At 71.6% G+C, this 55,636-nt stretch carries 56 protein-coding genes and 1 pseudogene (2 of these 57 running past the window's edge); 38 read left to right on the forward strand and 19 right to left on the reverse strand.

Annotation, left to right across the window (positions count from 1 at the left end; translation table 11 throughout):
- Both ACFZCD_RS25295 and ACFZCD_RS25300 read left to right on the forward strand, forming a co-directional pair.
- Positions 1-1,855: the 3' portion of a ComEC/Rec2 family competence protein gene (locus tag ACFZCD_RS25295; RefSeq protein WP_391834546.1), read on the forward strand. Its footprint begins 821 nt before the window's first position; the window shows 1,855 of its 2,676 coding nt (coding positions 822-2,676); the start codon falls outside the window, past its left edge; the stop codon is at positions 1,853-1,855.
- 14 nt (positions 1,856-1,869) lie between these two features.
- Entirely contained in the window at positions 1,870-2,679 is an 810-nt protein-coding gene (locus ACFZCD_RS25300; protein WP_391834548.1) for an arylamine N-acetyltransferase, read from the forward strand.
- Between the two features lie 19 nt (positions 2,680-2,698).
- Here the strand turns inward: ACFZCD_RS25300 and ACFZCD_RS25305 are convergent, their stop codons facing one another.
- Complete coding sequence (locus ACFZCD_RS25305; RefSeq protein WP_391834550.1) at positions 2,699-2,980, reverse strand: hypothetical protein; 282 nt, start codon at positions 2,978-2,980, stop codon at positions 2,699-2,701.
- A gap of 63 nt (positions 2,981-3,043) precedes the next feature.
- Between ACFZCD_RS25305 and holA the strand changes: the two genes are divergently transcribed.
- Positions 3,044-4,030 (forward strand): DNA polymerase III subunit delta, encoded by a 987-nt coding sequence (holA, locus tag ACFZCD_RS25310; RefSeq protein WP_391834552.1) that lies wholly within the window; start codon positions 3,044-3,046, stop codon positions 4,028-4,030.
- A 341-nt stretch (positions 4,031-4,371) separates the two neighbouring features.
- On the opposite strand, the gene rpsT is transcribed toward holA, so the two are convergent.
- Positions 4,372-4,638 (reverse strand): 30S ribosomal protein S20, encoded by a 267-nt coding sequence (gene rpsT / locus ACFZCD_RS25315; RefSeq protein ID WP_391834554.1) that lies wholly within the window; start codon positions 4,636-4,638, stop codon positions 4,372-4,374.
- A 206-nt stretch (positions 4,639-4,844) separates the two neighbouring features.
- On the opposite strand from rpsT, the gene lepA reads away from it, so the two are divergent.
- The 3 genes from lepA (at position 4,845) to hemW (ending at position 10,139) form a co-directional block, all read left to right on the forward strand.
- On the forward strand, positions 4,845-6,713 hold the full coding sequence (lepA, locus tag ACFZCD_RS25320) for a translation elongation factor 4 (protein ID WP_391834556.1): 1,869 nt from the start codon (positions 4,845-4,847) through the stop codon (positions 6,711-6,713).
- Between the two features lie 219 nt (positions 6,714-6,932).
- Positions 6,933-8,822 carry an AMP-dependent synthetase/ligase gene (locus ACFZCD_RS25325; RefSeq protein WP_391834557.1) on the forward strand — a complete coding sequence of 630 codons (1,890 nt, stop codon included), beginning with the start codon at positions 6,933-6,935 and terminating at the stop codon, positions 8,820-8,822.
- 84 nt (positions 8,823-8,906) lie between these two features.
- Positions 8,907-10,139, forward strand: a complete 1,233-nt coding sequence (hemW, locus tag ACFZCD_RS25330; protein WP_391834559.1) for a radical SAM family heme chaperone HemW — start codon at positions 8,907-8,909, stop codon at positions 10,137-10,139.
- A gap of 159 nt (positions 10,140-10,298) precedes the next feature.
- Here the strand turns inward: hemW and ACFZCD_RS25335 are convergent, their stop codons facing one another.
- Positions 10,299-11,126: a DUF3097 domain-containing protein gene (locus tag ACFZCD_RS25335; RefSeq protein ID WP_391834560.1), complete on the reverse strand. Its 828-nt coding sequence runs from the start codon at positions 11,124-11,126 to the stop codon at positions 10,299-10,301.
- A 29-nt stretch (positions 11,127-11,155) separates the two neighbouring features.
- Positions 11,156-11,899, reverse strand: coding sequence for an MBL fold metallo-hydrolase (locus ACFZCD_RS25340; protein WP_391834561.1), 744 nt, complete (start codon positions 11,897-11,899; stop codon positions 11,156-11,158).
- 195 nt (positions 11,900-12,094) lie between these two features.
- Between ACFZCD_RS25340 and hrcA the strand changes: the two genes are divergently transcribed.
- The 5 genes from hrcA to ACFZCD_RS25365 all read left to right on the forward strand — a co-directional run bounded on the left by hrcA (position 12,095) and on the right by ACFZCD_RS25365 (position 17,133).
- Entirely contained in the window at positions 12,095-13,111 is a 1,017-nt protein-coding gene (gene hrcA / locus ACFZCD_RS25345; RefSeq protein ID WP_391834562.1) for a heat-inducible transcriptional repressor HrcA, read from the forward strand.
- Positions 13,112-14,251, forward strand: a complete 1,140-nt coding sequence (gene dnaJ, locus ACFZCD_RS25350; RefSeq protein ID WP_391834564.1) for a molecular chaperone DnaJ — start codon at positions 13,112-13,114, stop codon at positions 14,249-14,251.
- Positions 14,252-14,421: 170 nt separating this feature from the next.
- Positions 14,422-15,528 carry a nitronate monooxygenase gene (locus tag ACFZCD_RS25355; protein ID WP_391834566.1) on the forward strand — a complete coding sequence of 369 codons (1,107 nt, stop codon included), beginning with the start codon at positions 14,422-14,424 and terminating at the stop codon, positions 15,526-15,528.
- On the forward strand, positions 15,525-16,277 hold the full coding sequence (locus ACFZCD_RS25360; protein ID WP_391834568.1) for a 16S rRNA (uracil(1498)-N(3))-methyltransferase: 753 nt from the start codon (positions 15,525-15,527) through the stop codon (positions 16,275-16,277). Before ACFZCD_RS25355 ends, ACFZCD_RS25360 begins: the two co-directional genes overlap by 4 nt.
- A 109-nt stretch (positions 16,278-16,386) precedes the next feature.
- Positions 16,387-17,133 (forward strand): response regulator transcription factor, encoded by a 747-nt coding sequence (locus tag ACFZCD_RS25365; protein WP_391834570.1) that lies wholly within the window; start codon positions 16,387-16,389, stop codon positions 17,131-17,133.
- Between the two features lie 589 nt (positions 17,134-17,722).
- Here ACFZCD_RS25365 and ACFZCD_RS25370 read toward each other — a convergent pair.
- A complete protein-coding gene (locus tag ACFZCD_RS25370; protein WP_391834572.1) occupies positions 17,723-17,917 on the reverse strand; it encodes a DUF397 domain-containing protein in 195 nt (64 codons plus the stop codon).
- A 12-nt stretch (positions 17,918-17,929) separates the two neighbouring features.
- On the reverse strand, positions 17,930-18,784 hold the full coding sequence (locus tag ACFZCD_RS25375; protein ID WP_391834574.1) for a helix-turn-helix domain-containing protein: 855 nt from the start codon (positions 18,782-18,784) through the stop codon (positions 17,930-17,932).
- A gap of 159 nt (positions 18,785-18,943) precedes the next feature.
- On the opposite strand from ACFZCD_RS25375, the gene ACFZCD_RS25380 reads away from it, so the two are divergent.
- The 4 genes and pseudogenes from ACFZCD_RS25380 (at position 18,944) to ACFZCD_RS25395 (ending at position 20,566) form a co-directional block, all read left to right on the forward strand.
- Entirely contained in the window at positions 18,944-19,387 is a 444-nt protein-coding gene (locus ACFZCD_RS25380; RefSeq protein ID WP_391834576.1) for an ATP-binding protein, read from the forward strand.
- Positions 19,384-19,596 (forward strand): DUF6255 family natural product biosynthesis protein, encoded by a 213-nt coding sequence (locus ACFZCD_RS25385; protein ID WP_391834578.1) that lies wholly within the window; start codon positions 19,384-19,386, stop codon positions 19,594-19,596. The genes ACFZCD_RS25380 and ACFZCD_RS25385 overlap by 4 nt, the downstream gene beginning before the upstream one ends.
- A gap of 467 nt (positions 19,597-20,063) precedes the next feature.
- Positions 20,064-20,453: pseudogene (locus tag ACFZCD_RS25390) on the forward strand (DUF6183 family protein); the annotation flags it as partial.
- 53 nt (positions 20,454-20,506) lie between these two features.
- Positions 20,507-20,566, forward strand: a complete 60-nt coding sequence (locus tag ACFZCD_RS25395) for a hypothetical protein (RefSeq protein WP_391834859.1) — start codon at positions 20,507-20,509, stop codon at positions 20,564-20,566.
- On the opposite strand, the gene ACFZCD_RS25400 is transcribed toward ACFZCD_RS25395, so the two are convergent.
- Together ACFZCD_RS25400 and ACFZCD_RS25405 are read right to left on the reverse strand one after the other, a co-directional pair.
- The gene (locus ACFZCD_RS25400) at positions 20,560-20,778 is read right to left on the reverse strand and encodes a hypothetical protein (protein ID WP_391834580.1); all 219 of its coding nucleotides are present in this window, start codon (positions 20,776-20,778) and stop codon (positions 20,560-20,562) included. The two genes, ACFZCD_RS25395 and ACFZCD_RS25400, sit on opposite strands and share 7 nt — an antisense overlap.
- A gap of 42 nt (positions 20,779-20,820) precedes the next feature.
- Positions 20,821-21,540 (reverse strand): toxin-antitoxin system YwqK family antitoxin, encoded by a 720-nt coding sequence (locus ACFZCD_RS25405; RefSeq protein ID WP_391834582.1) that lies wholly within the window; start codon positions 21,538-21,540, stop codon positions 20,821-20,823.
- A gap of 439 nt (positions 21,541-21,979) precedes the next feature.
- On the opposite strand from ACFZCD_RS25405, the gene ACFZCD_RS25410 reads away from it, so the two are divergent.
- The 5 genes from ACFZCD_RS25410 to ACFZCD_RS25430 all read left to right on the forward strand — a co-directional run bounded on the left by ACFZCD_RS25410 (position 21,980) and on the right by ACFZCD_RS25430 (position 28,411).
- Positions 21,980-22,450 (forward strand): transposase, encoded by a 471-nt coding sequence (locus ACFZCD_RS25410; protein ID WP_391834584.1) that lies wholly within the window; start codon positions 21,980-21,982, stop codon positions 22,448-22,450.
- Between the two features lie 385 nt (positions 22,451-22,835).
- The gene (locus ACFZCD_RS25415) at positions 22,836-23,246 is read left to right on the forward strand and encodes a hypothetical protein (protein ID WP_391834586.1); all 411 of its coding nucleotides are present in this window, start codon (positions 22,836-22,838) and stop codon (positions 23,244-23,246) included.
- Positions 23,247-23,345: 99 nt separating this feature from the next.
- Complete coding sequence (locus ACFZCD_RS25420) at positions 23,346-23,768, forward strand: hypothetical protein (RefSeq protein WP_391834588.1); 423 nt, start codon at positions 23,346-23,348, stop codon at positions 23,766-23,768.
- Positions 23,769-23,806: 38 nt separating this feature from the next.
- Positions 23,807-28,171, forward strand: coding sequence for a DUF6531 domain-containing protein (locus tag ACFZCD_RS25425; protein WP_391834861.1), 4,365 nt, complete (start codon positions 23,807-23,809; stop codon positions 28,169-28,171).
- A gap of 36 nt (positions 28,172-28,207) precedes the next feature.
- The gene (locus ACFZCD_RS25430) at positions 28,208-28,411 is read left to right on the forward strand and encodes a bacteriocin immunity protein (RefSeq protein WP_391834590.1); all 204 of its coding nucleotides are present in this window, start codon (positions 28,208-28,210) and stop codon (positions 28,409-28,411) included.
- Positions 28,412-28,465: 54 nt separating this feature from the next.
- On the opposite strand, the gene ACFZCD_RS25435 is transcribed toward ACFZCD_RS25430, so the two are convergent.
- Positions 28,466-28,756 carry a hypothetical protein gene (locus ACFZCD_RS25435; RefSeq protein ID WP_391834592.1) on the reverse strand — a complete coding sequence of 97 codons (291 nt, stop codon included), beginning with the start codon at positions 28,754-28,756 and terminating at the stop codon, positions 28,466-28,468.
- Positions 28,757-28,937: 181 nt separating this feature from the next.
- On the opposite strand from ACFZCD_RS25435, the gene ACFZCD_RS25440 reads away from it, so the two are divergent.
- From ACFZCD_RS25440 to ACFZCD_RS25465, 6 genes are all read left to right on the forward strand, one after another.
- Positions 28,938-29,558, forward strand: coding sequence for an RICIN domain-containing protein (locus ACFZCD_RS25440; protein WP_391834594.1), 621 nt, complete (start codon positions 28,938-28,940; stop codon positions 29,556-29,558).
- A 179-nt stretch (positions 29,559-29,737) separates the two neighbouring features.
- Complete coding sequence (locus tag ACFZCD_RS25445; RefSeq protein ID WP_391834596.1) at positions 29,738-30,295, forward strand: hypothetical protein; 558 nt, start codon at positions 29,738-29,740, stop codon at positions 30,293-30,295.
- 35 nt (positions 30,296-30,330) lie between these two features.
- Positions 30,331-31,656 (forward strand): ATP-binding protein, encoded by a 1,326-nt coding sequence (locus ACFZCD_RS25450; protein WP_391834598.1) that lies wholly within the window; start codon positions 30,331-30,333, stop codon positions 31,654-31,656.
- 2 nt (positions 31,657-31,658) lie between these two features.
- A complete protein-coding gene (locus ACFZCD_RS25455) occupies positions 31,659-32,813 on the forward strand; it encodes a translation initiation factor IF-2 (RefSeq protein WP_391834600.1) in 1,155 nt (384 codons plus the stop codon).
- Between the two features lie 50 nt (positions 32,814-32,863).
- Positions 32,864-33,220, forward strand: a complete 357-nt coding sequence (locus tag ACFZCD_RS25460) for a histidine triad nucleotide-binding protein (protein WP_391834602.1) — start codon at positions 32,864-32,866, stop codon at positions 33,218-33,220.
- 20 nt (positions 33,221-33,240) lie between these two features.
- Positions 33,241-34,200: a ribonuclease Z gene (locus tag ACFZCD_RS25465; protein WP_391834604.1), complete on the forward strand. Its 960-nt coding sequence runs from the start codon at positions 33,241-33,243 to the stop codon at positions 34,198-34,200.
- A gap of 21 nt (positions 34,201-34,221) precedes the next feature.
- Here ACFZCD_RS25465 and ACFZCD_RS25470 read toward each other — a convergent pair whose 3' ends face one another.
- Together ACFZCD_RS25470 and ACFZCD_RS25475 are read right to left on the reverse strand one after the other, a co-directional pair.
- The gene (locus tag ACFZCD_RS25470) at positions 34,222-35,019 is read right to left on the reverse strand and encodes an HAD family acid phosphatase (RefSeq protein WP_391834606.1); all 798 of its coding nucleotides are present in this window, start codon (positions 35,017-35,019) and stop codon (positions 34,222-34,224) included.
- A gap of 73 nt (positions 35,020-35,092) precedes the next feature.
- Positions 35,093-36,457 (reverse strand): 6-phospho-beta-glucosidase, encoded by a 1,365-nt coding sequence (locus tag ACFZCD_RS25475; protein ID WP_391834608.1) that lies wholly within the window; start codon positions 36,455-36,457, stop codon positions 35,093-35,095.
- A 71-nt stretch (positions 36,458-36,528) separates the two neighbouring features.
- Here ACFZCD_RS25475 and ACFZCD_RS25480 point away from each other — a divergent pair, with 71 nt between their 5' ends.
- The 5 genes from ACFZCD_RS25480 to ACFZCD_RS25500 all read left to right on the forward strand — a co-directional run bounded on the left by ACFZCD_RS25480 (position 36,529) and on the right by ACFZCD_RS25500 (position 41,952).
- Positions 36,529-37,749 (forward strand): carbohydrate kinase family protein, encoded by a 1,221-nt coding sequence (locus ACFZCD_RS25480; RefSeq protein WP_391834610.1) that lies wholly within the window; start codon positions 36,529-36,531, stop codon positions 37,747-37,749.
- 147 nt (positions 37,750-37,896) lie between these two features.
- The gene (locus ACFZCD_RS25485) at positions 37,897-38,904 is read left to right on the forward strand and encodes a PhoH family protein (protein WP_391834612.1); all 1,008 of its coding nucleotides are present in this window, start codon (positions 37,897-37,899) and stop codon (positions 38,902-38,904) included.
- A gap of 7 nt (positions 38,905-38,911) precedes the next feature.
- Entirely contained in the window at positions 38,912-39,409 is a 498-nt protein-coding gene (gene ybeY / locus ACFZCD_RS25490; RefSeq protein WP_391834614.1) for an rRNA maturation RNase YbeY, read from the forward strand.
- The gene (locus ACFZCD_RS25495) at positions 39,406-40,701 is read left to right on the forward strand and encodes a hemolysin family protein (protein WP_391834616.1); all 1,296 of its coding nucleotides are present in this window, start codon (positions 39,406-39,408) and stop codon (positions 40,699-40,701) included. Before ybeY ends, ACFZCD_RS25495 begins: the two co-directional genes overlap by 4 nt.
- Before the next feature lie 159 nt (positions 40,702-40,860).
- Positions 40,861-41,952 carry an alpha/beta hydrolase gene (locus tag ACFZCD_RS25500; RefSeq protein ID WP_391834618.1) on the forward strand — a complete coding sequence of 364 codons (1,092 nt, stop codon included), beginning with the start codon at positions 40,861-40,863 and terminating at the stop codon, positions 41,950-41,952.
- A gap of 225 nt (positions 41,953-42,177) precedes the next feature.
- On the opposite strand, the gene ACFZCD_RS25505 is transcribed toward ACFZCD_RS25500, so the two are convergent.
- Complete coding sequence (locus tag ACFZCD_RS25505; RefSeq protein ID WP_391834620.1) at positions 42,178-43,644, reverse strand: MFS transporter; 1,467 nt, start codon at positions 43,642-43,644, stop codon at positions 42,178-42,180.
- Between the two features lie 93 nt (positions 43,645-43,737).
- Between ACFZCD_RS25505 and ACFZCD_RS25510 the strand changes: the two genes are divergently transcribed.
- The 3 genes from ACFZCD_RS25510 to era all read left to right on the forward strand — a co-directional run bounded on the left by ACFZCD_RS25510 (position 43,738) and on the right by era (position 46,011).
- Complete coding sequence (locus tag ACFZCD_RS25510) at positions 43,738-44,592, forward strand: helix-turn-helix transcriptional regulator (RefSeq protein WP_391834863.1); 855 nt, start codon at positions 43,738-43,740, stop codon at positions 44,590-44,592.
- 52 nt (positions 44,593-44,644) lie between these two features.
- The gene (locus tag ACFZCD_RS25515; protein ID WP_391834622.1) at positions 44,645-44,995 is read left to right on the forward strand and encodes a cytidine deaminase; all 351 of its coding nucleotides are present in this window, start codon (positions 44,645-44,647) and stop codon (positions 44,993-44,995) included.
- Between the two features lie 74 nt (positions 44,996-45,069).
- Positions 45,070-46,011, forward strand: a complete 942-nt coding sequence (gene era, locus ACFZCD_RS25520) for a GTPase Era (RefSeq protein ID WP_391834624.1) — start codon at positions 45,070-45,072, stop codon at positions 46,009-46,011.
- Between the two features lie 24 nt (positions 46,012-46,035).
- Here era and ACFZCD_RS25525 read toward each other — a convergent pair whose 3' ends face one another.
- Together ACFZCD_RS25525 and ACFZCD_RS25530 are read right to left on the reverse strand one after the other, a co-directional pair.
- Positions 46,036-46,308, reverse strand: a complete 273-nt coding sequence (locus ACFZCD_RS25525; RefSeq protein WP_391834626.1) for a protealysin inhibitor emfourin — start codon at positions 46,306-46,308, stop codon at positions 46,036-46,038.
- Positions 46,309-46,337: 29 nt separating this feature from the next.
- A complete protein-coding gene (locus ACFZCD_RS25530) occupies positions 46,338-47,396 on the reverse strand; it encodes a M4 family metallopeptidase (protein WP_391834628.1) in 1,059 nt (352 codons plus the stop codon).
- 302 nt (positions 47,397-47,698) lie between these two features.
- On the opposite strand from ACFZCD_RS25530, the gene leuA reads away from it, so the two are divergent.
- Together leuA and ACFZCD_RS25540 are read left to right on the forward strand one after the other, a co-directional pair.
- Positions 47,699-49,468 carry a 2-isopropylmalate synthase gene (gene leuA / locus ACFZCD_RS25535; RefSeq protein ID WP_391834630.1) on the forward strand — a complete coding sequence of 590 codons (1,770 nt, stop codon included), beginning with the start codon at positions 47,699-47,701 and terminating at the stop codon, positions 49,466-49,468.
- Between the two features lie 204 nt (positions 49,469-49,672).
- Positions 49,673-50,410, forward strand: a complete 738-nt coding sequence (locus ACFZCD_RS25540) for a TerB family tellurite resistance protein (RefSeq protein ID WP_391834865.1) — start codon at positions 49,673-49,675, stop codon at positions 50,408-50,410.
- 41 nt (positions 50,411-50,451) lie between these two features.
- On the opposite strand, the gene ACFZCD_RS25545 is transcribed toward ACFZCD_RS25540, so the two are convergent.
- Positions 50,452-51,576 (reverse strand): hypothetical protein, encoded by a 1,125-nt coding sequence (locus tag ACFZCD_RS25545; RefSeq protein ID WP_391834632.1) that lies wholly within the window; start codon positions 51,574-51,576, stop codon positions 50,452-50,454.
- Between the two features lie 97 nt (positions 51,577-51,673).
- Between ACFZCD_RS25545 and recO the strand changes: the two genes are divergently transcribed.
- Positions 51,674-52,420, forward strand: a complete 747-nt coding sequence (recO, locus tag ACFZCD_RS25550) for a DNA repair protein RecO (RefSeq protein ID WP_391834634.1) — start codon at positions 51,674-51,676, stop codon at positions 52,418-52,420.
- Positions 52,421-52,450: 30 nt separating this feature from the next.
- A complete protein-coding gene (locus ACFZCD_RS25555; protein WP_391834636.1) occupies positions 52,451-53,272 on the forward strand; it encodes an isoprenyl transferase in 822 nt (273 codons plus the stop codon).
- A gap of 102 nt (positions 53,273-53,374) precedes the next feature.
- Here ACFZCD_RS25555 and ACFZCD_RS25560 read toward each other — a convergent pair whose 3' ends face one another.
- The 4 genes from ACFZCD_RS25560 to ACFZCD_RS25575 form a co-directional block, all read right to left on the reverse strand.
- Positions 53,375-53,785, reverse strand: coding sequence for a Fur family transcriptional regulator (locus tag ACFZCD_RS25560; RefSeq protein WP_391834638.1), 411 nt, complete (start codon positions 53,783-53,785; stop codon positions 53,375-53,377).
- Between the two features lie 95 nt (positions 53,786-53,880).
- A complete protein-coding gene (locus ACFZCD_RS25565) occupies positions 53,881-54,771 on the reverse strand; it encodes a metal ABC transporter permease (RefSeq protein ID WP_391834640.1) in 891 nt (296 codons plus the stop codon).
- The gene (locus ACFZCD_RS25570; protein WP_391834867.1) at positions 54,771-55,538 is read right to left on the reverse strand and encodes a metal ABC transporter ATP-binding protein; all 768 of its coding nucleotides are present in this window, start codon (positions 55,536-55,538) and stop codon (positions 54,771-54,773) included. Before ACFZCD_RS25570 ends, ACFZCD_RS25565 begins: the two co-directional genes overlap by 1 nt.
- Positions 55,539-55,558: 20 nt before the next feature.
- On the reverse strand, positions 55,559-55,636 hold the end of the coding sequence (locus ACFZCD_RS25575; RefSeq protein WP_391834642.1) for a metal ABC transporter substrate-binding protein. Its footprint extends 909 nt past the window's final position; 78 of the gene's 987 nt are visible here — the last part of the coding sequence; its start codon lies beyond the right edge, outside the window; its stop codon occupies positions 55,559-55,561.

A 55,636-nucleotide genomic window follows, 5' to 3' on the forward strand; every position in this document is an offset into this window, starting at 1 on the left:
GCCGGGTCTCGTCGTGGGGGACACCTCACGGGTCCCTGCCGACCTCGACGAGGCGTTCCGGGCGACCGGGATGACGCACTTGCTGGCCGTCTCCGGAAGCAACCTCGCGATCCTGCTCGCCGTGCTCGTAGGACCGCTGCACCTGGCCGCCCGCGCCGAGCGCCGCGGTCTCGCGGCCCGGCTCGGGGTGCCGCTGCGGGTGACGGCGGTGCTGGGCGCCGGTCTCGTCCTGGGGTTCGTCGTGGTGTGCCGGCCCGACCCGAGCGTGCTGCGCGCGGCCGCATGCGGTCTCGTGCTGCTGCTCGCGCTCGCCACGGGCCGGCGGCGCAGCCTCCTGCCCGCCCTCGCGGCGGCCGCCCTGATCCTCGTCCTCTACGACCCCTGGCTCGCCCGCAGCCCCGGCTTCCTCCTCTCGGTGCTGGCCACCGGCGCCCTCCTGACCCTCGCGCCACGCTGGAGCGCGGCCCTGCAACGGCGCGGGCTGCCACGGCGCCCGGCCGAAGCCCTGGCGGCGGCCGCCGCCGCGGAGGCGGTCTGCGCACCGGTGATCGCCGTGCTGGCCGAGCGGGTCAGCCTGGTGGCGGTGCCCTGCAACCTCCTCGCCGAGGCGGCCGTCGCACCCGCCACGGTGCTCGGCTTCGCCGCGCTCGCCGTGTCGCCCCTGGCCATGCCCGTCGCCGAGTGGCTCGCCCGGCTCGCGTCCTGGCCCGCCGCCTGGGCGGCCGCAGTGGCCCGTACGGGGGCGGACCTGCCCGGGGCGGAGCTCGCCTGGCCGGGCGGCTGGACCGGCGGCCTGCTGCTCGCCGCCGTCACGGCCGCCGCGGTGCTGACGTCCCGCAGGCTGCTCCGCAGCCCCTGGGCCTGCGCGGCCTGCGCGCTGCTCCTGCTCGTCGCCGTCGTCCGCCCGGCACCCCTGAACCGCGCGGTGACGGGCTGGCCGCCGCCCGGCTGGCGGCTCGCCGTCTGCGACGTGGGGCAGGGAGACGCGCTGGTCCTCGCCGCCGGGGAAGGGAGCGCGGTCGTCGTGGACGCGGGGCCGGAGCCGCGGGCCGTGGACCGTTGCCTGCGCGCGCTCGGCGTCGAGGAGATCCCCCTCCTCGTCCTCAGCCACTTCCATGCCGACCACGTGGACGGGCTGCCCGGCGTGCTGCACGGCCGGGCGGTCGGAGCCGTCGAGACGACGCCGTTCGCGGAGCCCGGGGGCCGGGCCGCGTTCGTCCGCCGCGAGGCCGGGCGCGCGCACGTTCCCGTGACCACGGCCGGGGCGGGGGAGCGCCGCCGCCTGGGCGAGCTGGAGTGGGAGGTGCTGTGGCCGCCGCCCGCGGGAATGTCGGCCGTGGCCGAAGAGGGGCCCAACGACGCCAGCGTCACGCTGCTGGTCCGCAGCGCCGGCCTGACCGCGCTGCTGCTCGGCGACCTCGAACCGCCCGCTCAGCAGGCCCTGCTGGAGGCCTGTCCCGAGCTGCCCGCCGTGGACGTCCTCAAGGTCGCCCACCACGGCTCCGCCCACCAGGACCCCCAGCTGATACGCCGGCTCCGCCCCCGCCTCGCGGTCGTCTCGGCCGGTGCGGGCAACCCCTACGGACATCCGTCGCCCCGCACGCTGGCCGCGCTCCGGAAACAGGGCGCCGCCGTCCTGCGCACCGACACGGACGGGCCGGTCGCCGTGACCGGCGCGGGAAGGGAAGTCACAGCGGTCACGAAGGCCTCCGCCGGCCGGCGAAGAGCGGGCCTACGGAGAACAGGCCGACGAAGAGCAGGCCGACGGAGAGCAGGCCCACCAAGAGCAGGCCCACCAAGAGCAGGTACCCGAAGACGCAGGACCGCAGACCGATGTCGCCACCCCCCGAGATGAGGGATAACTGACCCATGAACAAGATCATCAGTGCTGCGTCCGTCGACGCCTACCTGGCCCGCATCGGCGCCACCCGCCCGGCCGCGCCCGACTCGGAGGCCCTGCGCGAGCTCCACCTCCGCCACCTGCACGCGGTGCCCTTCGAGAACCTGTCGATCCACCTGGGGGAGGAGGTCGTGCTGGACCCCGCCGCCCTCGTGGCCAAGGTGACCGGCGGGCGCGGGGGCTTCTGCTACGAGCTCAACGGCGCGTTCGCGGCCCTGCTGGAGGCGCTGGGCTACCGGGTCACGCTGCTGGCCGCCCGGGTGATGGGGCCCGACGGGCTGTTCGGCCCGCCCTTCGACCACCTCGCGCTGCAGGTATACGCGGCCGACAGTGCGGAGCCGTGGCTGGTGGACGTCGGGTTCGGGCGGAACAGCCACTGCCCGCTGCGGTTCGACGAGCGGGGCGAGCAGGCCGACCCCGCCGGCACCTTCCGGCTCGCCGAGACGGCGGACGGGGACCTCGACCTCCTCCGGGAGGGCGACGTGCAGTACCGCCTCGAACGCCGTCCCCGGGAGCTGGCGGACTTCGAGGGCTGCTGCTGGTGGCACCGCACCTCGCCCAAGTCCCCCTTCACCCGGGCGGTGCTCTGCTCCCGGCTCACCGCCGGGGGCCGCGTCACCCTCAGCGACCGCACCCTGCTGACCACCGGTGCGACGGGCCGTCAGGAGCAGCCGCTGGCGGACGGGGAGATGCTGCCCGCCTTCCGCGAGCACTTCGGCATCGCGCTCGACCGGGTGCCGCACGTGCGGCGCGCGGCGGAGGAGCGGGTCATGCCGTAGGCGCGGGGCGGGCGGCGGGTCACTCCCGCTCGAGCCAGCCGTCGTACTCCTCGGCCAGCTCGCGCAGGGCGGCGACGTCGAGGTCGCCCTTGGGGTCCTCCAGGACGACCAGCCACTGGGCGTCCTCGGCGTCGTCCTCGCCGGCCAGGGCCTCGCGGACTATCCGGGGGTCGTCGTCCAGCACGAAGCGCTGGGCGGCCTCCTCGGCTGCCTCCTCGGCGGCATCGCGGTCGGGAAGCACCAGGAGGTGTCGTACGGAATCAGTGTCTGAGGAGAGGTAAGGGCTGCTCACACGCCACATTCTGCGATACGGCCGAAGGCCGCGCGGGGGGAGGTGTCAGTAGGGCGTGGGATGCTGGTCGCGATGGCCAGGAAGACTGCAACCGACGACGTTCTCGCCCCCGTCACGCTCGCCGTGGGCCAGGAGGACCTCCTGCTGGACCGCGCGGTCCGGGAGGTGGTCGCGGCGGCCCGCGCCGCCGACGCGGACACCGACGTCCGTGACCTCATGCCCGACGCCCTCCAGCCGGGCACCCTCGCCGAGCTCACCAGCCCGTCGCTCTTCGCCGAGCGCAAGGTCGTGATCGTGCGCAACGCCCAGGACCTCTCGGCGGACACGATCAAGGACGTCAAGGGCTATCTCGCCGCGCCCGCCGAGGAGATCACCCTGGTGCTCCTGCACGCGGGCGGCGCCAAGGGCAAGGGCCTGCTGGACGCGGCGCGCAAGGCCGGGGCACGGGAGGTCGCCTGCCCCAAGATGACCAAGCCGGCCGACCGGCTGACGTTCGTCCGCACCGAGTTCCGCACGGCAGGCCGCTCCGCGTCGCCCGAGGCCTGCCAGGCTCTGGTGGATGCGATCGGCAGCGATCTTCGGGAGCTGGCCAGCGCCTGCGCCCAGCTCGTCGCCGACGTCGACGGCACGATCGACGCCGCCGTCGTCGGGCGCTATTACACGGGCCGCGCCGAGGCCTCCAGCTTCACCGTCGCCGACCGCGCGGTGGAGGGCCGGGCCGCCGAGGCCCTGGAGGCGCTGCGCTGGGCCATGTCCACGGGCGTCGCGCCCGTCCTGATCACCAGCGCCCTCGCCCAGGGCGTCCGCGCCATCGGCAAGCTGGCCTCCGCCCCCCGCGGCGCCCGCCCCGGCGACCTCGCGCGGGACCTCGGCATGCCCCCCTGGAAGATCGACCGGGTCCGGCAGCAGATGCGCGGCTGGTCGGCGGACGGCGTCGCCGCCGCGCTGACCGCGGTCGCGGCGGCCGACGCGGGCGTCAAGGGCGGGGGAGACGACCCGGAGTACGCCCTGGAGAAGGCCGTCGTGGCGGTGGCCCGGGCGGCCAGAAGCCGCGGCTGAGCGCAAGCGAGATCGCCGGACGGGCCGCATCCCGCTGGGACACCTGCACAACCCCGCGGGGACACCCGCACGACCCAGCCCGTCCGGCTGCACGACACCCGACCCGTCCGGCGTCCGAGGGCCGGGCCCCGGCGCGGCGGCGGAGCCCCGGAAAACCCAGAAGCCCCGCACCACCCTTGGGGAAAGGGGATACGGGGCCCTGGATCGTTCATCGAGCCGAAAGGCTCATACCGCACCCGCGTGGCGAACGACCGAGTGCGGCGGGGTGCCGGACCGGAGCGGTAGAGGGGCCGCTGGTTCCGATACCGGCGAAGGACCGGGGCTCACGCCCCGGAGAGGCTTCAGCCCTTGAGGGAGGCAACCTGCTTGGCCAGCGCCGACTTCTTGTTGGCGGCAGCGTTCTTGTGCAGGACACCCTTGGTGGCGGCCTTGTCGAGCTTCTTGCCGGCCAGGGCAACGGCGGCGGTGGCCTTCTCGGCGTCACCGGCGACGATGGCCTCGCGGGCCGCACGCACGGCGGTCTTGACCGCGGACTTGACGGCCTTGTTACGCAGGCGCGCCTTCTCGTTGGTCTTGTTCCGCTTGATCTGGGACTTGATGTTCGCCACGAAAGAGCCTTTTCAGGTTCGTTGGATTTCGAGATGTGCGTCCCGTGACCGAAAGGGTCGCGAGGCACAGTGAACCAGGCTACCAGCAGCTCCTCCGGCCGCCCAAACCGGACGACGGCCGCCGCTCATGGGACGATGGGTGGGTCGTATACCCGACTCCCGCCGAGACTGGCGTACCAACGCCGAAGTCACCGAATGGATCCTGCGTGCCCGCGACCCCTACCAACGTGCCCGAGCCGAGCCGTACCGACCCGGCTCTGATCCGTAACTTCTGCATCATCGCGCACATCGACCATGGCAAGTCGACGCTCGCCGACCGGATGCTTCAGCTGACCGGCGTGGTCGACCAGCGGCAGATGCGAGCGCAGTACCTCGACCGGATGGACATCGAGCGCGAGCGCGGCATCACGATCAAGTCCCAGGCGGTCCGTCTGCCCTGGGCGCCCACCGAGGGCGAGGCCGAGGGCACGACCCACATCCTCAACATGATCGACACGCCGGGCCACGTGGACTTCACCTACGAGGTCTCGCGTTCCCTCGCCGCGTGCGAGGGCTGCATCCTCCTGGTCGACGCCGCGCAGGGCATCGAGGCCCAGACCCTCGCCAACCTCTACCTGGCGATGGAGAACGACCTCACGATCATCCCGGTCCTCAACAAGATCGACCTGCCGGCTGCCCAGCCCGAGAAGTTCGCCGCCGAGCTGGCCAACCTCGTCGGCTGCGAGCCCGAGGACGTCCTGCGGGTCTCCGCGAAGACCGGCATGGGCGTCGAGGCGCTGCTGGACAAGGTCATCCGCGACGTCCCGGCCCCGGTCGGTGTCAAGGACGCCCCCGCCCGCGCCATGATCTTCGACTCGGTCTACGACTCCTACCGCGGCGTGGTCACCTACGTCCGGGTCGTGGACGGCGAGCTCAAGAAGCGCGAGCGCATCAAGATGATGTCGACCGGCGCCACCCACGAGCTGCTGGAGATCGGCACCAACTCGCCCGAGATGCTCCCGGCCGACGGCCTCGGCGTCGGCGAGGTGGGCTACATCATCACCGGTGTGAAGGACGTCCGGCAGTCCAAGGTCGGTGACACGATCACCTCCCAGCAGAACGGCGCCACCGAGGCCCTGGGCGGCTACAAGGACCCGAAGCCGATGGTGTTCTCGGGCCTCTACCCGCTGGACGGCTCGGACTACCCGGAGCTCCGCGAGGCCCTCGACAAGCTGCAGCTCAACGACGCCGCGCTGGTCTACGAGCCGGAGACCTCGGCCGCCCTGGGCTTCGGCTTCCGCGTCGGCTTCCTCGGCCTGCTCCACCTGGACGTGGTGCGCGAGCGGCTGGAGCGCGAGTTCGGCCTCGACCTCATCGCCACCGCGCCGAACGTGGTCTACCAGGTCCGGATGGAGGACGGCACCGAGCACACCGTCACCAACCCGAGCGAATTCCCCGAGGGGAAGATCGCCGAGGTGCACGAGCCGGTGGTCAAGGCGACCGTCCTCGCGCCCACCGAGTTCGTCGGCGCGATCATGGAGCTCTGCCAGTCCCGCCGCGGCACGATGCTGGGCATGGACTACCTCTCCGAGGACCGGGTCGAGCTGCGCTACACCCTCCCCCTCGCGGAGATCGTCTTCGACTTCTTCGACCAGCTGAAGTCCAAGACCCGCGGCTACGCCTCCCTCGACTACGAGCCCACCGGCGAGCAGACCGCCGACCTCGTCAAGGTCGACATCCTGCTGCACGGCGACAAGGTCGACGCGTTCTCCGCGATCACCCACAAGGAGAAGGCGTACGCGTACGGCGTGCGGCTCGTCGCCAAGCTCCGCGAGCTCATCCCCCGGCAGAACTTCGAGGTGCCGATCCAGGCCGCGATCGGCTCGCGCGTCATCGCCCGCGAGACCGTCCGCGCGATCCGCAAGGACGTCCTCGCCAAGTGCTACGGCGGTGACATCTCCCGTAAGCGGAAGCTGCTGGAGAAGCAGAAGGAAGGCAAGAAGCGGATGAAGATGGTCGGCAGCGTGGAGGTCCCGCAGGAGGCCTTCATCGCGGTGCTGTCCAGCGACGAGGCGGGGGAGAAGGGCAAGAAGTAGCCCATTCCGGCCGCGTTCCCCGTGCGCCGCGAGCGCCCGTTCCCACCCCCGGGAGCGGGCGCTTCCGCATGCTCCGGCACCCTCCGGCGCTTCCGCCGGTCACAGCTTCGACAAGGCGGTCACAGCCCCTTACGCAAGGGGCCCGGGCGGCTTACGCTGATCACTGCTTGGAAGGTTACCCGTGAGTCACCAGCACCGAATCGGGCCCCGGAGGACGCCGTGACCGAGACACAGGCTTTGATCGAGAACCGGCCGCCCTCCGTGGCGGCGATTCTCCTCGAACGCGTCGAGGCGACGCCCGATGCGGAGGCCTACCGCTACCCGGTCCCCGCCCCCTCCGGCCAGGGCGCCGAGGACTGGGCCTCGCTCACCTGGGGCCAGGCCGCCGAGCGCGTCTTCGCCGTTGCCGCGGGCCTGGTCGACCTCGGCGTGCAGCCCGAGGAGCGGGTCGCCCTCTCCTCCGCCACCCGCGTGGAGTGGATCCTCGCCGACCTCGGAGTGCTCTGCTCCGGCGCCGCCACCACCACGATCTACCCCAGCACCAACGCCGAGGAGACGGCGTTCATCCTCTCCGACTCCGAGAGCCGCGTGCTCATCGCCGAGAACGCGGCCCAGCTCGCCAAGGCCCGCGAGCACCGCGCCGACCTGCCCGGCCTCGCCCACGTCGTGGTCGTCGAGGAGAAGGACGCCATCCCCGCCGAGGGCGACCCCGACGGCTGGGTGCTCTCTCTCGCCGAGCTGGAGCGGCGCGGCGCCGCCCGCCTGGAGGCCCGGCCGGAGACCGTGCGCGAGCGCATCGAGGGCCTGCGCGCCGACCAGCTCGCGACGCTCATCTACACCTCCGGCACCACCGGCCGCCCCAAAGGCGTCCGCCTGCCCCACGACACCTGGTCGTACATGGCCCGCGCCATCCAGGCCACCGAGATGGTCCGCCCCGACGACGTGCAGTACCTGTGGCTGCCGCTCGCGCACGTCTTCGGCAAGGTGCTGACGTGCAGCCAGATCAGCACCGGCCACGTCACCGCCGTCGACGGCCGCCAGGACCGGATCGCCGAGAACCTCAAGACCGTCCGGCCCACCTACATGGCGGCCGTCCCGCGCGTCTTCGAGAAGGTCTACAACGGTGTCGCGGCCAAGGCCCGCGAGGGCGGCGGCGCCAAGTACAAGATCTTCCGCTGGGCCTCCGAGGTCGCCCGCGAGTACGCCAAGGTCTCGCAGGACAACTTCCGCCGCACCGGCAGCAAGGCCGTCCCCTTCGGCCTCGCCGCCAAGCACAAGGTCGCGGACGCCCTCGTCTACGCCAAGATCCGCGAGGCCTTCGGCGGCCGGCTGCGCGCCTGCGTCTCCGGCGCCTCCGCCCTCCCCCCGGACATCGGCTACTTCTTCTCTGGCGCCGGCATCCACATCCTGGAGGGCTACGGCCTCACCGAGACCAGCGCCGCCAGCTTCGTCAACCCCGGCGAGGCCTACCGCACCGGCACCGTCGGCAAGCCCCTGCCCGGCACCGAGGTCCGGATCGCCGACGACGGCGAGATCCTGCTGCGCGGCCCCGGCGTCATGGCCGGCTACCACCGGCTGCCCGAGAAGACCGCCGAGGTCCTGGAGAGCGACGGCTGGTTCCACACCGGTGACATCGGCGAGCTGTCGCCCGACGGCTACCTGCGCATCACCGACCGCAAGAAGGACCTGATCAAGACCTCCGGCGGCAAGTACGTCGCGCCGACCGAGATCGAGGGCCGCTTCAAGGCCCTGTGCCCCTTCGTCTCCAACGCCGTCGTGCACGGCGCCGACCGCAACTACTGCACCGCCCTCATCGCCCTCGACGAGCCCACCCTCATGACCTGGGCCGCCGAGCACGGCATGGCCGGCAAGCCCTACGCCGAGGTCGTCGCGGACCCGCGGACCGTCGAGCTCGTCGACGGCTACGTGCAGCGGGTCAACGAGGGCCTCCAGCGCTGGCAGACGATCAAGAAGTTCCGGCTGCTGCCGCGCGACCTGGACGTCGAGCACGGCGAGCTCACCCCGAGCCTCAAGCTCAAGCGGCCCGCGGTCGAGCGGCGCTACCAGCACCTGATCGAGGAGATGTACGAGGGCGCCCGGGAGAAGTGAGCCGGCCGGTCCGCTCCGGGCGGTCCGGCCGGTCCCGGCCGCCGGTCCGGCCGGTCCACTCCGGCGATGCCGGACAATGGACCCATGCCTTCCGTACTGCCTGACGGCGAACCCATGCCCGAGGACGGGGCCCTGCCCCGCCACGCCCTCACCGGCGCCGGGCAGCGGCCGCTCGGGTTCTACCTGCACGTGCCGTACTGCGCGACGCGCTGCGGGTACTGCGACTTCAACACGTACACCGCGAGCGAGCTGCGCGGCTCCGGCGGCGCGCTCGCCTCGCGGGACAACTACGCCGAGACGGTCGAGCAGGAGATCCGCCTCGCACGGAAGGTCCTGGGCGACGACCCGCGCCCCGTCGAAACCGTCTTCGTCGGCGGCGGCACGCCCACCCTGCTGCCCGCGGCGGACCTCGTACGGATGCTCGCGGCGATCCGCGACGAGTTCGGCCTCGCGGACGGCGCGGAGATCACCACCGAGGCGAACCCCGAGTCCGTCGACCCGCGCTACCTCGCCGAGCTCCGCGAGGGCGGCTTCAACCGGATCTCCTTCGGCATGCAGAGCGCCCGGCAGCACGTCCTGAAGATCCTCGACCGCACGCATACGCCGGGCCGCCCCGAGGCCTGCGTCGCCGAAGCGCGCGCCGCCGGATTCGAGCACGTCAACCTCGACCTGATCTACGGCACGCCCGGGGAGTCCGACGACGACTGGCGGGCCTCGCTCGACGCGGCCGTCGGCGCCGGGCCCGACCACGTCTCGGCGTACGCCCTGATCGTCGAGGAGGGCACCCAGCTGGCCCGCCGGATCCGCCGCGGCGAGGTCCCCATGACCGACGACGACGTCCACGCCGACCGCTACCTCATCGCCGAGGAGGCGCTCACCGCCGCGGGCTTCTCCTGGTACGAGGTCTCCAACTGGGCCACGACCGACGCCGGCCGCTGCCGCCACAACGAGCTCTACTGGCGCGGCGCGGACTGGTGGGGCGCGGGCCCCGGCGCGCACTCCCACGTCGGGGGCGTGCGGTGGTGGAACGTCAAGCACCCGGGCGCGTACGCACAGGCGCTGGCCGAGGGGCGGTCGCCGGGCGCGGGCCGCGAGGTGCTGCCGGAGGAGGACCGGCGGGTCGAGCGGATCCTGCTGGAGCTGCGGCTGATCGACGGCTGCCCGCTGTCCCTGCTGAAGCCGGCGGGCGCGGCTGCCGCTGCGCGGGCCCTGAAGGACGGCCTGCTGGACCCCGGCCCGTACGAGGCCGGCCGCGCGGTCCTGACGCTGCGGGGGCGGCTCCTGGCCGATGCCGTGGTGCGGGACCTGGTGGACTGAGGTGCACGAGGCTCCGCCCCGGACCCCGGTCCTCAATCGCCGGACGGCTTAAATATTTTTGAGCCGTCCGGCGATCGAGGACGACGCGCGTCAGCGCGGACGGGGGCCGGGGGCTCGCCCCAGGAAACGGCGAAAGGGCGGGACCGGGGCCTGACCCTTCTACGGGCCCACCGTCACGAAGTCGATCAGTTCCTCCACGCGGCCCAGCAGCTCCGGCTCCAGGTCCTTGTACGAGCGCACGCTCGCAAGGATCCGCTGCCACGCCGCCCCCGTGTTCGGCGGCCACCCCAGCGCCCCGCACACCCCCGTCTTCCAGTCCTGCCCCCGCGGCACCCGCGGCCACTCCCGGATCCCCACGGAGGAGGGCTTCACCGCCTCCCACACGTCCACGTACGGGTGACCCACCACCAGCACGTGCTCGCCCGTCACCTCCGCCGCGATCCGCGACTCCTTCGAGCCCGGGACGAGGTGGTCGACCAGGACGCCCAGCCGGGCGTCAGGTCCGGGGCCGAAGGAGCGGACGATCGCCTGGAGGTCGTCGACGCCCTCCAGGTACTCCACGACCACGCCCTCGACGCGCAGGTCGTCGCCCCACACCCGCTCCACGAGCTCCGCGTCGTGGCGGCCCTCCACGTAGATGCGCCCGGCGCGGGCGACGCGGGCCCGGGCGCCCGGGACGGCGATCGAGCCGGACGCCGTCCGCGCGGGCCCCTGCGCCGCGGGCGCGGCAGCGGGCCGCACGAGGGTGACGACGCGGCCCTCCAGGAGGAAGCCGCGGGGCTCCATCGGGAAGACGCGGTGCTTGCCGAAGCGGTCCTCCAGGGTGACCACGGGACCCTGCGCCGTCTTCTCGCAGCGGATCACCGCCCCGCAGAAGCCGGTGGTGACCTCCTCGACCACGAGGTCCGGATCGGCGGACACCTCGGGCGCGGGCTGCTGCTTCTTCCACGGCGGGGTGAGATCGGGTCCGTACTGTCTGCTGCGCATGGAGATCATTCTTCCCGTGGCGCGCGGGCTCACGACACACCGAAGCGCGCGGCCAAGGCGTCCCGCTGCGCCCGTACGAACGCCGCGTCCACCACCGCCCCGTGCCCCGGCACGTACAGCGCGTCCTCGCCGCCCAGCTCCAGCAGCCGGTCCAGCGCCGCGGGCCACCGCCGGGGGAGGGCGTCCGGGCCGGCCTGGGGCTCGCCGGACTCCTCCACCACGTCCCCGCAGAAGACGATCTCGGGGGCGCCGCCCCGCCCCGGGACGAAGACCGCCAGGTCGTGCGCGGTGTGGGCGGGCCCGATGTTGGCCAGCAGCACCTCCCGGCCGCCGCCCAGGTCCAGCGTCAGCTCGCCGCTGACGGGGTGGTGCGGCAGCACGAGGGCCGCGGCGGCCTCGTCCGCGGCCCCGGCCGGGAGCCCGTTCCGCACGGCGTCCCGCCGCAGCTCCTCCGCGTCGTGCCGCATCAGCTCGGCGGCGCCCACGGCCGCGTACACCTCCGCGTGCAGGAACGCCGCCGTGCCGAACACGTGGTCGAAGTGCGGGTGCGTGAGAGCGATATGCGTCACTCTGCGGTCGAACAGCTCGCGCACCTCGTGCCCGAGCTCCGCCCCCTCCGCAACCGTCGCCCCGGTGTCCACGAGCAGCACACCCGTACTGCCGACGATCACTCCTGCTGTGGCGTCCCACGCAGGCATACGGCGGCGCGCGACCCCCGGCGCGAGCCGTTCCCACCGTGCTTCCGCCCCCTGGCCTTGCTGACCGCTGTCCATGACCAGGACGCTAGCGGGAGCGCGGTACGGTTGCCCGTCCGGCCGTGCGTGCCCAGGCCTGCGGGCACGCGGCGAGGACGGCTCTTGCCCTGCCTGTGGTGCACGGCCGTACACTGGCTGGAGGGCTTTGGCACTCGCCACCACTGAGTGCCAGGAACGGCCCCGTAAGACGGTCTGGACTTGGAGGTGCGCGCGATGCTGAGCGAACGCAGGCTCGAGGTGTTGCGCGCCATCGTCCAGGACTATGTGGGCACCGAGGAGCCCGTAGGCTCCAAGGCCCTCACCGAGCGGCACCGCCTGGGCGTGTCCCCGGCCACGGTGCGCAATGACATGGCCGCGCTGGAGGAGGAGGGCTTCATCGCCCAGCCGCACACCAGCGCCGGCCGCATCCCGACCGACAAGGGCTACCGGCTCTTCGTCGACCGGCTCGCGGGCGTCAAGCCCCTCTCGTCCCCCGAACGGCGCGCCATCCAGAACTTCCTGGACGGCGCCGTCGATCTGGACGACGTCGTGGGGCGCACGGTCCGCCTGCTGGCGCAGCTGACCCGGCAGGTCGCGGTGGTGCAGTATCCGTCGCTGACCCGTTCGACGGTGCGCCACGTGGAGCTGCTCTCGCTCGCGCCGGCCCGTGTCATGCTCGTCCTGATCACCGACACCGGACGGGTCGAGCAGCGCATGATCGACTGCCCGGCCCCGATCGGGGAGAACTCCCTGGCGGACCTCCGCGCCCGGCTCAACAGCCGCGTCGTGGGCCGTCGGTTCGCGGACGTGCCGCAGCTCGTCTCGGATCTCGCCGACTCCTTCGAGCAGGAGGACCGCGGAACCGTTTCTACGGTGCTCGCCACCCTCCTGGAGACGCTCGTCGAGGAGACCGAGGAGCGGCTGATGATCGGCGGCACCGCCAACCTCACCCGTTTCGGGCACGACTTCCCCCTGACCATCCGGCCCGTGCTGGAGGCGCTGGAGGAGCAGGTCGTGCTGCTGAAGCTGCTGGGCGAGGCCAAGGACTCCGGGATGACGGTCCGCATCGGCCATGAGAACGCTCACGAGGGACTGAACTCCACATCGGTCGTCGCCGTCGGCTACGGTTCGGGCGACGAGGCAGTCGCCAAACTCGGCGTGGTCGGACCGACCCGCATGGACTACCCCGGAACGATGGGAGCGGTACGCGCAGTGGCACGTTACGTCGGACAGATCCTGGCGGAGTCGTAAGTGGCCACGGACTACTACGCGGTCCTGGGCGTACGGCGTGACGCCTCGCAGGACGAGATCAAGAAGGCCTTCCGCCGCCTCGCCCGCGAGCTGCACCCGGACGTCAATCCGGACCCGAAGACGCAGGAGCGGTTCAAGGAGATCAACGCCGCCTACGAGGTGCTCTCGGACCCGCAGAAGAAGCAGGTCTACGACCTCGGCGGCGACCCGCTCTCGGCGTCCGGCGGCGGTGGCGGCGGCGCCGGTGGTTTCGGCGCGGGCTTCGGCAACTTCTCCGACATCATGGACGCCTTCTTCGGACAGGCGTCGCAGCGCGGCCCGCGTTCGCGCACCCGGCGCGGCCAGGACGCCATGATCCGTCTCGAAGTGACCCTCGACGAGGCCGCGTTCGGGACCACCAAGGAGATCCAGGTCGACACCGCCGTCGTCTGCACCACGTGCAGCGGCGAGGGCGCGGCCCCGGGCACCTCCGCCCAGACGTGCGACATGTGCCGCGGCCGCGGTGAGGTCTCGCAGGTCACCCGCTCCTTCCTCGGCCAGGTCATGACCTCCCGGCCGTGCCCGCAGTGCCAGGGCTTCGGCACGGTCGTGCCGACCCCCTGCCCGGAGTGCGCCGGCGACGGCCGCGTCCGCTCGCGGCGCAGCCTGACCGTCAAGATCCCGGCCGGTGTCGACAACGGCACCCGGATCCAGCTCGCGGGCGAGGGCGAGGTCGGCCCCGGCGGCGGCCCCGCCGGCGACCTCTACGTCGAGATCCACGAGAAGCAGCACCCGGTCTTCCAGCGTCGCGGCGACGACCTGCACTGCACGGTCACCATCCCGATGACGGCCGCGGCCCTCGGCACCAAGGTGCCGCTGGAGACCCTGGACGGCGTCGAGGAGATCGACATCCGGCCCGGCACGCAGTCGGGCCAGTCGATCCCGCTGCACCAGCGCGGCGTCACGCACCTGCGCGGCGGCGGGCGCGGCGACCTCATCGTGCACGTCGAGGTGATCACCCCCAACAAGCTGGATCCGCAGCAGGAGGACCTGCTGCGGCAGCTCGCGAAGCTGCGGGGCGAGGAGCGCCCGATGGGCGAGTTCAAGCCGGGGCAGCAGGGGCTGTTCTCGCGGCTGAAGGACGCGTTCAACGGGCGCTGAGGTCCGGTCGGCGCCCCGGGCCAATGGGCGCTGAGGTCTGCTGAGGGGCGTCCGGGCCGGCGGGCGCTGAGGCCTTCGTGGCCACTGAAACATCCCGTCGCCGGACGGGCCCTGAGCGGGCCCGTCCGGCGATTGTCATCGCCCGACACCGTCTGTGACACGATGTGGTCATGGCTTTCGAACCCAGGGTGGCCTCCGCGCTCGCCGGCCTGTGCCGGCGGCATCCGCTCGTGCAGGCACCCATGGCGGGCGGCGCCTCCGGGCCGGCCCTCGCCGCGGCGGTCTCCGACGCGGGCGGCCTCGGCTTCCTGGCAGCTGGTTACAAGACGCCCGCGGCGATGTACGAGGAGATCAAGCAGCTCCGCGCCCGTACCGCCGCACCCTTCGGTGTGAATCTCTTCATGCCGCAGCCCCCCGCCGCCGACCCGGCCGCCGTCGAGGTCTACGCCGAGCAGCTCGCCGGCGAGTCCGCCTGGTACGAGACGCCCCTGGGCGACTGGGACCAGGGCTGCGACGACGCCTACGAGGCGAAGCTCGCGCTCCTCCTCGACGACCCCGTGCCGGTCGTCTCCTTCACCTTCGGCTGCCCCTCGCCGGAGGCCGTCACCGCCCTCCGCGCCGCCGGCACGCTCACCGTCGTGACCGTGACCTCGTCCGCCGAGGCGCTGGCCGCCCGCGACGCCGGCGCGGACGCGGTGTGCGCCCAGGGCACCGAGGCCGGCGGCCACCAGGGCACCCACCACGACGACCCGCACGCCGACGGCACGGGCGCCGGCCTCGGCCTGCTCTCCCTGATCGCCCAGGTGCGCGACGCCGTGGACCTGCCGGTGATCGCCGCCGGCGGGCTGATGCGTGGCGAGCAGATAGCCGCCGTCCTCACCGCGGGCGCCTGCGCCGCACAGCTCGGCACCGCCTTCCTGGCCTGTCCGGAATCCGGCGCCCACGCGCTGCACAAACAGGCCCTGACCGACCCGCTGTTCCCCGGTACGGAGCTGACGCGAGCCTTCTCGGGCCGCCCGGCCCGCGGGCTGGTGAACCGTTTCATCCGCGAGCACGGCCCGTACGCCCCCGCCGCGTACCCCCAGGTCCACTATCTGACGGCGGGGCTGCGCAAGGCCGCCGCGGCGGCGGGCGACCCGCAGGCCATGAACCTGTGGGCGGGCCAGGGCCACCGCCTGGCCAGGCCGCTGCCCGCCGCGGAACTGGTCGGGGTGCTGATGGCCGAACTGCGGGAAGCCCGGGGGGCTTTGAGCGACATGCGAGGGAGCAAGTCATGACAGCGCCGGTGTTCCTGGTCGAGGAGGACGCCCTGACGGGGGTCTTCCCCGGTACGGTCTTCCCGCTCGACGGACCGGAAGGGCGCCACGCCGTCTCCGTCCGCCGCCTCCGGGTCGGCGAGGAGATCGGCCTGACGGACGGTCAGGGCAATGCCGCGTTCGGCACGGTGGCCGCCGTCGAGGGCAAGGACCACCTGGACGTCGCCGTGACGTCCGTACGCTCCGAGCCGCTCCCCGACCCCCGCATCACCGTCGTCCAGGCCCTGCCCAAGGGCGACCGCGGCGAACTGGCCGTCGAGACGATGACCGAGACCGGCGTCGACGCCGTCGTCCCCTGGGCCGCCTCGCGCTGCATCACCCAGTGGAAGGGCGACCGCGGCCTGAAGGCCCTCGGCAAGTGGCGCGCCACGGCCCGCGAGGCCGGCAAGCAGTCGCGCCGCCTGCGCTTCCCCACGGTCGCCGAGCCGATGACGACCCGGCAGGTCGCCGCGCTGCTCGCGGACGCGGCCTTCGCCGCCGTCCTCCACGAGGAGGGCCACAGCGCGCCCCTCGCCACGGCGCCGCTGCCCGCCACGGGCGACATCGTCCTCGTCGTCGGCCCTGAGGGAGGCGTCTCCCCGGAGGAACTGGCGGCCTTCGCCGAAGCCGGCGCCCAGCCGTACCGCCTGGGGCCGAGCGTCCTGCGGACCTCCACGGCGGGCACGGCGGCGACGGCCCTCCTGCTGGGACGCACGGGCCGCTGGTCCTGAGCGGGGCCGAGCCGCCCCAGCGGCTCGGGCCCCGGATTCACGGGGGAACGACGGGGGAACTTCGGAGGGACGGAATGACGGGGGTCACGAGGGGGGAGCCGGCTCTGCCATGGCAGCACAACTCCGCACACGGGACTACGGCCAGATGCTCGATCTCGTCGTCGCGGTTCTGGAGAACGAGGACGCCGACGCGGCCTGGCACGTGATGGCCCGGCAACTGCTGGACTCACTGGGCTGCGACTCGGCGACCTTCTCGCACGTACAGGTCACCGAGGGCACGGGCAGGGTCGTCGGGTGGGCACCGGAACCGCTGAGCCGGATCGTGGACGGCCTGGTCCAGCGCCGCATCCAACAGCGGCACCCCCTGCTGGAGTACGGGCTGACCGAGACGGAACCGGTGAACGTCGCCGACATCTGCGACGGCTGGCGCAACACGTCCTGGTACCGGGAGGCGCGCCGCGACTTCGGCGTCACCCAGCAGGTCGGCGTGCCGCTCCTCCACCAGGACGGCAAGATGTGCGTCGCCCTCCTGGGCCGCCGCGGTGACTTCGCCTCCCACGACCTCGCCTTCCTGAGACGCCTCCAGCCGGTGATCCAGACCATGGGCAGCCACCTGGCCGAAATGAAGCGCCTCCGGAGCGTGGGCACCCCCACCGCAGGCGCCGACCTCACACCCCGCGAGGCGACGGTGCTGGGCCTCCTGGCGGAGGGCCTGACCGCGGCCGCCATCGCCCGCCGCCTGGCGATCTCGCCCCACACGGTGAACCGCCACCTGGAGCGCATCTACCGGAAGCTCGGGACGAACAACCGTGTCTCGACGCTGATGGTCGCGCGGCAGGAGGGCCTGGTCGCCTGAACGGGTGACGCGTGGGCCCAACTCGACAGCCTGGAAGCGGTATTGTCATTTCGCGGCGCACCTAGTGCGCCCCCTCCCACGAGGACGTGGCTACATCTCACCGGACGCTCGCCCAGGGCGCCCGGCGTGGGCGTCCTCCGGAGCACCCCCGGGCAGGGTGCGCTTGTAGGGAGGGGGCGCCCATGGGACGCCACCGGAAGAAGCCGCTTCTCGAACGGATCTTCGCGGTGATCCGCGAGTTCGGGAGGTGGCTGACCGGACGGTAACCGCCAGTCCTCACAGAGCCTGAGGGCTGACGGTCACACGCCGTCTGATCTCTTTCGGCGGACCCTCGTCGCGGACTAGCCCTCCGGGACGGGGGTCTCTACGTGCAACCGGGCGCCCAGCGCACGCATACCAAGCTAGCACTTGCGTCAGCGGTCGCACCATGACCGGCAACGGCCTGAGCCTCGTCCACGCACCCTCGGCGTAGGAAGATCTTCCTATGGTGGGGGCACCTGCCGTGGGCGACGCTTGACCTCGGAAGAACCGAGGCCGGCCGCCGGATACGGGGGTACCGGCGGCCGCCGGGTCAGCGGGGTCAGCGGGGTCAGCGCGCGCTGAATGTTCCGGTTTTTATTCGGGCGAGGAAGGGCCGGAGTCTCACGGGGGTTGTGGCGAGTATGACGTCGGGGGTGTCGCTCTCGCGGAGGAGCACCTCACCTGAAAGGGTCGAAGCCAGGTACACGCACGAGGAGGCCTCTTCACTGTAGGAGGACTTCTGCCAGTTGAGGTGGTGGGCCACTTTCCGTCCCCTTCAGATGGCCTTCGCGATGTGGTGGATGAGTTCGCGTGACGCCTTCTGATCGAGGGCGATCGTCTCCATACGGTCCAGCATCTGGCGGTACTTCTCCAGCTGCGCTGGCGCATCGATCATGGCGCCACCGTGGGCAATGTCGAGTGCCAAGGTGTCGAGTTGAGGTACCGGTCCATGGAAGTAGTCGGCTCCATGGCCGGTAGTCGGGAACGCAACGCTTCCGAACGGGATCACCAGGATGGTGATGTTCGCCCGCTCGCCCATGGCGAGCAGGTGGTCGAGCTGAGCCTTGGCGGTTGCACGGCCGCCGAACTGCATGCGGAGAGCCGCCTCATGGATGATCGCCGTGTACGGCGGAGGCACATCGCGGTAGAGGATCGCCTGGCGCTTGATGCGATGGGAAACGCGGTACTCGATTTCGTGAGGCAGGAGCTGCGGTACTGCCTCACGAAAGATCGTGCGAGCCTGATCCGTCGTCTGCAAAAGTCCGGGAATGTGGATTACTTGAGCCACGCGTAGTGCGGTCGCATGGTGTTCGAGCTCCGCGAGGTCGGTCAGGCCGCTGGGCAGCGTGTCACGGTACTCCTCCCACCAGCCTCGCTTTCGCTCACCCGTCATTGCGGCCAGGGCTTCGATCAGCGTCTGGTCCGCACAGTCGTAGTTGATGGCGAACGTGCGGACCCGGTCTGCGCTCACCCCGTAGCGCCCGGCTTCGATGCTGCTGACTCGCGACTGTGTGATTCCGAGCCGCGCTCCGGCCTCTGTCGCGGTCAGGTCGGCGCGCTCGCGAAGCCTGCGCAGTTCGGTGCCGAGGCGACGCCGCCGGATGGTCGGTGAGGGAGTGCTCGGTGGCATCGCGTTCCTTCACTGCTCGTACGTGTGCATGACGGCATCGCTCGAACGGGTTATGTGTGAGTCGTATCCCACGCTTTCCATGGGATGTATCCCATGAGGTCGCTACGGTGTGACGTGGGCCACTTGAGTGGCCCAATCCATCCGCTGTTGGGAGGCCTCGTGGCAACCGTATCGGGATCGCAGCCTTGGACGTACACGCTCGAACTGCCGCGCGATCGGTCCGCGCCGGTGGTGGCCAGGGCCCTGCTGCGGACCGCGCTTCGGGAGCGCGGGATGGAGGAACTCGTGGACGAGGCGGAGTCGTTGGCGCTGGAGCTCATCGTGGGTGCACCGGCGCACGTTGGTGGGGCGGTGCGACTGCGGCTGCGGGGCGTGGAGGGCGGGCGCCTGCAGGTGAGCGTGGGCGGGCACATCGTCGAGGTGCCGGAGGAGCACGCCCGCGCGGCCGTACCCCTCACTGGTTGCAGGGAGTGCGCGGCGCTGGAGGCGGCGCGGCGGGAGGCCGAGGTCAGGTACGGCGGGGAGAGGGCGGTGGACGCGGCAATTGCCCTCCGCCGCCACTTCCGCACCACGCACCGGCTGCCGGAAGGGGCGGCGGGATGAGCACGGTGGTGGGCCGCCTGGTAGCCAGGTGCGCGCACGGGGAGGGGTGGACGCAGGAGGGGGACACGGCGAGCTGCGACCGCTGCGGAACGCGGCGCTTCACGGGGTATGCGGCCCTGCTGCTCCCGGAGTTGCCGCAACGGGCCGCGCGTGCGCGCGCTTCACGCGGGCTGCGGCGGGATGGGCGTCGACGCCCCGGTTGGCGGTAGGACCCCATACGGCTCCCCCCGACGCATGACCCGCCCACCGGCCCCGGTCGCCGCAGTGCAACTCCTCACCCGTATCCGGTGGCGAACGGTCACGGCACGGGGTTTCGCGGCTTACGGTTGCGGGCGGTTTGCCGGCTTGGCGGCGAGTGGGGGCGAGCGTCAAGACAGGCTGGCAGCAGGGGGAGGGGTGGGGGGCGCGGGTCCGGTTTGGGATTGCCTGGGGCCGGTGGGCGGTTGGCCGCCGTACTCCTGCCGTCACGGATGCGGGTGCGTGAGGAGACCTTGCGCGTGGGATGTGGCTGGCGGGGAGCTGGCAGCTGCCGCGATGTGTCTGGGCCCGTCGTGGGCGCTTCGCTCAGTTTCTCGCCGTTGTGGCTGGGCGGGCGGGTGCGGATGGGAGGGGGTTCGTGGGTGGTGGGTCGTTCTTGGCCCGGAAATCCACCGGCTGGGACGTGGTCCTGGCGGATATGGGGGCTCGACTGCCTGTTGGCGGTCTTTTCCCCTTCCCGGCACGGGAATCCACCGGCCTGAGGGTCAGGCGGGTGGATAGCGGGGCCCCGCCTGCTTCTAGCGGCCTCGAGCCGCTGACGGCGGCCAGCCTGCCTGCCGCCCTTGGGGCGATCGGTCTGAAGTGCACGGCCGCGGCGGCCCAGGTAAGCCTCAGCCGCTGCTTTCCGGTGGAGGTCTGGGAGGTCCTGTTCGACGCCGCGGCCGAGGGAGGAGCGTATGAATCGGCGGAGTACGGCGCCTATGGCCGCCTTGCGGCCTGGCGTTCCCTGGCCGGACTGACGGGAGTGGAAGAGAGCACCCCGGTGGCCGAGGTCGAGGCGTTGGCGGCGGCCTACCGGTGGTACAGCTTCGGCACCGACAGCGGGGGTGGTTCTTCCGCCAGCGCTGGGACCTCGCCATCATGGCCCTCTCACCGAACGGCCGCCGACTGGCTGTGCTGGCAGCCACGGACACCTACTGAGCGCCAGCGCATCCGAGGCAGACGGTCAGCTCCACCCTCACCTGGTCGCCCGCCACGACGGTCCCGACGATCCGGGCCTCGACGGGACCACCGGCGGGCTGTCTGACGTACTGGTCGTCGCCGTTCTCCGATGCGACCCAGTCCGCCGCGAGCCAGGAGTACGAGGCGGCGTCGACGCCGACGGCCACGGAGCCACGACGGGCGTCACTCACGCCGACTCGCCGAACGAGCGCTCCAGTGATCCTGCCTAAGGATCAGGCCCGGCGCGTCACGTGATCCATGGTCAGCTCACCTACGGCATTCCAGCGCTTTCTCGACATCTCCCGACCGTTCTCATCGAAAACGACCACTTCCGACGGCCGGCCGTTGGCGTGCCAGTACCGCCACTCACCTACCGCGGCACCCATGATGGTCACGCCCTCGGCCCGCTTGGTCCCGTCCGGCCACCACTCCTGCTGCCGCCCGTGCTCGATGCCCGAGCAGTAGGTGCCGAGCAGCTCGGTGTGCCCGTTGTCCGCGACTTCCTCGACCTCCCCGGTGAACAGTTCCCCTGCGTGACAGGTGCGTCCGTACTCGTCCAAGTAGGTCTGATCGCCTTTGATACGCATCGCCCGTACTGAAGTCGGCGTCGCCGCGAGCGGTTTCGCCGGCGGCTCGGCACCACCACGAGCCTCGGTGATGGGCCCTGACTCGTGCTCGGCGGCGCGCTGCCCGCGCGCTGCGAACTTGCGCCTGAGCTCTGCGCGCCAGCGCGCGGCGTTGCTGCCGTCCAATTGCCCGGCGAAGGCGGCACGGGCGGCGTCGACGAGTTCGGCAGGGGCCCCCGGACCGTACTTGGCGATCTCCCACAGCGCGTCATCCGTTGCCATGTCGAGCCCAGTGCAGGTCCGCAAACCCTGGCCACTGAGCGCCTCTTCCAGCACGGCGCCGAAAGTCCTCGTCAACTGGTCCTCGGTCAGCCGATCACCGCGCATGGACCCACCCCTCCCCGAAGCGAACGAACTGTCCCGTCCTTGTACGACGGCCGGCGCGATCGGGCGGGTTCCCGCCACCGTCACCGCTCGCATCCTGCCGAACGATCCACCCGGCGACAACAATGCCGTCGAGCCGAAGCTCGGTAGTTGTCACATATTGATCTGAAACGGTTGGGTTCTGGGTCGTTGGTGGGGGTGAGTGATCTGGTGGGGGACGCGCGGCATCTGTCGCCGTCGGCGCAGGAGGCCCTGCGACTGCGGGCGGTGGCTGCGTTGGTGGCGGGGCGGGACCGTGAGGACGTGGCAGCGGTCTTCGGGGTGTCGCTGAAGGCGGTCGACACGTGGTGGGCGAAGTGGCAGGCCGGCGGCCGGGAGGCGCTGGCCATGCGGCCGCGGGGCAAGCCGGTCGGGGTGCGGCGAGAAGGGCAGGACACCCGTCGTGCGGCGGAGCGGGAACCGGGTCTCGGTGAGCGCGATGTCGGCAATCAGCACCAAGGGCCGGATGCACTTCATGGTCTTCACCGAGAGCTTCACCGCCGAGGTGATGTGCCGTTTCCTGGACCGGCTCGCCGGCCACTTCGACCACAAGGTCCACCTCGTCGTCGACGGGCACTCCGCCCACCGGTCCAAGAAGGTCCGCGACTGGCTCGCCGCCTACCCCGACGACGTCGAGCTGCACTTCCTGCCGCCCTACGCACCCGAGCTGAACGCCGACGAGCTGGTCAACGTGGACCTCAAGCACAGCCTGCCCAAGCAGCACCGGGCCCGTGACCAGGCCGCGAACTCGCCGCCGAGACACGCCGCTTCTTCCACAGACGCCAACGCCAGCCATACATCGTCCGCGGCTACTTCGGCGACCCGCACGTCCGCTACGTCCTGGACGAGAACCCCATCAGTTTCTGATCAATAGTTTGCCCGCCGCGTACCTCCGCTGTCCCACCAGCTCCGCCCCCTCCCACCAGCCCCTACTCAGGGACAGTCGCCCGCTCGACCACGACGGTGGCGAGCTGAGCGAAGCGCCCACGACGGGAGAAAGCACATCGCGGCAGCTGCCAGCTCCCCGCCAGCCACATCCCAGGCGCAAGGTCTCCTCACGCGCCCGCATCCGTGACGGCAGGAGTACGGTGGCCAACCACCTACGCGCCCCAGGCAAAAGCCACCGGACCCTCGCCCCCCGCCCCTCCCCCTGCTGCCAGCCTGTTCTGACCCGCATCCAGCCCACGGATCCGCACCACAACCACAGCCACAAGAGCACCCCCGGTCCCGTAGCCCCCCGGGTCTGCGAAAGTGACCCTGTGTTGCTGACTCCCGAGAAGACCCTGTTCGTACGGGGTGCCACCCCCGTGCTCCTGCTCGCCGACGCTCCCGTCCACCACGCCCTGCCGGTGGTGACCGCGTCCGACGGGGCGGTGCCCCTGTGCGAGGGGTGGAGCATCGTCCCCAAGATGACCCTGTGCGTCGTGGACGGGCCCGGGGATGCAGGGGGCATCATCCCCGCCCTCGCCGCACCAGTAATCGGCGGGAGCCCCGGCCGCACTGAGGGCGCCGGCCCCGGCGACATGGCCGACTGGTGTGCGGACGCCGAGCGCGCCGGTGGCGCGGTCGTCCTCTCCCTCGCATCCGGCGAACTGCCTGCGGTCCTCGATTGGGCCCACCTGCTCGGCTCGGGCACCACCCGCGGCGGGTTCATGCCGAGCATGACCTGACCTGAGCTCACCTGACCTCAGCTCACCTGACCCCACCTCACCACCGCCCCAGACCCACTCGTCCCACCCCACCCGGGAACCACAGTCCACCGAATCCGCGTGCGATTATGTGAGATCGGCAAGGCCAAGAGTTCGGTGGGGGAGGCGGCGATGGGCGGCAGCCCGAGCGGCGGCGACGGCAAGATCCTGGACATCAAGACCGCGGACCTGAAGTCCGCGGCGCCCACCTTCAGCGAGCAGAGCGGCAAGCTGCGCGAGGCCCTGGCGGAGCTGGCCGACACCCTCGACGGTCTCGGTGAGCCGTGGGGCGCGGATGAGCAGGGGAAGGCGTTCGGGGCGTCGTACAAGCCCGCGCGCGACAAGGTCGAGCGCGCAGCGAGGATCTTCGTCACCGGCCTCGCGAGCATTCACGAGGCGATGGTCGACATGTCCGACGGCCACATCGAGAACGACAAGCTGGTCGCTGCGATGTTCTCGAAGAACGGTGCCAAGGGTGCCAAGGGCGGCGGCAGCGGCAAGTGAGCGTCAAGCACAAGGTCCAGCACTTCCTCATCGACTACATGGGTCTGTACTGGCCCGACGGCAACGCGGACAAGCTCCGTAAGGCGGCCAAGGCGTGGCGCAAGTTCGCGGGCGAGGTCGAGAAGGTCCGTACGCCGGTCAACAACCAGGCCACGTCCCTCATCCACAACAACAAGGGTGAGGCGATCGAGGCCTTCGAGGTCTTCTGGCACCGGTACGCCAAGGGCTCGAACGACGGCTGGCTGCACGACCTCGCCGAGTCGTCGAAGAGCATGGCGGACGGCCTGGAGAAACTGGCCAAAGCCATCGACAAGGCGATGGACGAGCTCTGGGAGAAGATCATTGAGGATCTCATCGTCCTCGGAGCCGCCGTCACCCTGGCCTTGGCGACCGGTGGTGCCCTCACCCCCGCTGCCGGTGCCGCCGCGACCGCGATCGTGGAGGCCGGCGCGGCCCTAGGCGTCGCCGTATCCACCACCGTGGCGGAGGTGGCGGGTGTGACGCTGGCTTCGGCGGCGTTCGGTGGTCTGGAGTCCGTCACGGTCAACCTGGCCGTCGCGCAGCCCATCCGCATCGCGCAGGGGCGGCAGCACGGCATCGACCTCACCGAGGCCGGCAACGCCGCCAACGACGGCATGCTCTACGGCGGCATGTTCGGCGGGATGGGCGCCCTCGCGAAGAACGCCGGAGCCGTCGGCGGCTACCGCAACCTCTTCAAGGGCGTCCGCCCCATGGACGTCGAACTCGCCCAGGCCGCCCGCCTCCCCGTCAACATCGACTGCGCCCTGGACCCCATCGACGTCGCGACCGGCGCCATGCTCCTTCCGGCGACCGACGTCACTCTGCCCGGTTCGCTGCCGCTGGTCGTCGAGCGGACGCACGTGTCCTCGTACCGGGCGGGCGCCTGGTTCGGTCCGACCTGGGCCTCCACCTTCGACGAGCGCGTCCAGATCGATGGCGACGGCGTCGTCTACGCGGCCGCGGACGGCATGCGCCTGGTCTACCCGGTGCCCGCCCCGGGTGTGCCGGTCCTTCCGGTGAAGGGCCCGCGCCGGCCTCTGACCTGGGACGGCAGGCCCGGCGGCGTGATGACCATCGCCGACCCGCAGACGGGCATCACCCGCACCTTCGGCGGCGTGGTCCCGACCGAGGAGCCCGGCATCCTCCAGCTGCCGCTGGAGAGCGTGGAGGACCGCAACGGCGCGCGCATCGACTTCGAGCGCACGGCGACGGGCACGCCGACCGGGATCCGCCACTCGGGCGGCTACTACGTAGCGGTGGAGACGGCCGCCATCGGGGAGACGGCCCCGCGCGTGACGGCCCTCCGCCTCCTCGACGAGCCCCCGTCCCCGTACGAGCCGCCGACCGCCCCCGGCCGCGGCACGACCCTCGTCCGCTACGGCTACGACGACGCGGGAAACCTGACGGAGGTCACCAACTCCAGCGGCAAGCCCCTGCGCTTCACGTACGACGCCGAGGGCCGAATAACCTCCTGGACCGACCGCAACGACACCTCCTACAGCTACACGTACGACGCGGACGGCCGCGTGGTCCGTACGGAGGGGAGTGACGGTTTTCTCTCGGGCGCGCTGGCGTACGACACCGCGACCCGTACGACCACGGTCACCGACTCCCTCGGCCACGAGCGCACGTACCGCTACAACGCGGACGCCCTGGTCACGGAGGAGACCGACCCGCTCGGCCACAAGACGGTCACCAAGTGGGACGAGAGGGGCGCGGACCGCCTCTCGGTGACGGATCCGCTGGGCCGTACGACCCGCTACGCGTACGACGAGCAGGGCAACCTCGCCCAGGTGACCCTGCCGGACGGCTCACAGGGCGCGGCGCTCTACAACGGGTTCTGCAAGCCGGTGGAGGTCACGGAGCCGGGCGGCGCGCGCTGGCTCCACACGTACGACGACCGCGGCAACCTCCTCACGACAGTGGATCCGACAGGCGCGGAGATCCGTTACGCCCACGACGACCGGGGCCACCTGACCGCCGTGACGGATGCGCTCGGCCACGTCTCGCAGGTCACATGCGACGCGGCCGGGCTCCCGGTGGAGATCACGGACCCTCTTGGCCACCGCACGACGGTCGTCCGGGATCTCTTCGGCCGGATCGTCGAGGCGGTCGATCCGCTGGGCCGCGTCACGCGCACGACGTGGACGCCGGAGGGAAGGCCGTCCCGGCGCGAGTACCCGGACGGGACGAGCGAGACGTGGACGTGGGACGGCGAGGGCAACCTCGTCACCCACACGGATACCGCGGGCAACACCACCCGCCACGAGGCCGGGCACTTCGACCTCCCGGCCTCCCGGACCGACCCCGACGGGACGACGTACGCGTTCACGTACGACACCGAGCTGCGCCTGACGGGAGTGACGAACCCGCAGGGCCTGACGTGGTCGTACGCCTACGACGCGGCGGGCCGGCTGCGGTCCGAGACGGACTTCAACGGCCGCACGCTGACGTACGCGCACGATGCGGCGGGCGGGCTGACCACCCGTACGAACGGCGCGGGCGAATCCCTGCACTTCACCCGCGACGCGCTGGGGCGGGTGACGGAGCAGCGCGGGGACGCGGGGGAGGGGACGACCTTCGCGTACGACGCGTCCGGCAACCTCGCCCGCGCGGTGAACGCCGACGCGGAGGTTGTCTACGAACGGGACGTGCTCGGGCGTGTGCTGTCGGAGTCGGTGAACGGCCGGACGACGAGCTACGCGTACGACGCGGCAGGCCGTCGGACGCGACGGGTGACCCCGTCCGGGCTCGCCTCGGAGTGGACGTACGACGCGGCGGGCCGCCCGACGGCGCTGGTCGGTGACGCGGGCGGGCTGACGTTCACGTACGACGCGGCGGGGCGGGAGACGGAACGCCGGCTGGGCGAGGGCGCGACGCTGACCCAGGACTGGGACGCGGCGGACCGCTTGACGACCCAGGTCGTACGGGGCGGTGCCGACCGCCTCCTGCAGCACCGTTCGTACGCGTACCGCGAGGACGGCTACCTCACCGAGATCCGCGAACTCACCTCCGGCACGCGCCGCTTCGACCTCACCGCGACCGGCCGGGTCACGACGGTCAGCGCCCACGGGTGGAGCGAGCGGTACGCGTACGACGGCGCGGGCAACGTCACGAACGCCGCGGCCCCGGCCCACACGGCCCCCGGGCAGCGCGAGTTCGACGGCACCCTGATCCGCCGCGCGGGCCGCACGACCTACGAACACGACGCCCAAGGCCGGCTCACCCGCAAGACCCGCAAGCTCCTCAACGGCCAGACGCGGACGTGGACGTACGCGTGGGACGCGGAGGACCGCCTGCGCGAGGCGGTGACGCCGGAGGAGGAGCGCTGGCAGTACGCGTACGACCCGCTGGGCCGCCGCATATCGAAGCGCCGGGCGACGGGCGATGGCGAGGGCTCTGAGGAAACGTTCTTCTCGTGGGACGGCACGAGGCTGGCCGAACAGACAACGGCCGACGGCCGGACGACGACCTGGGACTACGCCCCGGGCACGCACCGCCCCCTGACGCAGACGGACTCCACGCGCCTGGTCCGCTCGGCAGGCAAATCACTGATCGCGGAATTCGCGGACGGCGACCCGGAACGGGACTTCGGCACGCGCTTCCACGCCGTCATCACGGACGCGGTCGGCACGCCCACGGAACTGGTGACACCGTCGGGTGAACTGGCGTGGCAACCCCGCACGACCCTCTGGGGCACGCCCCTCCCGGCCCCCGCAGCGGAAAGCGGCATCGACTGCCCCCTCCGCTTCCCGGGCCAGTACGCCGACCCCGAAACGGGCCTGCACTACAACTACTTCCGCTACTACGACCCGGAGACGGCACGGTACGTGTCACTGGATCCACTGGGTCTCGCTCCTGCACCCAATCCTTCTAGCTACGTTCAAAACCCTTTTGCTGCGGCTGATGCGCTGGGTTTGGCGCCGTGCGATGTCAAGGAACTGGGATCACCCAAGAAGTCATCGGAGATGAGGAATAGTCCGGGATCCGTTACGGGCGGTTCGAGCCTTCCGGTCCCTGATGGGCGATGGCTGCGGGGCAGTTCAGGGAATGCCGGTAAAATACCAGGCCAGGTTGCTCAGGCTCTGCAGGGGCGGCAGTTTAAAAATTTTGATGAATTTCGTGAAGCGTTCTGGACAGAGGTTTCGAAGGATCCATCTTTGGCTTCTCAGTTCAATAAGTCCGGGCAAACGTTGATGAGTCAAGGAAAGGCGCCCTTCGTGTCAAAGGATCAGGCGATGGGTGGCAACAGGCGTTATGTTCTCCACCATGCGACTCCGATCCAGCGTGGCGGTGGTGTTTATGATCTTGACAATATCGTCGTAGTTACGCCGCGATACCATAAGGACGTATTGGACCCTAGCTATCATATGGGTGGCTAGTTTCGGAACCGTGGTCGAGATTGTGAGGATGGTTTTATGGTGCGCGATGAGCTGATTCGGCTTGTGGAGAGGATTATGGCGGGCGAGGGGAGTGAACGTGAGCATGACGGGCTCGTTGATCTCTTGGAGAGGAGTGTCCGCCACCCCCGGGTGCTTGATCTGATTTATTACTCGGACCCGCCGTTGACCGCTGAGGAAGTGGTGGATGAGGCGCTTGCCTACCGGCCGATCGAAATGTGAATAATTGGATGCTGTTTGGTGTGTTCCCCGCTCTCGGAGAACTCGGACACCCTTTCAGAGACGCAACAGCGCGAGAGTTGTTCCGGCAGCTGACATTAGGAGGCCCGCAATGGTCAGAGCCACGCCCCTGAAGCGGAAATTGGTCGTCGTGAGGCCCCGCTGGGTTACGGAGGGCATGGTCAGGCTGGTGGAGCCGGTGAGGCGGCGGTAGATGCGCTCGGACCTTGCGCGGGCCAGGGCTGCTTGTGAGTCGGCGGCGCCGCCGATGTTGAAGACGAGACGCACGCCGAAGACGATCGTCGCCAGGCCGCCTATTGCGATCACGATGGGGATTGCTATGTGCATGATGCGTCATCGTATCGGCGTGGCGCGTGGGGATATGACGCCCGCACCGCCTGCCACTGCCCGCCTCCGGCCTTAGTTCGTCCGGAATTTGGTCGTTTACTTCGTCTGTCGGCCTGGTCAGTGCATGACCCTTGTGGACGGATGGCCCCGGCACACTCCCTCGCTCAGAAGAGAGGCCGTCATGCGCACATCCCGAGCAGTACTCGGCATTGCCGCCGGGCTGGGTGCCGTCGCGTTCACGCTCGGATCCGGGGCCGCGGCTCAGGCACACGTGCCGCAGCCGCTCTCCGGGCCCGCCGCCGGGAAGGTTGTCGTGGACGTCGGGTCCGCAGCAGAACTGCCCGGCATCGGGTCCTCCGCCAGACCCGCCGCGGACACCGTCTACCGCACGCCCGCCTTCACGAACAACCTCGGCAACCAGTGTCTCGACGGCGACCGCAACACGATCCCCAACGACGGCGCCAAGGTGCAGCTCTGGGGCTGCAACAGCTGGGACAACCAGAGCTGGTACTGGACGCCCGTGCCCAACCAGCCCACCGGCCGCTACACCATCCAGAACGGTTACCGGTCGCAGTGCCTCGACGGCGACCTCAACACCATTCCCAGCAACGGGGCCAAGGTCCAGCTCTGGAGCTGCAACGGCTGGACCAACCAGATCTGGGTGTGGAACGGCACCAATCTGCAGAACGCCCAAGGCAGTCAGTGCCTCGACGGCGACACCAACACCATTCCCAACAACGGTGCCAAAGTGCAGCTCTGGGCCTGCAACGGCTGGACCAATCAGAAGTGGGTCTTCCACTAGGCGCTCTCCCCACAGTTAGGCGCTCTCCTCACGAGTAGGCGCTCTCCTCACGGGCCGCTGCCGGTCCTCGCCGGCGGCGCGCCCCGCGTCCCGCGCCCCCTCTGCCGCCCTTCCGCCCGGACCCCGCCGGTGGGAAACTGCCGCGTATGCGGGCATTGAGGCGCCTACGGGGACGATCGGTGCTGTGTGCAGCTGGTGCGGTGGTGCTCACCGGCACCGCGGCGATGGGGCTCGCCGGCTGCCGGCAGGAAGGGCCCGGCGGGCTGGACTCCGTCGTCGTGGCCGTGAACGCCGACAAGCGGGCCACCGCCCGCCTGGAGCACGACGGCTACCCCGTCCAGTGGCTCACCTGCACGGGCAAGGCCGAGGACCCCGGCGTCACGGAGAAGGGCTCGCCGCGGCCCGTCACCGCCGTCGGGGTCGACTGCGACGGCCGCACCAGCGGCGGGCAGAAGATCATCGTCTTCGGACGCGTGACCGGGCTCTACGACGACTCCTGCGTCCAGGGGAAGTTCACCGCCAAGGTCGACGGGAAGACCGCCTTCACCGCGAGCGTCCTCGGTGACTGTTCGGGGAGCGGCGTCACCAACGGCGGCGGCAGCGGGGGCGACAAGCCCACCGGCAACAACGGCCACGACAACGGTCACGACAACGGCCACGACGGCAGCCACGACACCGGCCACGACGGCAGCAAGGGCGACAAAAGCTGGCAGGACGGGCATCACCAGTCCAAGTAGAGGCCCGCCCCGCACCCCCGCTTACCCTTGGTCCCATGCCCGAAGAGTCCCCGCTCATCAAGAGCCTGCGTGCGGCCGTCGACGCCGCGCCCGACGATGTGCCCCTGCGCCTGCACCTCGCCCAGCTCCTTCTCGAAGCGGGGTTCAGCCAGGAGGCGATATCCCAGGTCGCCGCGGCCCTGCAGCGGGAACCCGGCAACGCGGAGGCGCAGGCCCTGATCGCCCGCGCCGTCGCCCCACCGGTCACCGCCCCCGCCACGGCCCCGCCCGCCCCGGCCCCCGTCGAAGCCCCGGCCCCCGCCCCCGCCCCCGCGGAAGCCCCCGCCGAAGCCTCCCGCTACGACTGGAAGCAGGCCGAGGACGAGCTCTCCGACGTCATCCCTCCCCGCTTCGTAGAGACAGAAGAAACGGCAGGAACGGCAGGGGAGAAGTCCCCGCCCCTCTCCGCCCACGGCGACGACGACCCCGCCGGCTCCGGCGCCTGGGAGGTCGAGACCGCCGGCCTCTCGCTCGCCGACGTCGGCGGCATGGAGCAGGTCAAGGAGCGCCTGGAGGCCGCCTTCCTCGCCCCCATGCGCAACCCCGAGCTCCGCAAGCTCTACGGCAAGAGCCTGCGCGGCGGTCTCCTCATGTACGGGCCGCCCGGCTGCGGCAAGACGTACATCGCCCGCGCCGTCGCCGGCGAGCTGGGCGCGCGCTTCATGACGGTCAGCATCACCGACGTCCTCGACATGTGGATCGGCAACTCGGAGCGCAATCTGCGCGAGCTCTTCGAGACGGCCCGGCGCAACGCCCCGTGCGTCGTCTTCCTCGACGAGCTGGACGCCCTCGGCGCCAAGCGCAGCCAGATCCGTCACTCCGGCCTGCGCACCACGGTCAACCAGCTGCTGACCGAGCTGGACGGCGTGGACTCCCACGCCAACGAGGGCCTGTTCGTGCTCGCCGCCACCAACCACCCCTGGGACGTCGACCCCGCCCTGCGCCGCCCCGGCCGCCTCGACCGCACCGTCCTGGTGCTGCCGCCGGACGAGCCCGCCCGCGAGTCGATCCTGCGCCACCACCTGAAGGACCGCCCGATCGCCCGCATCGACCTGCGCAAGCTGGTCAAGCGCACGGACGGGTTCTCCGGCGCGGACCTGCGCCACCTGTGCGAGAGCGCGGCCGAGCGCGCCCTGATGGACTCGGTCCGCACGGGCCGGGCCCGCATGATCGAGACCGATGACCTGCTCGGGGCCCTCGCCCAGCTCCGGCCCTCGACCGGCCCCTGGTTCAACTCGGCACGCAGCGTCGCGCAGTTCGCCAACGAGGGCGGCCAGTACGACGAGCTCCTCGCGTACCTGAAGAAGAAGAGGATGCTCTGAACGTGAGCGACACCCCCTACGGCGGCGGGCACCCGAACGTGGCCCGTGCCGAGGCGCTGCTGACCGTCGGCCGGGTCGAGGACGCCTGTGACCTCCTGACCAGGCACACGAAGGAGGTCTCCCACCGGGACGCCGACGTCTACGCCCTGCTCGCCTGCTGCTTCTTCCGGATGAGGAAGTGGCCCGCGTCGCTGGTCATGGCGGAGTCCGCGCTCAGCATCAACCCGTCCCACACCGACGGTCACATCTACCGCAGCGAGGCGCTGTGGCGCCTCGGCCGTGCGGACGAGGCCGTCACCGCGGCCCGCGAGGCGATACGGATCTCGCCGGACCACCAGACGCCCTACCAGTCGCTGGCCGCGGCCCTGCGCGCGACGGGGGACCTCGACGGGGCGCTGGCGGCCGCGAACGAGTCCGTGCGCGTCAGCCCGGAGTCCGTGAACGCGCACTTCGCCCGGTACGCCGTCCTGCTGGACATGGGGGACAAGACCGGCGCGCAGCAGGTGATGCGCGACGTCCTGAGCTTCGCCCCCGAGGACGCGGACGCGCGCGCCGTGCTCGCCGGGCTCAAGGACGACGCCCGCGAGGCCAAGCTGCCGGAGCTGGCGAAGGAGTACGCGGCGGCGCTGGGCACCGACCCGGGCAACGCGTACGTCGCCGCCAAGCTGGAGGACGTGGCCCTGCGGCTGGTGCGCCGCACCCGCTGGGTCGCGCTGCTCTGCCTGGTGTACGCGGCCGTCGTCTCGCGGGCCTTCCCGACCGGCGACGACCCGGTGTCCCTGCCCGCGCCGCTCGGCCCCCGCATGTGGTTCTTCTTCCTGATGTGCGCGGGCTGGGCGGTGTGCGTGTGGCGCACGTACTTCACGCTGCCGAAGGGCGCCCAGCTCACCCTGGTGTCGGTGATCCGGCGGGCCTTCGCGGCGAAGCTGGCCGTGGCGCACTCGCTGTGGGGCACGCTCTGCGCGGTGCTGCTCGTGACCGTGCCCTGGGCGGACCGGGGCTGGGAGCAGGCGCTGGTGTGGGCCGGCGGCGTGCCCGTCGTGCTCGCTATGTGGTACGGCGCAGCCCGGCGGCGGAACGAGCGCGAGGCCGCCGAGAAGGCGAAGGACAAGCGGCTGAAGGCCGCCCGCGAGAAGGAATCGGAGGCTGCCCGGTAACATCCGGACCGTAGGAGCCGACGAGCCGACGACCCGTGAGGAGCCCACCGGTGGCGGGAGAACCGCAGGCGGACTGCCTGTTCTGCAAGATCGTCAAGGGGGAGGTGCCGGCGACGGTCGTCAAGGAGACGGAGACCACCGTCGCCTTCCGCGACATCAACCCCCAGGCGCCCGTGCACGTCCTGGTCATCCCCAAGGTGCACTACCCGGACGCGGCCACCCTCGCCGCGGCCGAGCCCACCGTCGCCGCGGACGTGCTGCGGACCGCGGGCGAGGTGGCCCTGCAGGAGAACGGGGACAAGGGCTTCCGCATCGTCTTCAACACCGGCGCCGGCGCGGGCCAGACCGTCTTCCACGCGCACGCCCACGTCCTCGGCGGCCGCGGCTTCAACTGGCCGCCCGGCTAGGCCCGGCCGGGAAGCGTCTCTTGTCCGTCCGCGAACTCGTCGTCCTGGGCACCGCCAGTCAGGTGCCCACGCGCCACCGCAACCACAACGGCTACGTCCTGCTCTGGGACGGCGAAGGCCTGCTCTTCGACCCGGGCGAGGGCACGCAGCGGCAGATGCTGCGCGCCGGGGTGGCCGCGCACGACCTGAACCGGCTGTGCGTCACCCACTTCCACGGCGACCACTCCCTCGGCCTCGCCGGGGTGATCCAGCGCATCAACCTCGACCAGGTGCCGCACCCGGTCACCGCGCATTACCCGCGCAGCGGCCGGCGCTTCTTCGACCGCCTGCGGTACGCCACCGCCTACCGGGAGACGGTGCAGCTGACCGAGGAGCCCGTCTCCGGCCGGGGCGGGGTGCTGGCCGAGGGGCCCTCGTACGTCCTGGAGGCGCGCAAGCTCTCGCATCCGGTCGAGTCCTACGGCTACCGCCTGGTCGAGCCCGACGGGCGGCGGATGCTGCCCGAGCGGCTCGCCGCGCACGGCATCGGCGGGCCGGACGTCGGCCGGCTGCAGCGCGAGGGGGCGGTCGGCGGGGTCACGCTGGACGAGGTGAGCGAGGTGCGGCGCGGGCAGCGGTTCGCGTTCGTGATGGACACCCGGCTGTGCGACGGGGTGTACGAGCTGGCCGAGGGCTGCGACATGCTCGTCATCGAGTCGACGTTCACCGACGAGGACGAGGCCCTCGCCGCCGACCACGGCCACCTGACCGCCGGCCAGGCCGGCCGGGTCGCCGCCGGCGCGGGCGTCCGCCACCTGGTGCTGACGCACTTCTCGCAGCGCTACGACGACCCCGCGGTCTTCGAGCGGCAGGCCCGTGCGGGCGGCTTCGAGGGCGAGCTCACGGTGGCCCGGGACCTGATGCGGGTGCCGGTGCCGAAGCGGCGCCGGCCGCCGGCAAAGGCGGACCGGCGAGGCCGCACCGGGCCGGAGCACCGGTGAAGCCTCGCCGGCCGCAAGGCCCTACGGCAGGAAGTACATCGGGTTCGGCAGCTTGTACGTGTGCTGGGCGTAGCCGCCCTGCAGGTCGCTGTACTGGTCGCCGAAGTTGGCGACGATGCGGTAGCCCTGGGACTCGATGTGCTTGCGCGTGCCCGACTTGTACTCGACGGTCGTGCAGGTGGCGCCGCACGGCAGGTACGCCGGCGGCGTCTTCTTGTTCTTCAGGAAGAAGTGCGCGGTGTCGGCGGCGGGCTTGTAGCCGGCGTTCTTGAGGTTGCGCACGCTCCAGTCGCGCTGGTGCTCGTCGCGCCCGGTGACGAAGAAGACCGTGATGCCCTTGGACTGCGCCCAGTTGACGAGCTGCGGCATGCCGAAGACCGGGGCCATGTCGGTGGACTTCAGGTAGGCGTCCTGCGACTCGGGCGTGAAGTGGAAGCCCTGCTGGAGCTCGTAGTTGTAGGTCAGCAGGGTGGTGTCGTCCACGTCCAGGACGATGGCGGGCTTGGCGGCGCCCTTCTTGTCCGCGTGGTTGCGGACGGCCTTCTCCAGCTGCGCCTTCGCCTTCTTCTCGATGTCGGCGACCTGCTTGGCGTAGTTGCTGTCCGCCGACGCGTAGTGCTGGCCCTTCTTGTCGGTGGTGTCGCCGTAGTAGGCCTTGATCTTGTCCGTCACCTTGGTGAGGTTCGGGATCTCCTTGTCCGTGCGCGGCACGGAGTGCTCGGCGCTGGCGGCGCCGGCCGTGTAGAGGCCGGCGCCGACGGCGAGTGCGGCACCCGCCGCGGCGATGCGGGCGCGCTTGGACGCGAGGCTGAGCTGCACGTGTGTACTCCTGAGTAGCAAAGGGCGGTGCAGCGCGAAGCTAGGGCCTTGGCGGGTGCAGGTCAAGCATGGTCTACGCGGGTAGGGGCGTGGCGTTTCCTCCCGGGCGCCTGGCGCCCCGCCCGGCCCGCTCCAGGATGCGGGCCGCCACCGCCGGCGAGTCGACCAGCGGGTGCAGGGCCAGGGCGCGCAGCGCCGCGTCGTGGTCCTCGTGCACCGCCGCCGCGATCGTCGCCCGCTCCACGGCCTTGAGCTGCAGCATCAGCCCCAGCTGGTCCTCGCGCAGCGGCGCGCACGGCAGCGGCAGGGCGCCCTGCCCGCCCACCTCGCACACCGTCTCGATGATGGCGTCCGGGGCCAGCCCGGGGACGGTGGAGCCGTTGGGGACGTTGAGGATCAGGCGGGTGGGCTCGTCCCGGGCGACGGCCCGCATCAGCGCGAGCGCCACCTTGTCGTAGCCGCCGCCGTCCAGGTCGCAGGAGTCCCGCTGCCAGCCGCCGCTCGCCGCGCGGCTCTCGGCCATGTAGGTGGACTCGCGCTGCAGCCGGGTGCGCTCCCACAGCTCGTACGAACGGTGCGGCGCGGCCGCCGCCTCCATGAAGAAGCCGCTCTGCTGCTCGTCGAGGAACTGGCCCCGGGTCTCCGGCGACTCCAGCACCGAGCGGAGCGTCTCCCGGCGGAAGTAGTAGTAGTGGAGGTATTCGTTCGGGAGGGAGCCCAGGGCGCGCAGCCAGTCCGCGCCGAAGAGCTTGCCCTCCTCGAAGGAGCCGAGGGCCTCGTCGTCCGCGAGCAGACGCGGCAGCAGGTCCTCGCCGTCGAGGTACAACGATCTGAGCCAGCCCAGGTGGTTGAGGCCCACGTAGTCGAACGTCACCCGATCGGGGTCGGCTCCCGCGGCGCGTGCGGCGCGCCGCACCAGCCCGACGGGGGAGTCGCAGATGCCGATGACGCGCCGGCCCAGGACGGCCGACATCGCCTCCGTCACCATCCCCGCGGGGTTGGTGAAGTTGATGACCCACGCGCGGGGCGCGACCGCCGCCACCCGCTCGGCGATCTCCAGGGCGACCAGCACCGTGCGCAGCCCGTAGAGGACCCCGCCCGCGCCGACCGTCTCCTGGCCCAACACCCCTTCGCTCAGGGGGATCCGCTCGTCCAGCACCCGGCCGGCCGTGCCGCCGACGCGGATCGCGGAGAACACGAAGTCGGTGCCGCGCAGCGCGTCGTCCAGGTCGTTCGCGATGCGCACGGAGGGGGCGCCGGGCACCCCTTCGGCCTGGGCCGCCAGCACCGAGGAGATCACTCTCATGCGCATGGAATCGGTGTCGTAGAGCACGAGTTCCGTACAGCGGCCCGGAGTGCCGCGCCGCGCGTCGTCAAGGAGGGCCCGGTGCACCAGAGGCACCCGGAACCCGCCACCGCCGAGAATCGTCAGCCTCATATTCCGGAAGGTACCCCAGCATCGGGCACACTGTCCGGATCCGCACCCCGTGAGAGGAGCAGCGAGCGCGTATGACGACCTCTTCGCCCCACTCGGCACCCCGGAAGGACCTACGGAACGGATCCCCCTGCCCGGGCGGGCACGCACAGGCCAAGGGGGGCCGCGAGGGATACGAGGCCTTCGAGGGGTTCCGTGGGGCGGCGGCCCCCGTCCTCGACCCGCTGGCGGAGGTCCGCTCGGAGGACGACCCGCCCACCGACGTGTATCTGACCGGAACGGTCTTCCTGGACATCATCTTCACGGGCCTGGACTCGGCGCCCGTGCGGGGCACGGAGTCCTGGGCGCGGGGCATGGGGTCGAGCCCCGGCGGCATCGCCAACATGGCCACCGCCCTGGCCCGGCTGGGCCTGCGCACCTCCCTCGCGGCGGCCTTCGGGGACGACATGTACGGCGAGTACTGCTGGGAGGCGCTCGCGCAAGGGGAGGGGATCGATCTCGGCCTCTCCCGCACGGTGCCCGGCTGGCACTCTCCCGTGACCGTCTCCATGGCCTACGAGGGCGAGCGGACGATGGTCTCCCACGGTCACGAGGCGCCGCCGCCCGGTGACGGCAGCGGCGTGCCTGCCCCCGAGTGCCCGCCCGCCTCGCGGGCCTGCGTCGCCCTGCTCGTGCCCGGCCGCGAGGAGGAGTGGATCGCCCGCGCCGCCGCCCGCGGCAGCAAGGTCTTCGCCGACGTCGGCTGGGACGAGACGGGCCGCTGGGACCCGGCCGGCCTCGCGGACCTGGAGCACTGCGAGGCCTTCCTGCCCAACGCGGAGGAGGCCATGCGCTACACCCGCACCGACTGCCCGCGCGCCGCCGCCCGCGCGCTCGCCGAGAAGGTGCCGGTCGCGGTCGTCACCATGGGGGAGAAGGGCGCCTTCGCGGTCGACAGCCGCACCGGGGAGAGCGCCGAGATCCCCGCGATCGCCGTCGAGGCGCTCGACCCCACCGGCGCCGGCGACGTCTTCGTGGCGGGCTTCGTCACGGGCACCCTGGCCGGCTGGCCGCTCGCCGACCGGCTGGCCTTCGCCGGCCTCACGGCCGCCCTGTCCGTACAGGAATTCGGGGGGTCGCTGTCCGCTCCCGGGTGGGTGGAGATCGCCGCCTGGTGGAAGCACGTGCGCTCCTACGACGACCAGGCCCCGGCCGTCCGCCGCCGCTACGCCTTCCTCGACGGGCTGCTGCCCGCGGCGGCCCGGCCCTGGCCGCTGCGCCGGGCGGTGCCCACGCTGGGCTTCCGCCGGGCGTAGCCGCCGCCCGCGGGCCCGTGCGCGGAGCGGGAAAAGCCCTCGGGCCGGGGGAGCCGCCGTCGTACCCTGGTAGTCCAGGGATCTCCGCACACAGGAAACACACAGGAACGCAGAAAAGAGGCGATGAGCAGGCCAGAGGGCCGGCCCATGACTCAGACACCCACACGACCGCAGGCGACGGCGCAGTTCACGGTCCCGGCCAAGCACCCCATGGTGACGGTCCTGGGCTCCGGTGACTCCCTCCTGCGCGTCATCGAGAGAGCTTTCCCGTCGACGGACATCCACGTACGGGGCAACGAGGTCAGCGCGACGGGCGACGAGCGGGAAGTCGCCCTCGTCCAGCGCCTCTTCGCAGAGATGATGCTGGTGCTCCGCACGGGTGCGCCGATGACGGAGGACGCGGTGGAACGCTCGATCGCCATGCTCAAGAACGAGGAGCAGGGGGCCGAGGCCGAGACGCCCGCCGCGGTCCTGACGCAGAACATCCTCTCCAGCCGCGGTCGCACCATCCGTCCCAAGACGCTCAACCAGAAGCGCTACGTCGACGCGATCGACAAGCACACGGTCGTCTTCGGCATAGGCCCCGCGGGCACCGGCAAGACCTACCTGGCCATGGCCAAGGCGGTCCAGGCCCTGCAGTCGAAGCAGGTCAACCGGATCATCCTGACCCGGCCGGCCGTCGAGGCGGGCGAGCGGCTCGGCTTCCTGCCCGGCACGCTCTACGAGAAGATCGACCCCTACCTGCGCCCGCTCTACGACGCGCTGCACGACATGCTCGACCCCGACTCCATCCCGCGCCTGATGGCCGCAGGGACGATCGAGGTCGCGCCGCTCGCGTACATGCGCGGCCGCACGCTGAACGACGCCTTCATCATCCTGGACGAGGCCCAGAACACCAGCCCCGAGCAGATGAAGATGTTCCTCACCCGGCTCGGCTTCGACTCCAAGATCGTGATCACGGGTGACGTCACCCAGATCGACCTTCCCGGTGGTACGAAGAGCGGCCTGCGCCAGGTCCAGGAGATCCTCGAAGGCGTCGAGGACGTCCACTTCTCGCGCCTCACCAGCAACGACGTCGTCCGGCACAAGCTCGTCGGCCGTATTGTCGACGCGTACGAGCAGTACGACAGCCGAAACGAAAGCACCCCCCGGTAAGAACACGATGGCAATCGACGTCAACAACGAATCCGGCACGGACATCGACGAGCAGGCGATCCTCGACATCGCCCGCTACGCCCTGGCCCGGATGCGCATCCACCCGCTCTCCGAACTCTCGGTCATCGTTGTCGACGCCGAAGCCATGGAGCAGCTCCACATCCAGTGGATGGACCTCCCCGGCCCGACCGACGTGATGTCCTTCCCGATGGACGAGCTCCGTCCCCCGGCCAAGGACGACGACGAGCCCCCGCAGGGCCTGCTGGGCGACATCGTCCTGTGCCCGGAGGTCGCGAAGCAGCAGGGCGAGGACGCGCCGACCCGGCACTCCATGGACGAGGAGCTCCAGCTGCTCACCGTCCACGGCGTCCTCCACCTGCTCGGCTACGACCACGAGGAGCCCGACGAGAAGGCCGAGATGTTCGGCCTCCAGGCCGCCATCGTCGACGGCTGGCGCGCCGAGCGCGGGATCGAGGGGCCCTCCCCGGCTCCGACGATCACGTGACCGGCCGGCTGATCGCGGCCGCGGTCCTGCTCCTCGTCGTGGCCTGGCTCGCCGCCTGCGCCGAGGCCGGCCTCGCGCGGACCACCCGGTTCCGCGCCGAGGAGGCCGTCCGGTCCGGGCGGCGGGGCAGCGCCCGGCTGCTGGCGGTCGCCGCCGACCCCACGCGCTACCTCAACGTGGCCCTGCTCGTCCGCGTCGCGTGCGAGATGGCGGCGGGCGTGCTCGTCACGTACGTCTGCCTGCAGGGGTTCGACAAGACGTGGCAGGCGCTGACCGTCGCGATCGCCGTCATGGTCCTCGTCTCCTACGTGGCCGTGGGCGTCTCCCCGCGCACCATCGGCCGCCAGCACCCGCTGGGCACCGCCACCGCGGCCGCCTACGTGCTGCTGCCGCTGGCCCGGATCATGGGGCCGGTGCCGCAGCTGCTGATCCTCATCGGCAACGCCCTCACCCCCGGCAAGGGCTTCCGCAAGGGCCCCTTCGCCTCCGAGGCCGAGCTGCGGGCCATGGTCGACCTCGCCGAGCAGGAGTCGCTGATCGAGGACGACGAGCGGCGCATGGTCCACTCCGTCTTCGAGCTCGGCGACACCCTCGTGCGCGAGGTGATGGTGCCGCGCACCGACCTCGTCGTCATCGAGCGCGGCAAGACCATCCGCCAGGCCCTCACGCTGGCCCTGCGCTCCGGCTTCTCCCGGATCCCGGTCACCGGCGAGAGCGAGGACGACATCGTGGGCGTCGTCTACCTCAAGGACCTCGTCCGCAAGACGCACATCAGCCGTGACGCGGAGTCCGAGCTGGTCTCGACCGCGATGCGGCCCGCCGTCTTCGTGCCCGACACCAAGAACGCCGGCGACCTGCTGCGGGAGATGCAGCAGCAGCGCAACCACTGCGCCGTCGCCATCGACGAGTACGGCGGCACGGCCGGCATCGTCACCATCGAGGACATCCTGGAAGAGATCGTCGGCGAGATCACCGACGAGTACGACCGCGAGCTGCCGCCGGTGGAGGAGCTCGGCGACGGCCGCTACCGGGTGACCGCCCGGCTCGACCTCGGCGACCTCGGCGAGCTCTACGGCCTCGGCGAGCTGGACGACGAGGACGTCGAGACGGTGGGCGGCCTGCTGGCGAAGTCCCTGGGCCGGGTGCCGATCGCGGGCGCGGTGGCCGAGGTGGACCTCGCGGAGTACGGGCTGGGCGAGCCGGGCGGCGTCACGGGCCTGCGCCTGACGGCGGAGGCGGCGGCGGGCCGGCGCAACCGCATCGTGACGGTTCTGGTCGAGCCCGTCCGCTGATCCCGTGGCCGCTCACCCGGAGCCCCCTGCGTTCGCGCGGGGGGCTTTGTGAGCATTTCGTATCAGGAGCGGCCCGACGGGGCGATTCGGGAACCCCGGGCCCCGATTCGCTCATCTGCAGGCACAGAACTGACCGCCTTTGTCTGCCGGAGCACCACGATGACGAATCCCTCCACCGGGGTCTACCAGTCCCACGGACGCCGCCGTGCCCGCCGATGGCTCGTCGGGGTGGCGTCGGTCGCCACGCTCGGCCTGGTCGCCTGGCCGGTGATGAGCTACTTCGAGATCCCGCCGTTCTCCGACAAGGGCGAACCCGTCAGCTACGGCCAGGCCGGGGGTGCGAACGGGGGCAAGGGCGGCGACGCGAAGACGCTCATGCCCACGGGCCCGCAGGCGGACTTCAAGAACGCCAAGACGCTCTCCGACGGCACCAAGGTCAGCGTCGTCACCCTGGACGGCAAGAAGTCCGGGTTCAAGGGCAAGGTGTGGGTGTGGGCGCCCAAGGAGTACACCGAGGACCCCAAGTTCGCCTCCAGCGGCTTCCCCGTCATGATCGCCCTGCCCGGCGGCCCCGGGAACGACAGCAACTACTGGTCGGTCGGCGAGTTCGGCCCGGACAAGCTGTCGCTGGAGAAGAGCGTCTCCAAGTGGTACCAGGAGGGCAAGAGCAAGCCGTTCCTGCTGGCCATGCCGATCCTCAACCCCGGCCCGGACGACAAGGGCATCTACTGGGACGCCAGTGACATCCCCGGCCAGCAGAAGATGGGCACCTGGCTGACCGAGGACGTCCCGGACCTGATGAAGGCCAACTTCCGCACGATCAAGTCCCGGGACGGCTGGAGCTACATGGGCTCCTCCACCGGCGGCTTCGCGAGCCTGAAGTCCGTGCTGAAGCACCCCGACAAGTTCAAGACCGCGATCGCCAACGGCCCGGACATCGTGCCCGACTCGCCGCTGTGGCGCGGCCACGAGAAGGAGAAGGCGGAGAACAACCCCGAGGTGCTGGCCAAGCAGCTGGCGGCCGCCAAGGGGCCGGACGTCTACATCGCGTTCCAGTACGGGACGAAGGAGAACGCCAAGATGATCTCCGACGTCAAGAAGTTCACCGCCACCTACGGCAAGGGCCCGGTCCACACCAAGACCTGGGAGATACCCGGCGGCACCCACAACGGCGCCACGTACCTCAAGAACATGGAAGAGCCCATGAAGTGGATCAGTGACCAGATGGAGGGGCCGACGCCCTCCTCCTGACCCCGCTGACCCCGCCCCGGTCCCGCGCACGCAGCACGCCGGAAGCGGCGGGGGGGGCGGGGGGGGGCCGGCCCCCCCCCGCGGGGCGCCCCCCCGGGGGGGGCGCCCCCCCCCCCCCCGGGCCCCGCCCCCCCCCCCCCGCCCCGGCCCCCCCCCCCCCCCCCCCGCGGCGGGGGGGCCGGCCCCCCCCCCCCCCCCCCGCCGCTTCCGGCGCCACGGGCGGGATCACACGGCGCGCCGCTTCCGCAGGCCCACCGCGACGGCCGCGGCCACCACGACGACGATCAGGGCGTCGACGCCCAGGCCCAGGCGGACACCGCCCAGCGTCGCCGCCGCGAAGTCCGAGCCGCCCTCGGAGAGGGTGGCGCTCCGCGCCGTGGCCACCGCGCTGAGCAGCGGGATCCCGATCGTCATGCCGATCTGCTGGGAGCTGGTCACCAGCCCCGTGGCCAGCCCCTGCTCGGTGTCCGGCAGGCCCGAGGTGGCCGTCACCCCGTAGGCGACGATCGCCCACAGGTGCCCGACGCAGCCGATGCTCGCCGCCACCAGCGCCAGCCACGCGCCGGAGGAGTCGCGGCCCAGGCCGAGCAGCGCGGCCGTGAAGACGGCCTGGACGGCCAGGCCGGCGAGGAGGGTGGTGCGGGCGCCGAAGCGGGCGATGACCCGCGGCGCGGTGATGCCGGCGACGGCGGCGAAGACGCCCTGCACGCCGAAGACGAGCCCGGTGTAGAAGGCCGAGAGCTCCAGCACCTCCTGCAGGTACAGCGTGAGCAGGAAGATGACGGTGCTCATCATCGCGAAGGTCGTCAGGCCCGCCAGGTTCCCCCAGGCGACCGTCGGCCGCCGCAGCATCGGCAGGGAGACGAGCGGCTCCGCGGCGCGCGACTCCACGACGACGAAGGCGGCCAGCAGCACGGCGCCCAGCACGAGCGAGACGAGGACGTCCGCGCCGCCGAAGCCCCGCTGGGCCGCGGTCGACAGGCCGTAGATGAGGGCCAGCAGGCCACCGGTGACGGTCACCGCGCCCGGGATGTCGATCCGGGGCCGAGCGGCGGGCCGGGACTCGGTGAGCAGGCCCGGCGCGAGGGCGAGGATCGCGACGCCGGCCACGGCCAGCAGGCCCATCGTCGAGCGCCAGCCCAGCGTGTCGGTCATGACGCCGCCGAGCACCATGCCGATGGTGAAGCCCAGGGACATCAGCGTCCCGCTGATGCCGAGGGCGCGCTCGCGCTGCGGCCCCTCCGCGAAGGTCGTGGTCAGCAGGGACATGCCGGTCGGCACGATGACGGCCGCGCCGAGTCCCTGCAGGGCCCGTCCGGCGAGGAAGACGGCCGGGGCCCAGGCGAGCGTGGCGAGCACGGAGGCCGCGGCGAAGAGCGCGAGGCCGGCCAGGAAGACGCGCCGCCGCCCGTAGAGGTCGGCGATCCGGCCGGAGAGCAGCAGGAAGCCGCCGGACGGCAGGGCGAACGCGGTCACCGCCCACTGCAGGTCCGCCTGGCCCATGCCCAGGTCGTCCCCGAGGACGGGCAGGGCCACGTTCAGGATGGAGAAGTCGAGGGCCACGATGAACTGGGCGGCGCACAGCACCAGCAGGACCAGCTTGTCGCGGGCGGACATGGCCGGCCGGGCGGACGCGTCGGACGGGACGGAAGGGGAGGAGGGGGACGTACGGGGAGGGGAGTCGATCGCCATGCGGCAAGCTTCCGGCGCGCGGAAGAAACGTGGGGAGAGCGTGCTTATGGTGGTGGCCGCACCACCAGGCAAGGGGGAGAGTTGACCGTACAGATGCGTCGCCGCCAGGAGCTGCGCGACTTCCTGATGAGCCGTCGGGCACGGGTGTCGCCGTCCGACGTGGGCCTGCCGGACGGCGGGGGCCGCCGTCGCACGCCGGGGCTGCGCCGGGAGGAGGTCGCGGTCCTCGCGGGCGTGGGCGCCTCCTGGTACCAGTGGCTGGAGCAGGGGCGGGACATCACCGTCTCGCCGCAGGTGCTGGACGCCGTGGCGGGCGTGCTGAAGCTGAGCGGTGACGAGCGGCGCCACCTCTACGTGCTGGCCGGGCTGAACCCGCCGCTGCCGGAGTCCCCGTACGACCCGGACTACCTGTGCGAGGGCCTGCAGCGGCTGATCGACGGCTGGATGCCCTACCCGGCGCACATCATGGACCCGTACTGGAACCTGGTCGCCTTCAACGACTCGGCCCGCATCGTCATCGGCTTCCGCCGGCGGCCGCGGCCGAACTGCCTGGTCGACTTCTTCACCGACCCCGCCTACCGGGCCCGGGCGGCGAACTGGGAGCAGAACGCCCGGCGGGTCGTCGCCCAGTACCGCGCCGCGTGCTCGGAGCGCCCGGACGACGAGGGGTTCCAGGAGGTCGTGGCGGAGGTGTCGGAGGCGAGCCCGGAGTTCCGGGAGCTGTGGGCGCAGGGCGACGTGCAGGCGGGCGGCCAGATGCTCAAGGAGTTCGACCACCCGGTGGCCGGGGCGCTGTACCTGGAGAGCACGACGCTGCGCGTCCCGGCCCGGCCGGACCTGACGATCGTCATGCACAACCCGGTGGCGGACACGGGGACGGCCGCGAAGCTGGAGTGGCTCGTCTCGCCGGAGGGCCGGCGGGGAGGGATGTACTCGGTCGCGGGCTGACGGGGGAGCCCTCGGCCGGGGCGGGGAGGCGGGGCTCTTTATGCTCCCCGGTATGACGGAGACGACGCTGGACCCCGAAGACCGCAAGATCATCACCCTGGCCCGCTCCGCGCGCGCCCGCAACGGCGTGCCCGAGGGCGCGGCCGTACGGGACGAGACGGGCCGGACGTACGTGGCCGGGACGGTCGCGCTCGACTCGCTGCGGCTCAGCGCGCTGCGGACCGCGGTCGCCATGGCCGTGGCCAGCGGTGCGAAGTCCCTGGAGGCCGCGGCCGTCGTCGCCGACGCGGAGACGGTCGCCGACGCGGACCGGGCGGCCGTGCGCGACCTGGGCGGCCCGGAGACCCCGGTCCTGCTGGCGGGGCCGGACGGGGCCCTGCGCGCCGCCTTCACCGCGGGCTGACTTTCCCCTGCGGGGGCGGGCGGCGGGGAGCCCGCTGGTCGGCGGGGGCCCGTGGATCGGGGAGAATGTGGAGCATGGACAGCTCTGCCGCCCCCTCCCAGGCCCCTCACCGCGCGGGCTTCGCGTGCTTCGTCGGCCGCCCCAACGCGGGCAAGTCGACCCTGACCAACGCACTGGTGGGGACGAAGGTCGCCATCACCTCCAATCGCCCGCAGACCACGCGGCACACGGTGCGCGGCATCGTGCACCGGCCCGACGCCCAGCTCGTGCTGGTCGACACCCCCGGCCTGCACAAGCCCCGCACGCTGCTGGGCGAGCGGCTCAACGACGTCGTCCGGACCACGTGGGCCGAGGTCGACGTCATCGGCTTCTGCCTCCCCGCCGACCAGAAGCTCGGTCCGGGTGACCGTTTCATCGCCGCCGAGCTGGCCGGGATCAAGAAGACCCCCAAGGTCGCGATCGTCACCAAGACCGACCTGGTGGACTCCAAGGCGCTGGCCGAGCAGCTGATCGCCATCCAGAAGCTGGGCGAGGAGCTCGGCATCGAGTGGCGGGAGATCATCCCGGTGTCGGCCGTCGGCGACAAGCAGGTGGGCCTGCTGGCCGATCTGCTGGTGCCGATGCTGCCGGAGAGCCCGCCGCTCTACCCCGAGGGCGACCTGACCGACGAGCCCGAGCAGGTCATGGTGGCCGAGCTGATCCGCGAGGCCGCGCTGGAGGGCGTGCGGGACGAGCTGCCGCACTCCATCGCCGTCGTGGTCGAGGAGATGCTGCCGCGGGAGGACCGGCCGGCGGACAAGCCGCTGCTGGACATTCACGCGAACGTCTACATCGAGCGCCCCAGCCAGAAGGGCATCATCATCGGCCCGAAGGGTGCCCGCCTCAAGGAGGTGGGCATGAAGTCCCGCAAGCACATCGAGGCGCTCCTGGGTACCCCGGTCTACCTGGACCTTCATGTGAAGGTCGCCAAGGACTGGCAGCGCGACCCCAAGCAGCTCCGGAAGCTGGGGTTCTAGGTCCGGCGGTGCCCGCGGCCGGGGCTACGCGCCCTCCCGCAGGACGAGTCTGATCAGCTCTCGCTGGTCGTGGTTGACGTGGGGGTCCGCGCAGTGGACCGTGCGGCCGTCCACGCTGATGTCGTAGCGGAAGCCGTCCGGCACCCCCCGCACGGCCGCCGCCTCGGCGGGCGACGCGGCGAGCGCGCGGTGGGCCAGGGCCTGTACGTGGGTGGCGTCGGACCGGCCGGAGGTGTCCAGCTCGGCCCGGCGCTCGATGCCGGCGAATCCGCCGGTCCTGGTGATGACGATCCGCATGGCACCATTCTCGCCCCGGCGGGCGCTCCTTACGAGGTGGCGACGCCCACCTGTGCCCACGCTTTCAGGACGGCCTGGACCTCGTCGCCGTCGCTGTAGAGCGAGCGCGCCGTCGCCACGGTCAGCCGGGCGAAGTCCGCGAACTGGGCGTCGCTCGCCAGCTGCCCGCCGGTCAGCGTCGCGTACCAGATCTTCCCGGCCCGCTCCCAGGCGTTGCCGCCGAGCGCGGAGGCCAGCAGGTAGAAGGCCCGGTTGGGGATGCCCGAATTGATGTGCACGCCGCCGTTGTCCCGGGAGGTGCGGACGTAGTCGTCCATCGTCGCGGGCTGCGGGTCCTTGCCGAGGACGTCGTCGTCGTAGGCCGTGCCGGGCGCCTTCATGGAGCGCAGGGCCGAGCCGTGGTCCACGCCCGGGCCCAGCAGCCCCTGGCCGATCAGCCAGTCGGCCTGGTCGGCGGTCTGCCCCAGGGCGTACTGCTTGATCAGCGAGCCGAAGACGTCCGAAACGGACTCGTTCAGCGCACCGGACTGCCCGTAGTACTCCAGATTGGCCGAGTGCTGGGTGACACCGTGGGTGAGCTCGTGGCCGATGACGTCCACGGGGATGGTGAAGTCGAGGAAGATGTCGCCGTCACCGTCGCCGAAGACCATCTGGGAGCCGTCCCAGAAGGCGTTGTTGTAGCCCTGGCCGTAGTGGACCGTGGCATTCAGCGGCAGGCCGGCGTTGTCGATGGAGTGCCGGCCGTAGGCCTTGAGGTACAGCTCGAAGGTGGCGCCGAGGCCGGCGTGGGCGCGGTTGACCGTCGCGTCCTTCGACGGGGCGTCGCCCTCGCTGTGGACCTTCTTGCCCGGCTCGGTCGCCCGGTGCCCGGCGTCGTAGATCGTCCGCTGGGGGCTGTCCGAGGGGGTGCCCGCGGGGGCGGCGGCCCCGCGCAGGGCCGTGACCCGGCGCCGGGTGCGGTACTGGGAGTCGTGTTCGAGGGTGAGCTGGGCGTGCTCGGCCCGCGCGGAATCGTCGCCCTGTGCGAGCCTGTCGAGCACGTGCGGCGGAACGATGGTGCAGAAGACGCTGTTCACGATGTCACTCATGGCCTGAATCTGGCAGCGCCCCCGGTCCTTGTCAGGCCCCGCCGCACCGATTAACACAATCGAGTGGGACCGTTCCGAGTCCCGCCCCCGGTGTCCCGCATGCTGGAACGCCCGTACCGCATCCCGTCGGGCTCGGCTAGTGTGCTGCGCATCATGCGTTTCGGGCTGCTTCTTCTTAGCTGCCGCGGCGAGGGCCTGTAGTCGACCGGCCGACCCCCTCCCCGCGGAGTGAGGCGTTGCGGTCACCCAGGTGACCCACCCCCTGTCGGCCGACCCACAGGACCCATGAGGAGCCCCCGCAGATGCCCGAGACCTCCGCTTCCGTCGGCCGCCCCACCCCCCTCACCGCCGCCACGGTCACCCAGCGCCCCTCCGGGATGCCGGTGCACAAGTACCGCCCCTACGAGGCCGTGGAGATCCCCGACCGCACCTGGCCGGACCGGCGGATCACCAAGGCGCCCCGCTGGCTCTCCACCGACCTGCGCGACGGCAACCAGGCCCTGATCGACCCGATGTCCCCGGCCCGCAAGCGCGAGATGTTCGACCTGCTGGTCCGCATGGGGTACAAGGAGATCGAGGTCGGCTTCCCGTCCTCCGGCGCCACCGACTTCGAGTTCGTCCGCTCGATCATCGAGCAGGACGCGATCCCCGAGGACGTGACGATCTCCGTCCTCACCCAGGCCCGCGAGGAGCTGATCGAGCGCACGGTGGAGTCCCTGCGCGGTGCCCGCCGCGCCACGGTGCACCTCTACAACGCCACCGCCCCGGTCTTCCGGCGGGTCGTCTTCCGCGGCTCGCGCGAGCAGGTCCGGCAGATCGCGGTCGACGGCACGCGCCTGGTCGTGGAGTACGCGGAGAAGATCCTCGGCGACGAGACGGCCTTCGGCTTCCAGTACAGCCCGGAGATCTTCACCGACACCGAGCTGGACTTCGCCCTGGAGGTCTGCGAGGGCGTCATGGACGTCTGGCAGCCCGAGGACGGCCGCGAGATCATCCTGAACCTGCCGGCGACGGTGGAGCGCTCCACGCCCTCCACCCACGCCGACCGCTTCGAGTGGATGTCGCGGAACCTGTCCCGCCGCGAGCACATCTGCCTGTCCGTGCACCCGCACAACGACCGGGGCACCGCCGTCGCCGCCGCCGAGCTGGCGATCATGGCCGGGGCCGACCGGATCGAGGGCTGCCTCTTCGGCCAGGGCGAGCGCACCGGCAACGTCGACCTGGTCACCCTGGGCATGAACCTGTTCTCCCAGGGCGTCGACCCGATGATCGACTTCTCGCAGATCGACGAGGTGCGGCGCACCGCCGAGTACTGCAACCAGATGGAGGTCCACCCGCGCCACCCCTACGCGGGCGACCTGGTCTACACCGCCTTCTCCGGCTCCCACCAGGACGCCATCAAGAAGGGCTTCGAGGCCATGGCCGCCACCGCCGCGGCCGAGGGCAAGGGCGTGGACGACATCGAGTGGGCCGTGCCCTACCTGCCGATCGACCCCAAGGACGTCGGCCGCTCCTACGAGGCCGTCATCCGCGTGAACTCGCAGTCCGGCAAGGGCGGCATCGCGTACGTCCTGAAGAACGACCACAAGCTGGACCTGCCGCGCCGGATGCAGATCGAGTTCTCGAAGATCATCCAGGGCAAGACCGACGCCGAGGGCGGCGAGGTCACCCCGGCCGAGATCTGGTCCGTCTTCCAGGACGAGTACCTGCCCACCGACGGCAACCCGTGGGGCCGGATCGCGCTGCGCTCCACCCAGACGTCCACCACGAGCGAGGGCGGCGACGCGCTGACCGTCGAGGCGGTCGTGGACGGCGCGGACACGGTGCTGACCGGTACGGGCAACGGCCCGATCTCCGCCTTCATCGACGCGCTGGCCGCCATCGGCGTCGACGCGCGCGTCCTCGACTACAGCGAGCACACCATGAGCGAGGGTGCCGCCGCCCGCGCCGCCTCGTACATCGAATGCGTGATCGACGGGAAGGTGCTGTGGGGCATTGGCATCGACCCCAACACGACCCGTGCGTCGATCAAGGCCGTGGTGTCGGCGGTGAACCGGGCGTATCGCGGCTAGCGCCGACGGAGGGCCGTGGGCGGCCCGGCGCGGGGCGTCGTCAAGGGTCTCGTGGGGAAACCACCGTATCCGGTGGCCTCGTGGCGAGATCCCCCGTATGACGCCCGCAGTCTGCGCACGGGGTACTGACGTCGCATCATCGATGTGGCTAACATCACGTCAACGCGGCGACGAGGCCGTGGCGTTATGGAGGTGTGCGCCGTGATGCACGCGCAGGGCCGACCCGGCCGGGACCGGTGTGTGGTGGGCGTACGCACCGTATGGCGCACCGTGGGCGACGGCGAGTTCTACTGCCCGGGCTGCGGCGGCGACCGCAATTACCGCCGCCGCACCGGACGCCGCCGCCTCGTGGCCTTCGGCCTGCCGCTGCTGCCGCGCGGCCCCGTCGGGCCGGTCGTGGAGTGCTCCGCGTGCCGCGCCCGCTACGGCACGGACGTCCTCGACCATCCCACCACCACCCGCTTCTCGGCGATGCTGCGCGACGCCGTGCACACCGTCGCGCTCGCCGTCCTCGCCGCCGGCGGCACCGAGGCCCGTACGGTCCGAAGAGCCGCCGTCGGCGCCGTCCGGGCCGCGGGCTTCGTGGACTGCAGCGAGGAACAGCTCATCACCCTGATCGAGGCGCTCGCCGCCGACACGGGCCGCCTCCCCGGCGCGTACGGCACCGACCTGGGCACCCCGTCCCCCTTCGCCGGGCGGGACGGCTTCGACCCCCGGGGCACGGCCCTCGCCATCGAGCTCCACGAGGCCCTGGAGCCCCTCGCCCCGCACCTCGCGCCCGCCGGCCGTGAATCGATCCTGCTGCAGGGCGCCCGCATCGCCCTCGCCGACGGCCCCTACCGGCCCGCCGAGCGGGAGGTCCTCGCCACGGTGGGCCGGGCCCTCATGCTCGCGCCGGAGGACACGGACCGGCTGCTGGCCGCGGCGCGGACCCCTTCGTAGCGGCGCCGGCCCCCTGCGGCGCCGGTCTCTCGCAGGGGCCGCTACGCCCTGCCCTCCGCGGCGGCCGCCTCCCGCGGCTGCCCGGCCCGGGCGGGCTGCTGCAGCGCCCCCAGCACCCACGGCACGTGCTTGCGCTGCACGCCGATGAGCACCTCGTCGGCGCCGTCGCGGCAGACGACGACCACCTGGCGGAGCGCCTTCCGCCAGCCGCGGGTCTCCGCGGTGACGCCCGACGGATCCGACCAGTACGGCACGCGGACGCGCTCCACGACCAGCGTGCGGGGCAGGACCCGGCGCAGGGCGCGTCCCTCCGGGTCGGGCGTCACCGCCAGCAGGCCGGGCCCCACCACCAGGTACGCGCCGATGAGCTCGCCGCGGTACGGGGTGCGCGCCGCGATCCCGCCCTCGACGCACTCCTCCCGCTCCGGCACGACCGGGACGATCTCGAACTCCTCCGACTGCCGGCGGCGCACCCTGATGCGCCACAGGGCGCCCAGGACGACCGGCACCGCGCCCGCCCCGGTCAGCGCCAGGGCCGTCGGCACCGTGTCCGTGACCAGGGGCGCGACGAACGCGACGACCCCGGTCAGGACGCCCGCGCACGGCAGCACGGTGGCCTGCCAGGCGTAGCGCGCGGGGTGCCGGCCGACCTGCCGGACCATCCAGTACGTGAGCCAGGCGAAGGTGGCACCCAGCGCGAGCAGGCCCAGGCCGCAGGCGAGCGGGAAGCGGTAGGCGTCCTTCGGCTGGTCGGCGGTGAGCTGCACGGTGCCGCGGAAGTCGACGAAGCGGATCTTGCCCCGCCAGTAGGTGGCCTTCACCTTGTCGCCCGGCTTGACCCTGCCGTAGACCGAGGCCGGGCCGTTCATGTCGGCGTGGTGGGTCTCGCCGCCGCGGCCGGTGATGCTGAGCCAGTAGTGCGTCGTCTTGCCCCGGGGGTCGGTCTCGGTGCCCTTCACCGTGCCGTCGATCGTCTTGCGGCACTCCAGGGCCGGCTCGTCGCCGACGCACGCGGGCGCCGTCGCGAAGGCCCGGCTGTCGGCGCGCTTGGCGGGCACGGTGACGAACAGCAGGAAGAGCGCGGCGAGCACGCACACGAGGGTCGCCGCGGCGGCGGAACGGACGGGATGGCGGCGCCTGCGGCGCCGGCGGCGGGAGGGGGTCACCGGGTACTCACTGGGGAAAGGAAGATCGACATGGCGCTCACATTGTGCCTTCGGAGGCGCGGGCGTTCCGCCCTCGTGGGTACGGGACAATATCTGCATGAGCCTCTTCCGCGACGACGGCGTAGTGCTGCGCACCCAGAAGCTGGGTGAAGCGGACAGGATCATCACCCTTCTCACCCGTGGGCACGGGCGCGTGCGGGCCGTGGCGCGGGGGGTGCGGCGGACCAAGTCGAAGTTCGGGGCGCGCCTGGAGCCGTTCTCGCACGTCGACGTGCAGTTCTTCGCCCGCGGAAGCGAACTCGTCGGACGCAGCCTGCCGCTGTGCACGCAGAGCGAGACCATCGCCGCGTACGGCGGCCCGATCGTCACCGACTACGCCCGCTACACCGCCGGCACCGCCATGCTGGAGACCGCCGAGCGCTTCACCGACCACGAGGGCGAACCGGCCGTCCAGCAGTACCTGCTGCTCGTCGGCGGGCTGCGCGTGCTCGCCTCGGGCGAGCACGCGCCCAGCCTCGTCCTGGACGCCTTCCTGCTGCGTTCCCTCGCCGTCAACGGCTACGCGCCCAGCTTCGGGGCCTGCGCCCGGTGCGGAATGCCCGGTCCGAACCGGTTCTTCTCGGTGGCCGCGGGCGGCGTCGTCTGCGGTGAGTGCCGGGTGCCCGGAAGCGTCGTACCCTCCTCGGAGGCGATCGGGCTGCTCGGTGCGCTGCTGACCGGCGACTGGGCTACGGCGGACGCCTGCGAGCCGCGCCACGTCAGGGAGGGCAGCGGGCTGGTCGCCGCATATCTGCACTGGCACCTGGAGCGGGGCCTCCGCTCGCTCCGGTATGTCGAGAAATAGGGAAACAGGGACCAAGGAGTAGTGGCACGCATGGCACGACGCGGGATTCTGGGCCGTTCCCGACGCGAGTACCGCACACCCGACCCGCACCCCTCCGGGGCGCGGCCGCCGAAGATCCCCGGCGAGCTGGTCCCCGAGCACGTGGCGATCGTCATGGACGGCAACGGCCGCTGGGCCAAGGAGCGCGGCCTGCCGCGCACCGAGGGCCACAAGGTCGGCGCCGAGCGCGTGCTGGACGTGTTGCAGGGCGCGATCGAGATGGGCGTCGGGAGCATCTCCCTCTACGCCTTCTCCACCGAGAACTGGCGGCGCTCCCCGGACGAGGTGCGCTTCCTGATGAACTTCAACCGCGACTTCATCCGCAAGACCCGTGACCAGCTCGACGAGCTCGGCATCCGGGTGCGCTGGGTGGGCCGGATGCCCAAGCTGTGGAAGTCGGTCGCCCAGGAGCTCCAGGTGGCCCAGGAGCAGACCAAGGGCAACGACAAGCTCACGCTGTACTTCTGCATGAACTACGGCGGGCGCGCGGAGATCGCGGACGCGGCGCAGGCGATGGCCGCGGACGTGAAGGCGGGCCGGCTCGACCCCGCGAAGGTCTCGGAGAAGACCTTCGCGAAGTACCTCTACTACCCGGACATGCCGGACGTGGACCTCTTCCTCCGGCCCTCGGGCGAGCAGCGCACCTCCAACTACCTGATCTGGCAGAGCGCTTACGCCGAGATGGTCTTCCAGGACGTGCTGTGGCCGGACTTCGACCGCCGGCACCTGTGGAACGCCTGCCTGGAGTACGCCCAGCGGGACCGCCGGTTCGGCGGTGCGATCCCCAACGCGGTCGAGACCGGCGACGCTTGAGCGCGTGACGCCGTAGAACCCGGTGAAACGCCGTAGAACGAGAACCGCCCCGGACGTCGTCCGGGGCGGTTCTCGTAGGGCCGGCGGTCGCAGCCGCGGCGGTCAGCGCTTGGCCGCGCACTCCCCGCAGGTGCCGAAGATCTCGATCGTGTGGGCCACGTCGACGAAGCCGTGCTCCTCGGCGATGGAGTCCGCCCACTTCTCCACGGCCGGGCCCTCCACCTCGACGGCCTTGCCGCACATCCGGCACACCAGGTGGTGGTGGTGCCCGCTGGAGCAGCGGCGGTAGACCGCCTCGCCCTCGCTGGTGCGCAGCACGTCGACCTCGCCCGCGTCGGCGAGGGACTGCAGCGTGCGGTAGACGGTGGTCAGGCCGACCGACGCACCGCGGTGCTTGAGCATGTCGTGGAGCTCTTGCGCGCTACGGAACTCGTCCACCTCGTCGAGAGCGGCCGCCACCGCTGCCCGCTGCTTGGTGGACCGGCCGCGTACGGGGGGACCCGCCGTCGCCACAGTTGCCTCCTCCAGCTCGCATGAACACCCATCCGCACATGTCGCACGGCAATTGTGCCAGTCCGCGGGACCGGGTGGGGAAGCCCGGAGGGGCGTCAGACCCGGACGTCGTCCGCCGTCGTGCGTTCCCCGGGCGCTTCCAGGGTGCACTCCGCCGCCGCGGCCGCCCTGCCCGCCCGCCGCTTCGCCAGGGGCGTGGCGAGCGCCGTGAGGAGGACGAACAGGCCGATGGCGAAGAGCACGATGGTCGCGCCGGACGGCACGTCGGCGTAGTAGGAGGTGGCGGTGCCGGAGACCGTCACCGTGACGCCGATGCCGACCGCGAGGGCGAAGGTCGCCTTGAAGCTGCGGGCGATCTGCTGCGAGGCGGCCACCGGGATCACCATCAGGGCGCTGACGAGCAGCAGGCCGACGACGCGCATGGCGACGGTGACGGTGACGGCGGCCGTGACCGCGACCAGCAGGTTCAGCATCCGCACCGGCAGCCCGGTGACGCGCGCGAACTCCTCGTCCTGGCAGATCGCGAACAGCTGGCGGCGCAGCCCGACCGTGGTGAGGATCACAAAGGCGGCCAGGACGCAGATCGCGACGATGTCCTCCTGCGAGACCGTGGCGATCGACCCGAAGAGGTAGCTGCTCAGGTTGGCGCTGGAGCCGCTGTCGGAGAGGTTCATCAGCATCACGCCGCCGGCCATGCCGCCGTAGAAGAGCATGGCGAGGGCGATGTCGCCGCGGGTCCGCCCGTACCAGCGGATCAGCTCCATGACGACGGCGCCCGCGATGCACACGGCCGTGGCCATCCACACGGGGCTGGAGTTCAGCAGGAAGCCGAGGCCGACGCCGGTGAGGGCGACGTGGCCGAGGCCGTCGCCCATGAGGGCCTGGCGGCGCTGGACGAGGTAGGTGCCGATGGCGGGCGCGGTGACGCCGACGAGGAGCGCGGCGAGCAGCGCCCGCTGCATGAAGGCGAGGTCGAGGATGTCCATCAGGTCAGCAGCCCTGTCCGAATCGGTTCCGCCGCCGGGCCGGCGTGCGGGTGTACGTGGTCGTGGCCGGGGAGCGCGTGCTGGCCCACGGCCTCCGGCGGGGGCCCGTCGTGGACGACGCAGCCGTCGCGGAGGACGACCGCGCGGTCGATGAGCGGCTCCAGCGGGCCGAGCTCGTGCAGCACGAGCAGGACGGTCGCGCCGCGGGCGACCTGGGCGCGCAGCGCCCCGGCGAGCACCTCCTGGCTGGCGAGGTCCACGCCGGCCATCGGCTCGTCCATGATCAGCAGCTCGGGTTCGCCGGCCAGGGCGCGGGCGATGAGCACCCGCTGGTGCTGGCCGCCGGAGAGCGCGTCCACCGAGTCCCCGAGCCGGTCCGCCATGCCGACGAGCTCCAGGGCGCGTATGACCGCCTCCTTGTCGGCCCTGCGCATCATCCCGAACCGGGTGCGGGCCAGCCGCCCGGCCGAGACGACCTCGCGGACGGTCGCGGGCACCCCGCCGGCGGCGGTGGTGCGCTGCGGGACGTAGCCGACGCGGGCCCAGTCGCGGAAGCGCCGCTGCGGGGTCCCGAAGAGCTCCAGGTCACCGCCGGTGAGCGGCACCTGGCCGACGATGCTGCGCACCGCGGTGGACTTGCCGGAGCCGTTGGCGCCGAGCAGGGCGACGACCTCGCCGCCGCGCACGGCCAGGTCCACGCCGCGCAGCACGGGGCGGCCGCCGAGGCTCGCGGTGGCGCCCCGCAGGGATATGACGGGCTGCTCCATGGTGATCTCCTCGGGCGTGCTCACTTGGTGCCGAGCGCCTTCTGCAGGGCGGCCAGGTTGGCTTCCATGACCTCGACGTAGTCGTGGCCCCTGGAGTC

Origin of the sequence: Streptomyces sp. NPDC008001 (genome assembly GCF_042958085.1) — a bacterium.
Taxonomy (GTDB): Bacteria; Actinomycetota; Actinomycetes; order Streptomycetales; family Streptomycetaceae; genus Streptomyces.

What these genes read in the sequence shown, in the direction of transcription:
- ACFZCD_RS25500 (WP_391834618.1), top strand. Translation starts at nt 40,861, where the DNA reads ATGACGAATCCCTCCACCGGGGTCTACCAGTCCCACGGACGCCGCCGT.
- ACFZCD_RS25555 (WP_391834636.1), top strand. Translation starts at nt 52,451, where the DNA reads ATGGCACGACGCGGGATTCTGGGCCGTTCCCGACGCGAGTACCGCACA.
- ACFZCD_RS25305 (WP_391834550.1), bottom strand. Translation starts at nt 2,980, where the DNA reads ATGTGGCGTGTGAGCAGCCCTTACCTCTCCTCAGACACTGATTCCGTA.
- era (WP_391834624.1), top strand. Translation starts at nt 45,070, where the DNA reads ATGGACAGCTCTGCCGCCCCCTCCCAGGCCCCTCACCGCGCGGGCTTC.
- ACFZCD_RS25525 (WP_391834626.1), bottom strand. Translation starts at nt 46,308, where the DNA reads ATGCGGATCGTCATCACCAGGACCGGCGGATTCGCCGGCATCGAGCGC.
- ACFZCD_RS25300 (WP_391834548.1), top strand. Translation starts at nt 1,870, where the DNA reads ATGAACAAGATCATCAGTGCTGCGTCCGTCGACGCCTACCTGGCCCGC.
- hemW (WP_391834559.1), top strand. Translation starts at nt 8,907, where the DNA reads ATGCCTTCCGTACTGCCTGACGGCGAACCCATGCCCGAGGACGGGGCC.
- recO (WP_391834634.1), top strand. Translation starts at nt 51,674, where the DNA reads ATGAGCCTCTTCCGCGACGACGGCGTAGTGCTGCGCACCCAGAAGCTG.
- ACFZCD_RS25385 (WP_391834578.1), top strand. Translation starts at nt 19,384, where the DNA reads ATGAGCACGGTGGTGGGCCGCCTGGTAGCCAGGTGCGCGCACGGGGAG.
- ACFZCD_RS25360 (WP_391834568.1), top strand. Translation starts at nt 15,525, where the DNA reads ATGACAGCGCCGGTGTTCCTGGTCGAGGAGGACGCCCTGACGGGGGTC.
- ACFZCD_RS25335 (WP_391834560.1), bottom strand. Translation starts at nt 11,126, where the DNA reads ATGCGCAGCAGACAGTACGGACCCGATCTCACCCCGCCGTGGAAGAAG.
- ACFZCD_RS25510 (WP_391834863.1), top strand. Translation starts at nt 43,738, where the DNA reads ATGCGTCGCCGCCAGGAGCTGCGCGACTTCCTGATGAGCCGTCGGGCA.
- ACFZCD_RS25430 (WP_391834590.1), top strand. Translation starts at nt 28,208, where the DNA reads ATGGTGCGCGATGAGCTGATTCGGCTTGTGGAGAGGATTATGGCGGGC.
- ACFZCD_RS25530 (WP_391834628.1), bottom strand. Translation starts at nt 47,396, where the DNA reads ATGAGTGACATCGTGAACAGCGTCTTCTGCACCATCGTTCCGCCGCAC.
- ACFZCD_RS25340 (WP_391834561.1), bottom strand. Translation starts at nt 11,899, where the DNA reads ATGGACAGCGGTCAGCAAGGCCAGGGGGCGGAAGCACGGTGGGAACGG.
- ACFZCD_RS25485 (WP_391834612.1), top strand. Translation starts at nt 37,897, where the DNA reads ATGACTCAGACACCCACACGACCGCAGGCGACGGCGCAGTTCACGGTC.
- ACFZCD_RS25475 (WP_391834608.1), bottom strand. Translation starts at nt 36,457, where the DNA reads ATGAGGCTGACGATTCTCGGCGGTGGCGGGTTCCGGGTGCCTCTGGTG.
- ACFZCD_RS25565 (WP_391834640.1), bottom strand. Translation starts at nt 54,771, where the DNA reads ATGGACATCCTCGACCTCGCCTTCATGCAGCGGGCGCTGCTCGCCGCG.
- leuA (WP_391834630.1), top strand. Translation starts at nt 47,699, where the DNA reads ATGCCCGAGACCTCCGCTTCCGTCGGCCGCCCCACCCCCCTCACCGCC.
- ACFZCD_RS25355 (WP_391834566.1), top strand. Translation starts at nt 14,422, where the DNA reads ATGGCTTTCGAACCCAGGGTGGCCTCCGCGCTCGCCGGCCTGTGCCGG.
- ACFZCD_RS25570 (WP_391834867.1), bottom strand. Translation starts at nt 55,538, where the DNA reads ATGGAGCAGCCCGTCATATCCCTGCGGGGCGCCACCGCGAGCCTCGGC.
- hrcA (WP_391834562.1), top strand. Translation starts at nt 12,095, where the DNA reads ATGCTGAGCGAACGCAGGCTCGAGGTGTTGCGCGCCATCGTCCAGGAC.
- ACFZCD_RS25435 (WP_391834592.1), bottom strand. Translation starts at nt 28,756, where the DNA reads ATGCACATAGCAATCCCCATCGTGATCGCAATAGGCGGCCTGGCGACG.
- ACFZCD_RS25515 (WP_391834622.1), top strand. Translation starts at nt 44,645, where the DNA reads ATGACGGAGACGACGCTGGACCCCGAAGACCGCAAGATCATCACCCTG.
- ACFZCD_RS25540 (WP_391834865.1), top strand. Translation starts at nt 49,673, where the DNA reads ATGCACGCGCAGGGCCGACCCGGCCGGGACCGGTGTGTGGTGGGCGTA.
- holA (WP_391834552.1), top strand. Translation starts at nt 3,044, where the DNA reads ATGGCCAGGAAGACTGCAACCGACGACGTTCTCGCCCCCGTCACGCTC.
- ACFZCD_RS25480 (WP_391834610.1), top strand. Translation starts at nt 36,529, where the DNA reads ATGACGACCTCTTCGCCCCACTCGGCACCCCGGAAGGACCTACGGAAC.
- ACFZCD_RS25440 (WP_391834594.1), top strand. Translation starts at nt 28,938, where the DNA reads ATGCGCACATCCCGAGCAGTACTCGGCATTGCCGCCGGGCTGGGTGCC.
- ACFZCD_RS25375 (WP_391834574.1), bottom strand. Translation starts at nt 18,784, where the DNA reads ATGCCACCGAGCACTCCCTCACCGACCATCCGGCGGCGTCGCCTCGGC.
- ACFZCD_RS25425 (WP_391834861.1), top strand. Translation starts at nt 23,807, where the DNA reads ATGGGTCTGTACTGGCCCGACGGCAACGCGGACAAGCTCCGTAAGGCG.
- ACFZCD_RS25505 (WP_391834620.1), bottom strand. Translation starts at nt 43,644, where the DNA reads ATGGCGATCGACTCCCCTCCCCGTACGTCCCCCTCCTCCCCTTCCGTC.
- ybeY (WP_391834614.1), top strand. Translation starts at nt 38,912, where the DNA reads ATGGCAATCGACGTCAACAACGAATCCGGCACGGACATCGACGAGCAG.
- ACFZCD_RS25365 (WP_391834570.1), top strand. Translation starts at nt 16,387, where the DNA reads ATGGCAGCACAACTCCGCACACGGGACTACGGCCAGATGCTCGATCTC.
- ACFZCD_RS25405 (WP_391834582.1), bottom strand. Translation starts at nt 21,540, where the DNA reads ATGCGCGGTGATCGGCTGACCGAGGACCAGTTGACGAGGACTTTCGGC.
- ACFZCD_RS25450 (WP_391834598.1), top strand. Translation starts at nt 30,331, where the DNA reads ATGCCCGAAGAGTCCCCGCTCATCAAGAGCCTGCGTGCGGCCGTCGAC.